The organism is Dellaglioa algida DSM 15638, from assembly GCF_001434695.1.
GTDB lineage: Bacteria > Bacillota > Bacilli > Lactobacillales > Lactobacillaceae > Dellaglioa > Dellaglioa algida.
The window spans coordinates 173,014-230,684 of sequence record NZ_AZDI01000002.1; the positions used below are offsets into that span (position 1 = coordinate 173,014).

Annotated in this window: 57 protein-coding genes (2 of these 57 only partly in view); 46 read left to right on the top strand and 11 right to left on the bottom strand. The window is 35.7% G+C overall.

Annotation, left to right across the window (positions count from 1 at the left end; translation table 11 throughout):
* The 19 genes from upp to FC66_RS02605 all read left to right on the top strand — a co-directional run.
* Positions 1 to 130 carry the end of a uracil phosphoribosyltransferase gene (gene upp / locus FC66_RS02515; protein WP_057973799.1) on the top strand. 500 nt of this gene lie to the left of the window's left edge, so only the last 130 of its 630 coding nucleotides appear in the window; the start codon falls outside the window, past its left edge; its stop codon occupies positions 128 to 130.
* A gap of 217 nt (positions 131 to 347) precedes the next feature.
* Entirely contained in the window at positions 348 to 1,058 is a 711-nt protein-coding gene (gene atpB, locus FC66_RS02520; protein ID WP_057973800.1) for a F0F1 ATP synthase subunit A, read from the top strand.
* A gap of 33 nt (positions 1,059 to 1,091) precedes the next feature.
* On the top strand, positions 1,092 to 1,304 hold the full coding sequence (atpE, locus tag FC66_RS02525; protein ID WP_057973801.1) for a F0F1 ATP synthase subunit C: 213 nt from the start codon (positions 1,092 to 1,094) through the stop codon (positions 1,302 to 1,304).
* Between the two features lie 71 nt (positions 1,305 to 1,375).
* Positions 1,376 to 1,885, top strand: a complete 510-nt coding sequence (atpF, locus tag FC66_RS02530) for a F0F1 ATP synthase subunit B (RefSeq protein WP_057973802.1) — start codon at positions 1,376 to 1,378, stop codon at positions 1,883 to 1,885.
* A 1-nt stretch (position 1,886) separates the two neighbouring features.
* Positions 1,887 to 2,432 carry an ATP synthase F1 subunit delta gene (gene atpH, locus FC66_RS02535; protein WP_057973803.1) on the top strand — a complete coding sequence of 182 codons (546 nt, stop codon included), beginning with the start codon at positions 1,887 to 1,889 and terminating at the stop codon, positions 2,430 to 2,432.
* Between the two features lie 28 nt (positions 2,433 to 2,460).
* Positions 2,461 to 3,978 carry a F0F1 ATP synthase subunit alpha gene (gene atpA, locus FC66_RS02540; RefSeq protein ID WP_057973804.1) on the top strand — a complete coding sequence of 506 codons (1,518 nt, stop codon included), beginning with the start codon at positions 2,461 to 2,463 and terminating at the stop codon, positions 3,976 to 3,978.
* 31 nt (positions 3,979 to 4,009) lie between these two features.
* Positions 4,010 to 4,957 (top strand): F0F1 ATP synthase subunit gamma, encoded by a 948-nt coding sequence (locus tag FC66_RS02545; RefSeq protein ID WP_057973805.1) that lies wholly within the window; start codon positions 4,010 to 4,012, stop codon positions 4,955 to 4,957.
* A 23-nt stretch (positions 4,958 to 4,980) separates the two neighbouring features.
* Complete coding sequence (gene atpD / locus FC66_RS02550) at positions 4,981 to 6,381, top strand: F0F1 ATP synthase subunit beta (RefSeq protein WP_057973806.1); 1,401 nt, start codon at positions 4,981 to 4,983, stop codon at positions 6,379 to 6,381.
* Positions 6,382 to 6,394: 13 nt separating this feature from the next.
* Positions 6,395 to 6,814: a F0F1 ATP synthase subunit epsilon gene (locus FC66_RS02555; protein WP_057973807.1), complete on the top strand. Its 420-nt coding sequence runs from the start codon at positions 6,395 to 6,397 to the stop codon at positions 6,812 to 6,814.
* Between the two features lie 136 nt (positions 6,815 to 6,950).
* On the top strand, positions 6,951 to 7,184 hold the full coding sequence (locus tag FC66_RS02560) for a DUF1146 family protein (protein ID WP_057973808.1): 234 nt from the start codon (positions 6,951 to 6,953) through the stop codon (positions 7,182 to 7,184).
* Between the two features lie 16 nt (positions 7,185 to 7,200).
* Positions 7,201 to 8,505 (top strand): UDP-N-acetylglucosamine 1-carboxyvinyltransferase, encoded by a 1,305-nt coding sequence (gene murA / locus FC66_RS02565; protein ID WP_057973809.1) that lies wholly within the window; start codon positions 7,201 to 7,203, stop codon positions 8,503 to 8,505.
* A gap of 94 nt (positions 8,506 to 8,599) precedes the next feature.
* Positions 8,600 to 9,586, top strand: a complete 987-nt coding sequence (mreB, locus tag FC66_RS02570; RefSeq protein ID WP_057973810.1) for a rod shape-determining protein — start codon at positions 8,600 to 8,602, stop codon at positions 9,584 to 9,586.
* A gap of 83 nt (positions 9,587 to 9,669) precedes the next feature.
* Complete coding sequence (gene yidD / locus FC66_RS02575) at positions 9,670 to 9,930, top strand: membrane protein insertion efficiency factor YidD (RefSeq protein WP_057973811.1); 261 nt, start codon at positions 9,670 to 9,672, stop codon at positions 9,928 to 9,930.
* Positions 9,923 to 10,144: a DUF2969 domain-containing protein gene (locus tag FC66_RS02580; RefSeq protein WP_057973812.1), complete on the top strand. Its 222-nt coding sequence runs from the start codon at positions 9,923 to 9,925 to the stop codon at positions 10,142 to 10,144. Before yidD ends, FC66_RS02580 begins: the two co-directional genes overlap by 8 nt.
* 71 nt (positions 10,145 to 10,215) lie before the next feature.
* The gene (locus FC66_RS02585) at positions 10,216 to 11,421 is read left to right on the top strand and encodes an FtsW/RodA/SpoVE family cell cycle protein (protein WP_057973813.1); all 1,206 of its coding nucleotides are present in this window, start codon (positions 10,216 to 10,218) and stop codon (positions 11,419 to 11,421) included.
* 63 nt (positions 11,422 to 11,484) lie between these two features.
* The gene (locus tag FC66_RS02590; RefSeq protein WP_057973814.1) at positions 11,485 to 11,844 is read left to right on the top strand and encodes an arsenate reductase family protein; all 360 of its coding nucleotides are present in this window, start codon (positions 11,485 to 11,487) and stop codon (positions 11,842 to 11,844) included.
* A gap of 369 nt (positions 11,845 to 12,213) precedes the next feature.
* Positions 12,214 to 13,251 carry a methionine ABC transporter ATP-binding protein gene (locus FC66_RS02595; protein WP_057973815.1) on the top strand — a complete coding sequence of 346 codons (1,038 nt, stop codon included), beginning with the start codon at positions 12,214 to 12,216 and terminating at the stop codon, positions 13,249 to 13,251.
* Positions 13,241 to 13,945: a methionine ABC transporter permease gene (locus tag FC66_RS02600; RefSeq protein ID WP_057973816.1), complete on the top strand. Its 705-nt coding sequence runs from the start codon at positions 13,241 to 13,243 to the stop codon at positions 13,943 to 13,945. Before FC66_RS02595 ends, FC66_RS02600 begins: the two co-directional genes overlap by 11 nt.
* A 19-nt stretch (positions 13,946 to 13,964) precedes the next feature.
* Complete coding sequence (locus tag FC66_RS02605) at positions 13,965 to 14,771, top strand: MetQ/NlpA family ABC transporter substrate-binding protein (RefSeq protein WP_420911470.1); 807 nt, start codon at positions 13,965 to 13,967, stop codon at positions 14,769 to 14,771.
* Between the two features lie 43 nt (positions 14,772 to 14,814).
* Here the strand turns inward: FC66_RS02605 and FC66_RS02610 are convergent, their stop codons facing one another.
* Complete coding sequence (locus FC66_RS02610; protein WP_057973818.1) at positions 14,815 to 15,531, bottom strand: gamma-glutamyl-gamma-aminobutyrate hydrolase family protein; 717 nt, start codon at positions 15,529 to 15,531, stop codon at positions 14,815 to 14,817.
* Between the two features lie 135 nt (positions 15,532 to 15,666).
* On the opposite strand from FC66_RS02610, the gene sufC reads away from it, so the two are divergent.
* From sufC to FC66_RS02665, 11 genes are all read left to right on the top strand, one after another.
* Positions 15,667 to 16,449 (top strand): Fe-S cluster assembly ATPase SufC, encoded by a 783-nt coding sequence (gene sufC, locus FC66_RS02615; RefSeq protein ID WP_057973819.1) that lies wholly within the window; start codon positions 15,667 to 15,669, stop codon positions 16,447 to 16,449.
* Between the two features lie 13 nt (positions 16,450 to 16,462).
* Complete coding sequence (gene sufD, locus FC66_RS02620) at positions 16,463 to 17,755, top strand: Fe-S cluster assembly protein SufD (protein WP_057973820.1); 1,293 nt, start codon at positions 16,463 to 16,465, stop codon at positions 17,753 to 17,755.
* Complete coding sequence (locus FC66_RS02625) at positions 17,724 to 18,962, top strand: cysteine desulfurase (RefSeq protein WP_057973821.1); 1,239 nt, start codon at positions 17,724 to 17,726, stop codon at positions 18,960 to 18,962. Before sufD ends, FC66_RS02625 begins: the two co-directional genes overlap by 32 nt.
* Positions 18,949 to 19,380, top strand: a complete 432-nt coding sequence (sufU, locus tag FC66_RS02630) for a Fe-S cluster assembly sulfur transfer protein SufU (protein ID WP_057973822.1) — start codon at positions 18,949 to 18,951, stop codon at positions 19,378 to 19,380. The genes FC66_RS02625 and sufU overlap by 14 nt, the downstream gene beginning before the upstream one ends.
* 15 nt (positions 19,381 to 19,395) lie before the next feature.
* Complete coding sequence (gene sufB / locus FC66_RS02635; protein ID WP_057973823.1) at positions 19,396 to 20,790, top strand: Fe-S cluster assembly protein SufB; 1,395 nt, start codon at positions 19,396 to 19,398, stop codon at positions 20,788 to 20,790.
* Positions 20,791 to 20,813: 23 nt separating this feature from the next.
* Entirely contained in the window at positions 20,814 to 21,626 is an 813-nt protein-coding gene (locus FC66_RS02640) for a hypothetical protein (RefSeq protein WP_057973824.1), read from the top strand.
* A 22-nt stretch (positions 21,627 to 21,648) separates the two neighbouring features.
* Positions 21,649 to 22,719 (top strand): DUF4435 domain-containing protein, encoded by a 1,071-nt coding sequence (locus FC66_RS02645; RefSeq protein ID WP_083478937.1) that lies wholly within the window; start codon positions 21,649 to 21,651, stop codon positions 22,717 to 22,719.
* Between the two features lie 194 nt (positions 22,720 to 22,913).
* Positions 22,914 to 23,807 carry a hypothetical protein gene (locus FC66_RS02650; protein WP_057973826.1) on the top strand — a complete coding sequence of 298 codons (894 nt, stop codon included), beginning with the start codon at positions 22,914 to 22,916 and terminating at the stop codon, positions 23,805 to 23,807.
* Between the two features lie 2 nt (positions 23,808 to 23,809).
* Positions 23,810 to 27,064 (top strand): DEAD/DEAH box helicase, encoded by a 3,255-nt coding sequence (locus FC66_RS02655; RefSeq protein WP_057973827.1) that lies wholly within the window; start codon positions 23,810 to 23,812, stop codon positions 27,062 to 27,064.
* The gene (locus tag FC66_RS02660; RefSeq protein ID WP_057973828.1) at positions 27,064 to 28,092 is read left to right on the top strand and encodes an Eco57I restriction-modification methylase domain-containing protein; all 1,029 of its coding nucleotides are present in this window, start codon (positions 27,064 to 27,066) and stop codon (positions 28,090 to 28,092) included. The genes FC66_RS02655 and FC66_RS02660 overlap by 1 nt, the downstream gene beginning before the upstream one ends.
* Positions 28,093 to 28,240: 148 nt before the next feature.
* Positions 28,241 to 30,145, top strand: a complete 1,905-nt coding sequence (locus tag FC66_RS02665; RefSeq protein ID WP_057973829.1) for a M13 family metallopeptidase — start codon at positions 28,241 to 28,243, stop codon at positions 30,143 to 30,145.
* A 124-nt stretch (positions 30,146 to 30,269) separates the two neighbouring features.
* On the opposite strand, the gene FC66_RS02670 is transcribed toward FC66_RS02665, so the two are convergent.
* Both FC66_RS02670 and FC66_RS02675 read right to left on the bottom strand, forming a co-directional pair.
* On the bottom strand, positions 30,270 to 30,740 hold the full coding sequence (locus FC66_RS02670; RefSeq protein WP_057973830.1) for a nucleoside 2-deoxyribosyltransferase: 471 nt from the start codon (positions 30,738 to 30,740) through the stop codon (positions 30,270 to 30,272).
* A 97-nt stretch (positions 30,741 to 30,837) separates the two neighbouring features.
* A complete protein-coding gene (locus tag FC66_RS02675) occupies positions 30,838 to 31,941 on the bottom strand; it encodes a baeRF6 domain-containing protein (RefSeq protein ID WP_057973831.1) in 1,104 nt (367 codons plus the stop codon).
* Between the two features lie 94 nt (positions 31,942 to 32,035).
* Between FC66_RS02675 and FC66_RS02680 the strand changes: the two genes are divergently transcribed.
* Positions 32,036 to 32,677: a DNA alkylation repair protein gene (locus tag FC66_RS02680; RefSeq protein WP_057973832.1), complete on the top strand. Its 642-nt coding sequence runs from the start codon at positions 32,036 to 32,038 to the stop codon at positions 32,675 to 32,677.
* 32 nt (positions 32,678 to 32,709) lie between these two features.
* Here the strand turns inward: FC66_RS02680 and FC66_RS02685 are convergent, their stop codons facing one another.
* Positions 32,710 to 33,426: a DUF975 family protein gene (locus FC66_RS02685; protein ID WP_083478938.1), complete on the bottom strand. Its 717-nt coding sequence runs from the start codon at positions 33,424 to 33,426 to the stop codon at positions 32,710 to 32,712.
* A 148-nt stretch (positions 33,427 to 33,574) separates the two neighbouring features.
* On the opposite strand from FC66_RS02685, the gene FC66_RS02690 reads away from it, so the two are divergent.
* The 5 genes from FC66_RS02690 to FC66_RS02710 all read left to right on the top strand — a co-directional run bounded on the left by FC66_RS02690 (position 33,575) and on the right by FC66_RS02710 (position 38,458).
* Entirely contained in the window at positions 33,575 to 34,615 is a 1,041-nt protein-coding gene (locus tag FC66_RS02690) for a zinc-binding alcohol dehydrogenase family protein (RefSeq protein WP_235804036.1), read from the top strand.
* A 4-nt stretch (positions 34,616 to 34,619) separates the two neighbouring features.
* Positions 34,620 to 35,174: a 5-formyltetrahydrofolate cyclo-ligase gene (locus tag FC66_RS02695; RefSeq protein ID WP_057973834.1), complete on the top strand. Its 555-nt coding sequence runs from the start codon at positions 34,620 to 34,622 to the stop codon at positions 35,172 to 35,174.
* A 136-nt stretch (positions 35,175 to 35,310) separates the two neighbouring features.
* Positions 35,311 to 36,621 (top strand): NCS2 family permease, encoded by a 1,311-nt coding sequence (locus tag FC66_RS02700; protein ID WP_057973835.1) that lies wholly within the window; start codon positions 35,311 to 35,313, stop codon positions 36,619 to 36,621.
* Between the two features lie 105 nt (positions 36,622 to 36,726).
* Positions 36,727 to 37,833 (top strand): D-alanine--D-alanine ligase family protein, encoded by a 1,107-nt coding sequence (locus tag FC66_RS02705; protein ID WP_057973946.1) that lies wholly within the window; start codon positions 36,727 to 36,729, stop codon positions 37,831 to 37,833.
* 67 nt (positions 37,834 to 37,900) lie between these two features.
* On the top strand, positions 37,901 to 38,458 hold the full coding sequence (locus FC66_RS02710; RefSeq protein WP_057973836.1) for a DNA-3-methyladenine glycosylase I: 558 nt from the start codon (positions 37,901 to 37,903) through the stop codon (positions 38,456 to 38,458).
* Between the two features lie 45 nt (positions 38,459 to 38,503).
* Here FC66_RS02710 and FC66_RS02715 read toward each other — a convergent pair whose 3' ends face one another.
* From FC66_RS02715 to FC66_RS02735, 5 genes are all read right to left on the bottom strand, one after another.
* A complete protein-coding gene (locus FC66_RS02715; RefSeq protein WP_057973837.1) occupies positions 38,504 to 38,794 on the bottom strand; it encodes a hypothetical protein in 291 nt (96 codons plus the stop codon).
* Positions 38,787 to 39,110 (bottom strand): DUF2089 family protein, encoded by a 324-nt coding sequence (locus tag FC66_RS02720; RefSeq protein WP_083478939.1) that lies wholly within the window; start codon positions 39,108 to 39,110, stop codon positions 38,787 to 38,789. The genes FC66_RS02715 and FC66_RS02720 overlap by 8 nt, the downstream gene beginning before the upstream one ends.
* 449 nt (positions 39,111 to 39,559) lie before the next feature.
* Positions 39,560 to 40,033 (bottom strand): universal stress protein, encoded by a 474-nt coding sequence (locus FC66_RS02725; RefSeq protein ID WP_057973839.1) that lies wholly within the window; start codon positions 40,031 to 40,033, stop codon positions 39,560 to 39,562.
* 83 nt (positions 40,034 to 40,116) lie between these two features.
* Complete coding sequence (locus FC66_RS02730) at positions 40,117 to 40,401, bottom strand: hypothetical protein (protein ID WP_057973840.1); 285 nt, start codon at positions 40,399 to 40,401, stop codon at positions 40,117 to 40,119.
* A 327-nt stretch (positions 40,402 to 40,728) separates the two neighbouring features.
* On the bottom strand, positions 40,729 to 42,000 hold the full coding sequence (locus FC66_RS02735; protein WP_057973841.1) for a replication-associated recombination protein A: 1,272 nt from the start codon (positions 41,998 to 42,000) through the stop codon (positions 40,729 to 40,731).
* Positions 42,001 to 42,142: 142 nt separating this feature from the next.
* Between FC66_RS02735 and gshAB the strand changes: the two genes are divergently transcribed.
* Positions 42,143 to 44,407 (top strand): bifunctional glutamate--cysteine ligase GshA/glutathione synthetase GshB, encoded by a 2,265-nt coding sequence (gene gshAB, locus FC66_RS02740; RefSeq protein ID WP_057973842.1) that lies wholly within the window; start codon positions 42,143 to 42,145, stop codon positions 44,405 to 44,407.
* A gap of 46 nt (positions 44,408 to 44,453) precedes the next feature.
* Here the strand turns inward: gshAB and FC66_RS02745 are convergent, their stop codons facing one another.
* The gene (locus FC66_RS02745) at positions 44,454 to 44,900 is read right to left on the bottom strand and encodes a YueI family protein (RefSeq protein WP_057973843.1); all 447 of its coding nucleotides are present in this window, start codon (positions 44,898 to 44,900) and stop codon (positions 44,454 to 44,456) included.
* Positions 44,901 to 44,969: 69 nt separating this feature from the next.
* Between FC66_RS02745 and FC66_RS02750 the strand changes: the two genes are divergently transcribed.
* Entirely contained in the window at positions 44,970 to 45,587 is a 618-nt protein-coding gene (locus FC66_RS02750; RefSeq protein WP_057973844.1) for a DUF1054 family protein, read from the top strand.
* 25 nt (positions 45,588 to 45,612) lie between these two features.
* Here FC66_RS02750 and rpsD read toward each other — a convergent pair whose 3' ends face one another.
* Complete coding sequence (gene rpsD / locus FC66_RS02755) at positions 45,613 to 46,221, bottom strand: 30S ribosomal protein S4 (RefSeq protein ID WP_057973845.1); 609 nt, start codon at positions 46,219 to 46,221, stop codon at positions 45,613 to 45,615.
* A gap of 372 nt (positions 46,222 to 46,593) precedes the next feature.
* Here rpsD and ezrA point away from each other — a divergent pair, with 372 nt between their 5' ends.
* From ezrA to FC66_RS02795, 8 genes are all read left to right on the top strand, one after another.
* On the top strand, positions 46,594 to 48,315 hold the full coding sequence (gene ezrA, locus FC66_RS02760; RefSeq protein WP_057973846.1) for a septation ring formation regulator EzrA: 1,722 nt from the start codon (positions 46,594 to 46,596) through the stop codon (positions 48,313 to 48,315).
* A 148-nt stretch (positions 48,316 to 48,463) separates the two neighbouring features.
* Complete coding sequence (locus tag FC66_RS02765; protein WP_057973847.1) at positions 48,464 to 49,615, top strand: cysteine desulfurase family protein; 1,152 nt, start codon at positions 48,464 to 48,466, stop codon at positions 49,613 to 49,615.
* 15 nt (positions 49,616 to 49,630) lie between these two features.
* Positions 49,631 to 50,848, top strand: coding sequence for a tRNA uracil 4-sulfurtransferase ThiI (thiI, locus tag FC66_RS02770; protein ID WP_057973848.1), 1,218 nt, complete (start codon positions 49,631 to 49,633; stop codon positions 50,846 to 50,848).
* A 114-nt stretch (positions 50,849 to 50,962) separates the two neighbouring features.
* A complete protein-coding gene (gene tpx, locus FC66_RS02775; protein ID WP_057973849.1) occupies positions 50,963 to 51,451 on the top strand; it encodes a thiol peroxidase in 489 nt (162 codons plus the stop codon).
* Between the two features lie 309 nt (positions 51,452 to 51,760).
* The gene (locus FC66_RS02780; RefSeq protein ID WP_057973850.1) at positions 51,761 to 54,406 is read left to right on the top strand and encodes a valine--tRNA ligase; all 2,646 of its coding nucleotides are present in this window, start codon (positions 51,761 to 51,763) and stop codon (positions 54,404 to 54,406) included.
* A gap of 73 nt (positions 54,407 to 54,479) precedes the next feature.
* On the top strand, positions 54,480 to 55,790 hold the full coding sequence (locus FC66_RS02785) for a bifunctional folylpolyglutamate synthase/dihydrofolate synthase (protein ID WP_057973851.1): 1,311 nt from the start codon (positions 54,480 to 54,482) through the stop codon (positions 55,788 to 55,790).
* 52 nt (positions 55,791 to 55,842) lie between these two features.
* Positions 55,843 to 56,523: a RadC family protein gene (gene radC / locus FC66_RS02790; RefSeq protein ID WP_057973852.1), complete on the top strand. Its 681-nt coding sequence runs from the start codon at positions 55,843 to 55,845 to the stop codon at positions 56,521 to 56,523.
* A gap of 208 nt (positions 56,524 to 56,731) precedes the next feature.
* Positions 56,732 to 57,671, top strand: the 5' portion of a protein-coding gene (locus tag FC66_RS02795) for a rod shape-determining protein (RefSeq protein ID WP_057973947.1). 65 nt of this gene lie beyond the right edge of the window; 940 of the gene's 1,005 nt are visible here — the first part of the coding sequence; it begins with the start codon at positions 56,732 to 56,734; its stop codon lies beyond the right edge, outside the window.

Genomic DNA, 57,671 nt, shown 5'->3' on the forward strand with positions numbered 1-57,671 from the left:
GGAAGCTTTACGTGAAAAGCATCCTGATATTGATATCTATACAGCAGCACTTGATGACCGTTTAAATGAAGATGGCTACATTGTCCCAGGTTTGGGCGATGCTGGTGATCGATTATTCGGTACGAAATAATTAAATGGATGGCTCTTAGAATGCTTATGTATAAGCTCTCTAGGTGTCATCTTTTTTAACAAGAAAAAAAACAAAAAATAAGTTTGAAATTCTTTTGTGTTTTATTTCAATTGGTGGTATGATTTCTTTTGTAATTGGAGAATATTTATAAAGTTGTTCTCTTTAATTTATGCCGTTTTAAACGGTCAAATCAAAGTTTGGAAAGAGGTGAAATTCTGTGGATGGAGAAGCTTTCGTTGTAAAGCTTTATGGACTGCCTTTCAATATTACGAATATTGCTTCGGGTTTGGTCGCATTTATAATTGTCGCAATAGTCGTGATTGCGCTATCTAGACAATTATCTATGAAGCCAACCGGAAAACAAAACGTTTTGGAATGGCTCATTGATTTCACTAACGGTATTGTTAAAAGTGCAATGCCAGGAGAAGAAGGTAAAAAGTTTAATTTATTAGCATTTACGCTATTTTTATTTATCTTCGTATCTAACCAATTGGGTTTATTTCTCCAAATCGGTTTTGGCGACAAGACGTTGATCAAAAGTCCAACGTCAAGTCCGCTAACGACTCTAACGTTTGCATTTTTAGTTATTTTACTATCGCATTTTATGGGTGTTATACAGTTAGGCTTTAAAGGGTATCTCAAGAACTCTTATTTGAGCCCCGTTGCCATGTTTATACCAATTAATTTGATTGAAGAATTTACTAATTTGTTGACGTTGGCTCTTCGTTTGTACGGAAACATTTACGCTGGTGAAGTGTTGTTAACGTTAATTGGTGGTGCCGTTTCTATGGGACCAGTAATGACAGTTGTCGCATTACCAGTTGAAATGATCTGGCAAGGGTTCTCTCTGTTTATCGGAAGTATCCAAGCTTACGTATTCGTAACATTGTCAATGGTTTATATTGGTGGAAAAGTACAAAAAGAATAAAAACAAGATATATATAAGGAGGAAACACATATTATGGGATTATTAGCAGCAGGTATTGCAGCCGGTTTAGCCGCTCTTGCAACAGGTATTGGTAACAGTTTAGTTATTTCTAAAACACTTGAAGGTATGGCTCGCCAACCTGAATTATCAGGTCAATTACGTTCAACAATGTTTATTGGTGTCGGTTTGATTGAAGCCGTGCCTATCATCGCTATCGTTATTTCGTTCTTATTGATGGCTAAATAATTTTTGAAATTAAGCATTATTCTTCGTTAATTATGACGAAATATATTAATTTTAAAAGGAGGTGTCAATAGATGTTTTCAGATTTAGTTTTCGGTGCTGTTGGTAATTTTCAGACTGGTGATTTTCTTTTTTATATCGTTTCATTCGTTATTTTAATGTTGATTATTAAACATTATGCATGGGGACCCGTCACAAAAATGATGAGTGATCGTGCAGAAAAAATTGCAAATGATTTAGATTCTGCTGAAGATTCAAGAAAAAAAGCCAACGCTTTAGCAACAGAGCGACAAAGCCAATTAGATAATTCACGTCAAGAAGCATCTGAAATTGTTAATCGTGCAAAAGATAACGGTAAAAAGCAACATGATGATATTGTTACCGGAGCGCAAGATGAAGCAACGACGTTAAAACAAAATGCAATTAAAGATATTGAACAAGAACGTCAAGAAGCATTAAGTGGCGTTCAGAGTGATGTCGCTGAATTATCTATTGAAATTGCTTCTAAGATTATTCAAAAAGAATTAAATGAAAATGATCAAAAAGACTTAATCAACTCTTATATTGAAGGGCTGGTAAAGTAAAATGAAATTAGACAAAGCAACTGTTGCTAATCGTTATGGAGAAGCCATCTTTGAAATTGCCGAAGAACAGGGTAACATTGTTGCCTTTTCGGAAGAGTTAGAGGAACTTAGACAAGTCTTTCTTGCCAATCCACAATTAAGTGACGTACTTGTTGGTGCCCAACTTAATTTGATAGAAAAGCAAGGCTTAATTAAGGTCTTACTTAAAGATGCTTCTCCAATTATTGCGAATGTTATCCAGATGGTCTTTGATTATGGTCGAATGGGTGATATGGTCGGAATAATTGAAGAATTCGAACGATTATGTGATGTTAAAGAAAAAGTTGTACATGCAACTGTGACAACTGCAATTAAACTTGATGATGATCAATTAGAAAAATTATCAGCTAAGTTTGCAGAACGAATCGGTGCAAACAAGATAGTATTTAACAATATTATCGATGAAAAAATTATTGGCGGCGTTGTTATTGAAGCGAACAATCAGATTTTTGATGGCTCAATTTCATCAAAAATCAATAAAGTAAAACGATTGTTAGCAAATCAATAAATTAAAGTAGTTAAGAGGTGAACCTTGTATGAGCATTAAAGCTGAAGAAATCAGTGCTTTAATTAAAGAACAATTAGAACAATATAAAGACGAACTTATCGTTGATGAAGTAGGTACCGTTACTTATGTTGGTGATGGTATTGCTCGTGCACACGGTTTGGATAATGCTTTATCAGGGGAACTGTTGGAATTTTCTGATGGTACTTATGGTATGGCTCAAAATCTAGAAACGAACGATGTAGGTATCGTTATTTTAGGTGGCTATGAAAGTATCCGTGAAGGCGATGTTGTTAAACGTACGGGTAGAATCATGGAAGTTCCTGTTGGTGAAGAACTTATTGGACGTGTTGTTAATCCTTTAGGCCAACCCATCGATGGTAAAGGTGATCTTAAGACAACCAAAACTCGTCCAGTCGAAAAAAAGGCTCCAGGAGTTATGGATCGTAAGTCTGTTGATCAACCTTTACAAACCGGACTTAAGGCTATTGATGCCTTAGTACCAATTGGCCGTGGACAACGTGAATTGATCATTGGTGATCGTAAAACTGGTAAGACTTCAGTTGCGATTGATACAATCTTAAACCAAAAAGATCAAGACATGATCTGTATCTACGTTGCTATTGGACAAAAAGAATCAACTGTTAGCGCACAAGTAGAAACATTACGCCGTTTAGGCGCTATGGATTACACAATTGTCGTTAGTGCTGGTCCTGCTTCTCCTGCACCATTATTATGGTTAGCTCCATATACTGGTTCAGCAATGGGTGAAGAATTCATGTACAACGGTAAACATGTTTTGATTGTCTTTGATGATTTATCAAAACAAGCAACGGCTTACCGTGAACTGTCATTAATTTTGAGACGTCCGCCGGGTCGTGAAGCTTATCCTGGTGATGTTTTCTACTTGCATTCACGTTTACTTGAACGTGCAGCTAAGTTGAGTGATGAATTGGGTGGTGGTTCAATGACTGCTCTTCCATTTATTGAAACTCAAGCTGGTGATGTTTCTGCATACATTCCAACCAACGTTATTTCGATTACCGATGGCCAAATTTTCTTGGATAGTGATTTATTCTATTCAGGTACTCGTCCAGCCATTGACGCTGGGACATCAGTTTCTCGTGTTGGTGGTTCAGCTCAAATTAAAGCTATGAAGAAAGTTGCCGGTAGCCTTCGTTTGGCTCTTGCATCATTCCGTGAATTAGAATCATTTTCTCAATTTGGATCTGATTTAGATGCTGCAACGCAAGCTAAATTAAATCGTGGTCATCGTACGGTTGAAGTTCTTAAACAACCATTACACAAACCATTAGTTGTTGAAAAACAAGTTTTAATTTTATATGCTTTAACACATGGCTTCTTAGATGTAGTTCCTGTTGATGATATTCTTCGCTTTGAAGGTGAAATTTTTGATTTCTTTGATAATAATCATAGTGATCTCTTAAATCACATTAAAGAAACGGGTAATTTACCTGATGAAGATAAATTCGATGCTGCAATCAAAGATTTTTCAGAAGGTTTTCAAGTAACTCCTGAAAAAGCGTAAACTAAAAGTAAATGAAAGATGGTGAGAATTAATGGGTGCTTCATTAATGGAAGTAAAACGTCGAATTGTTTCGACTAAGAAAACAGGGCAAATAACTGGCGCAATGCAAGTTGTTTCAACTGCTAAGCTGAGTCAAATTCAACGTCATACTCAAAGTTATCAGATATATGCTTCTAAAATTAGAAGTGTCATTACCCATCTTGCCCAATCTCACCTTTTAGATGCTAAGGCCGGAAATGCAAAACAATCATCTGAGGACGGTAGTTCAAAATTTTCAGGTTTTGATATGTTACAGAAAAGACCTGTTAAAAAAAGCGGTTATTTAATCATTACGTCTGATCGTGGTTTAGTTGGTAGTTACAATAGTAACGTGATTAAACAATCATTAGATTTAATGAAACAAAATGGCTGCACTGTAGACAACACTGTTATCATTGCTGTTGGTGGTACTGGCGCAGACTTCTTCAAAAATAGAGGATACGATGTTGCTTATGAACATCGTGGCGTAAGCGATATTCCAACATTTATTGAAGTTCGTGAAATCGTTAGATCAATGGTGACAATGTATAATAGTGAAGTTTATGATGAGTTATTCGTTTGTTATAATCACTTCGTTAACAGTTTACAATCAGATTTTCATTCTGAGCAGATGTTACCAATTTCAGAAGTGAATTTGGATACCGATTCAGAGGGCATTGAGGTGCCTAATGCAATGGGTAACGAAGATTATGATATGGAACCTTCAGGATATGCAATTCTTGAAGTTGTGCTACCTCAGTTTGCTGAAAGCCTAGTATATGGTGCGATTTTAGATGCTAAAACAGCTGAACATGCTTCAAGTTCTACAGCGATGAAATCTGCGACAGATAATGCCAAAGATATTATTTCATCATTAGAATTGACGTATAATCGTGCACGTCAAAGTGCTATTACAACAGAAATTACAGAAATTACTGGTGCAACAGCTGCTTTAGAGTAAAATGACAGGAGGAAATACAGAAGATGAGTCTCGGTAAAGTTGTTCAAGTTATCGGGCCCGTCGTCGATGTACAATTCTCTTTAAACGAAACCTTACCAGATATCAATAATGCGTTGAAAGTTACGCGTGAAGATGGGACTGCTCTAATTATTGAAGTTACGCTTGAATTAGGTGACGGAGTTATGAGAACAATCGCCATGGATTCTACGGATGGCTTGCAACGCGGAACAGTTGTTGAAGACACAGGTGCTTCAATTTCTGTCCCCGTTGGTGAAGATACTCTTGGTCGAGTGTTTAACGTTTTAGGAGATACCATTGATGGTGGTCCTGAATTTAGTAAAGATGCAGAACGTAGTAGCATTCATAAAGATGCCCCTACGTATGATCAATTAAGTGCAAGTACTGAAGTTCTTGAAACAGGAATTAAAGTTATTGACTTGTTAGCTCCTTATATTAAAGGTGGTAAAATTGGATTATTCGGTGGTGCCGGTGTTGGTAAGACCGTTTTAATTCAAGAATTGATTCATAATATTGCTCAAGAACATAATGGTATTTCAGTGTTTACCGGTGTTGGTGAACGAACTCGTGAAGGTAATGACCTTTACTTCGAAATGAAAGAATCCGGCGTGTTAGAGAAGACAGCCATGGTGTTTGGTCAGATGAACGAGCCGCCTGGTGCCCGTATGCGTGTTGCATTGACTGGTCTTACAATTGCGGAATACTTCCGTGATGAAAAAGGACAAGATGTGCTATTGTTTATTGATAATATCTTCCGCTTTACACAAGCCGGTTCTGAAGTTTCAGCCTTATTAGGTCGTATTCCTTCAGCCGTAGGTTACCAACCAACATTAGCTACTGAAATGGGTCAATTGCAAGAACGTATTACGTCAACTAAAAAAGGTTCAGTTACATCAATCCAAGCAGTTTATGTTCCTGCCGATGATTATACTGATCCTGCTCCTGCTACAACGTTCGCCCATTTGGATGCAACAACTAACTTGGAACGTAGTTTAACGCAACAAGGTATTTACCCAGCTGTTGATCCTTTGGCTTCAACTTCAAGCGCATTAACGCCTGAAATTGTTGGAGAAGAACATTATCGTGTTGCTACGGAAGTTCAACATATGTTACAACGTTATCGTGAATTACAAGATATTATTTCTATTTTAGGTATGGATGAATTATCTGATGAAGAAAAAGTGATTGTAGCACGTGCGCGTCGTATTCAGTTCTTCCTTTCACAAAACTTTAACGTTGCTGAACAATTTACAGGGAAACCTGGATCATATGTACCAATCGCCGAAACTGTTCAAGGTTTCAAGGATATTCTTGATGGTAAATATGATGCACTCCCTGAAGATGCTTTCAATGGTGTCGGCCCAATCGAAGATGTTATTGAAGCAGCAAACAAAATGGCAAAATAGGGGGTAATAACAGATGGCTGAAGATTCAGTTTTGACCGTTAGTATCGTCACTCCCGATGGTAGTGTTTATGAAAATGAAGCTAGAATGCTTATTGTCAAAACGCCCAGTGGGGAAATGGGTATTTTACCCAATCATATTCCAGTTATTGCTTCTCTTGATATTGACGCTGTCAGAATTAAGGTTAGCGACAACAAAGAAGATGAGATTGCCGTAAGTGGTGGATTTGTCGAGTTTTCAAAAAACGTTGCAACAATTGTTGCAAACGCGGCAGAGTGCCAAGCAGATATCGATGAAAATCGTGCACAAGCGGCTAAGGCTCGTGCCGAACAAATGATTTCTAAAGCAAAAGAAACAAATAATACAAATGAACTTAAAAGATCAGAAATTGCGCTTAGACGTGCAATTAACCGAATCAAAATTTCAAAACATTAGCAAAAAAAAGACACTGAATTTTTTCAGCGTCTTTTTTTTATACAGATATTAAATATTTCATTTTTGTTACAAATATTAGCGACAAGTGATACAAAATATGCTATGCTTATGACGAATAAATTTTAGGAGTGTTTTTATGAATACCGTAGGAATACAATCGTTGGTTACTTTGATGAGTCATTTGATGTTTATTGGAATTGCTTTTTGGGCAATTCAAGGTTTACGAATAGACAGATTTTTCCCACAAAGTAATCAGCAAAGAATCAAGGCATTAATTGTGATGTTGGCTATCTTATTAGGTTATACAAGTAGCGCGTTCTTCTTAAATTTTATGGATAATATACGTAACTTAGTTTTTTTAGTTAAATAATAACGGGGGAATAATTGTGGAAAAAATTATTGTTAAGGGTGGCAACTCACTCAATGGAACGGTTCATATAGAAGGCGCTAAAAATGCTGTATTACCTATCTTAGCAGCAGGTATTTTAGCAAGTACGGGCGAAAACACGTTATCAAATGTACCTGTTTTATCTGATGTTTTCACTATGAATAACGTGTTACGTTTTTTAAATTTAGATGTTGATTTTAATGAGGAAACAAATGAAGTTAAAATGAGTGCTGCTAAGGAATTATCACCAGAAGCACCTTTTGAATATGTCTCAAAAATGCGTGCATCTATTGTTGTGATGGGTCCGCTTTTGGCACGACTTAAGCATGCCAAAATTGCAATGCCTGGAGGTTGTGCAATCGGTTCTAGACCAATTGATTTACATTTAAAAGGTTTTGAAGCCATGGGTGCTCATATTGAACAATATGATGGTTACATAGAAGCAACCGTCGATGAATTAAAAGGCGCAAATATTTACCTTGATTTTCCAAGTGTAGGTGCAACTCAGAATATTATGATGGCTGCAACATTAGCTACTGGGACAACCGTGATAGAAAATGTTGCGAGAGAACCAGAAATCGTTGACTTAGCCAACATTTTGAATAAGATGGGTGCCAAGGTTCAAGGTGCTGGAACTGAAACAATCCGTATTCATGGTGTGAAGGAACTTCATGGTGCAGATCATGCGGTTGTTCAAGATCGTATTGAAGCAGGAACTTTCATGGTTGCGGCAGCAGTAACCCAAGGTAACGTTTTAATTGAAGAAGCTATTGCAGAACACAATAAACCATTAATCTCTAAGTTAGAAGAGATGGGTATTGAAGTGATCCAAGAAGAAAATGGTATTCGAGTAATTGGTACAGATGAAATTAAACCGATTGCGGTTAAAACATTGCCTCATCCGGGTTATCCAACAGATATGCAGCCACAAATGACAGTGCTTCAATTAATGGCATCTGGTACAAGCACGTTAACTGAGACTGTATTTGAAAATCGTTTTATGCATTTAGAAGAATTACGTCGTATGAATGCTAACTTTAAGGTTGAAGGTAATTCGGTTGTCATGTATGGTCCAACTGATTTCAACGGAGCAGAAGTTGCCGCTACTGATTTAAGAGCAGCAGCGGCACTTGTACTTGCTGGATTAGTTGCTCGCGGTTACACACAGGTAACTCATCTTGAGTATCTTGACCGTGGTTACTATCACTTCCATCAAAAATTGAAGGCATTAGGCGCTGAAATTAAACGAATTGATGATGATACACAGGATATTATTATTAAGACATCAAATGAAGTGAAATAAGAAAAATGTCCATTTTGGACATTTTTTTATTGCGCATATATATGGTATAATACTGACATTAGTATAAGTTTTAAGTGCCGAGAGGAGAAACACAATGGCTAAAGATATTGGTATTGATTTAGGAACCGCAAACGTATTAATTAACGTTCAAAATAAAGGTATTGTTTTAAATGAACCTTCTGTTGTCGCAATTGACACGAAGTCAGGACGCGTCCTAGCAGTTGGGTCAGAAGCATACAAAATGGTCGGAAGAACACCCGGTAGTATCAGAGCAATCAGACCCATGAAAAATGGTGTCATCGCTGATTTCGATATTACAGAACAAATGTTAACTTACTTTATAAAAAAATTAAATGTGAGTGGCTTCTTGTCAAAACCAAGTATTTTGATCTGTTGTCCAACAAACATTACATCAATTGAACAAAAAGCAATTATTCAAGCTGCTGAAAAAGCTGGTGGTGGCAAGGTTTATCTTGCTGAAGAACCTAAAGTTGCTGCTATCGGTGCTGGTTTAGATATTTATCAACCTCGCGGTAGTTTAGTTATCGATATCGGTGGTGGTACCAGTGATGTTGCTGTTATTTCGTTAGGCGATATTGTAGCAAGTCGTTCATTGCGCGTTGCAGGTGACCAATTAAATAGTGATGTTATTAATTTTGTTAAACAAAAACATAATCTTCAAATTGGTGAACGTACAGCTGAAAAAGCTAAAATTGAAATTGGTACGGTTTACCCAGGTAACCGTTCATTAGAAATGGAAATTCGCGGACGAGATGTTGTGACTGGGTTACCAAAAACAATTACACTTACTTCTGCTGAGGTTGAAGAAGCAACTCACGAAACGATGCAAGCAATTGTATCCGCAACTAAAGAAGTTCTTGAACAAACGCCACCAGAATTGGCATCAGATATTATCGATACTGGTGTAATTTTAACTGGTGGTGGTGCATTGTTAGATGGTGTTGACCTTTTAATGTCAGAGAATTTAGATATTCCGGTAATGGTATCCGAAACACCATTGGATGATGTTGCAAAAGGGACTGGATACCTGCTTGATCATATTGAAAAACAAGGTAGATAAGAACTTTTATATGGGTTATTAGGGGAGGTCTATTAACGGGGCAATCTGTTGATGGACCTTTTAATATAGGGAGTCATTGATTTATGCAAAACTTAATGCTAGCACCAATCAAGTTTTATCAGAAATTTATTTCACCAATGTTCCCACCTAGTTGTCGTTATTATCCGACGTGTTCAAATTATATGATTAAAGCCATTCAAAAACATGGCGCAAAAGGCATTATTATGGGTATCGGTAGGATTTTAAGATGCCATCCTTTTGTCAGGGGCGGATTTGATCCAGTACCTGACTACTTTACCGTACGCAGAAATAAGAACCCAGAGGGAGAAAATAAACATGTCTAAGAAAGAAAAAGAAATTGAAGTTGCAGAAAATGATATTAAAATTAACGGTGAAGAAGCTGTTTCGTTAACGGTCGGTGGTATTGAAATTGGAACGGTGATGCAACAAGATGCAAAATTTGTTGCCACATTGAGCAACGGAGAAACGTTTAAAGCTAAAACACGCGATGAAGGAATTGATACTTTATTACGTGATTTCCATTTGCACCGAGGCTAATTAATTATAGATTAACTATTGGTCTAGTCATAAATTTAATGAAATAAGCAACATAGCGTGGAGGATATTCTATGAGTAGTAGAAAAGATGAGATCGATAGTGAGGCAAGGATTGATTATGGTATTATTTTTGCCGTTTTAGTCTTAGCAATCATTGGACTTGCTTCGATTTATGTATCGGCTTCCCATGATACGAGTGCTACTTCAATTGTTAGCCAAATGGTTTCACAGTTGATGTGGTATGCCATTGGGGTCGTTGCAATTGTGGTTATAATGCAATTCGATTCAGAACAACTGTGGCGGATTGCACCGATTGTCTATGGTGTTGGTCTGTTCTTGTTGGCGATTGTTTTGGTTGTTTATAGTCGGAGTTTATATGCAAGTACAGGTGCTAAAAGCTGGATACCGCTTGTGGGTTCATTAACGTTCCAACCATCAGAGGTAATGAAGCCAGCATTTATTTTGATGTTAGCCCGTGTCGTTACAGTGCATAATAATGATTATCCAACACATAAGCTTAGTACAGATTTTATCTTGTTGGCTAAGATGATTGGCTGGACGCTTCCAGTCGTCGTTTTGTTAAAATTACAAAATGATTTTGGAACGATGTTGGTTTTCTTTGCTATTTTAGGTGGCGTCATTTTAGTTTCCGGAATCACCTGGAAAATTATTGGACCAGCATTTGGGATTGTTGCAGTTGTAGGTGGAACAACGTTGTACATGGTTATTTCAACGACTGGTCGAGCGATTTTAGAGAAAATTGGCTTTGCCGCTTATCAATTTGATCGTGTGGATAACTGGTTGGATCCTTCAAAAGATACATCTGGAACGGGATATCAATTATGGCAAAGTATGAAGGCTATCGGGTCTGGACAAATGACCGGTAAAGGATTTAACGTCTCAAACGTCTATGTACCCGTTCGTGAATCCGATATGATTTTTTCCGTTATTGGTGAGAATTTTGGATTCATTGGTGGCTGTATCTTGATTTTCATTTATTTCCTATTAATTTATCGAATGGTTCGTGCAACCTTTGATACGAAAAATGAATTTTATGCTTACTTATCAACAGGTGTTATTATGATGATTTTATTCCATGTTTTTGAAAATATTGGGATGAGCATCGGGTTGTTACCATTAACAGGTATTCCATTGCCATTTGTCAGTCAGGGAGGGTCAGCCCTGGTAGGTAATATGATTGGGATTGGGTTGATCATGTCAATGCGATTCCATCATAAGAGCTATATGTTTAGTAACGATGACGAAGATTTTGATTAGATACTGGCGCGGCGATTCTATTTTGTGAGTCGTCGCTTTTTTAAAACTGGGAGGTTTACGATAATGCTTGATTTTTATTGGTATCCTAAATGTTCAACTTGTAGAAAAGCGAAACAATGGTTAGATGAAAACGGTGTTGACTATCGTACGATAGACCTCATTCAAGATACGCCGAAAGCGGCTTTAATTGAAAAGTGGTTGAATGAGTCTGAACAACCCATGACTTATTTTTTTAATACGCATGGTGAAAAGTATCGTGAATTAAAATTAAAAGACGAATTACCAACAATGTCAAATATTCAAGCAAGTCAAGTACTAGCGTCAGATGGGATGTTAATTAAGCGCCCCGTATTAATTGAGGGCGATAAAATGACAACTGGATTTAAGGAAGATGTATTCGAAGAAAATTGGTTAAATAAATAAAAGTGTTGACATTAAATTTTAATCTGGCTATAATCAACTACAATAAGAAATACAGATGAGACGTTTTGAAAAGATGAGTAGGTTTTAGTAATTAGAGAAGAGAGTCCCGGTAGCTGAAAAGGGATCGAAATTACGGAATTGAAGATGGTCTTGGAACGTTTGGTGGATGAGCAATGTAAATCTACCTTGGGTACGCCCAATACAGCGAAAGGGTATCGGCTAAGTGATTAGCCCGTACCTGATGAGATTGTTATCGTGAGGTAACAATAAAACAAGGTGGTAACACGTGAAGTTTATAGCTTCTCGTCCTTCCGTTTATTAAAAGGGGGGATGAGGGGCTATTTTTTTTGAAAAAAAGGAGGAATGAATATGATTGAATTTAAACATGTATCTAAAGAGTTTGTCACGAATAATGGTAAAGTAAGTGCGGTTTCTGATTTAAACCTTTCGGTTGAAGACGGTAATATTTTAGGAATCGTCGGTTATTCTGGGGCTGGAAAAAGTACGCTAATTAGAATGCTGAACGGTTTGGAGACACCGACTTCAGGAGAAGTTGATGTGAACGGGGCTAAAATTGCTTCACTAACGGGGAAGGTATTAAGAAAGCAACGTCAAAAAATTGGAATGATTTTTCAACATTTTAATTTACTTTGGTCTCGAACGGTTGTGGAAAATATTATGTTTCCACTTGAAATTGCCGGTTTAGGTAAAGCTGAACGTCTGGCCAAGGCTGAGGAATTAACAACGTTAGTCGGATTAAAAGGGAAAGAAAATGCTTATCCCTCAGAGTTATCTGGCGGTCAAAAACAACGTGTTGGTATCGCTAGGGCGTTGGCCAATGACCCTGAAATCTTAATCTGTGACGAGGCGACAAGTGCTTTGGATCCACAAACAACTGATGAAATATTAGATTTATTACTCCAAATTAATCATAAATTAAATTTGACGATTGTTTTAATTACACATGAAATGCACGTTGTCCGTAAAATATGTGATCATGTTGCAGTCATGGAAAATGGTAAATTAGTCGAAGATGGTTTAGTCCTAGATGTTTTTAAACGACCACAACAAGACGTCACAAAACGATTTGTTAATCAAGAGGTAACACCAGCAATGCACGATACTGAGATTGCCGTCCATGAATTAATCGAAGCTTATCCACAAGGCTTAATTGTTCAATTAACGTTCCACAGTACTCAGACGCAAATGCCTATTATCTCTGAAATGTTAAGACAAATTCCAGAAATTGATTTTAATATCGTTGAAGGATCAATTCATCAAACACAAGGTGGTCCGATTGGAACATTATATATTCAATTAACTGGACCAAAAGAAAGTTTGGATCAAGCCATTCCATTCTTACAAAAAATGAAAGTAGAAACGGAGGTGCTTCATTATGGGGACTAATACGTGGGCATCATATTTTAATTTTAGCGCCGTTAATTGGGTCGATTTTTGGGCGAATACTTGGGAAACAATCAGTATGACATTGATTTCTACCATCGCGGTTGCCATTCTAGGTATTCTCCTGGGTCTGATTCTGTTTGAAACAAAGCAGAAAACGACGGGTAAGATAATGATCTGGTCTAAAGTCATTAATTGGGTTGTTTCAGCTTTAGTTAATATCTTTCGCTCAATTCCATTTATTATTTTAATTGTGCTATTATTACCATTCACAAAAGCTTTAGTTGGTTCGATTATTGGTCCAGTTGCTGCTTTACCGGCTTTGATTATTTCCGCAGCACCATTTTATGCACGGATGGTCGAGTTAGCTTTTCGCGAAATTGATTACGGTGTTATTGAAGCTGCCGAAGCAATGGGCGCTAATAAAATACAAATCATTTGGAAAGTGTTGTTGCGAGAAAGTTTACCGGCATTAATTTCTGGTGTTACGGTTACGGGAATTACAATTATTGGGTATACGGCGATGGCCGGGACAATCGGAGCCGGGGGCCTAGGAAATTGGGCCTTTATCGAAGGCTACGGAGCTAATAATAATACTGTCACATTAGTTGCAACGGTAACGATTATTATTATTGTGGCCATTTTCCAACTTATTGGAGATCAATCGGCTAAACTAATTGATAAGCGGAATAACTAGGGAGGGATATATGATGAAAATAAATAAGAAACTATTTTTTTCACTTCTCTTTGTGATAATTCTGTTAACTGGGTGTGGAAAACGAGCGGATGATAAAAATACGCTGGTTGTGGGTGCTAGTAATATTCCACATGCCGAGATATTGGCTCATGTAAAGCCAATGTTGGCAAAAGAAGGTATCGACTTAAAAGTAAAGGTCTTTCAGGATTATGTAATGCCTAATAAGGCGACAGAATCTGAAGATTTGGACGCTAACTATTTTCAACATAAACCATTTTTAGATAATTGGGATAAACAGAATAATGGTGACCTTATTAGTGTCGGGAACGTTCATTTAGAGCCAATTGGCGTTTACTCTAAACGAGTTAAACGATTGACTGACTTAAAGAAGGGGAGCACCGTTCTTGTATCCAACAGTATTTCAGATTATGGGCGTGTACTAACTATTTTTAAAGATACCGGGCTGATTACTTTGAAAAAAGGAACAGATGTTGCGACGGCAAACTTTAACGATATTCAAACGAATAAGTTAGAGTTAAACTTTAAACATACTTATGAACCTAAATTAATGTCCGATTTATACGCAAATGATGAGGGCGCGGCGGTTGTGATCAATGCAAATTACGCCGTTGAGGCGGGATTGAATCCGATGAAACAAGCCATCTCGTTGGAAAGTAATACATCGTCTTATGCGAATTTAGTCGCCGTTACACCAAAAAATAAAAATAACCCGGCTATTAAGAAATTGGTTGAAGCGTTACAATCAAAAGATACCCAAAAGTGGATATTAACTAAATATAAGGGTGCGGTGATTCCGGCCAAATAAAAAGAATTGAAACTAGTGACTAATTAACTAGTTTCAATTCTTTTTATTTTTCAATTTTATTGATTAACCATTTAAAAATAGCTAAATCTGATTGATTTCTTGTAAATGACATTTCGGGGTGCCATTGAACGGCAAGAATTCGATTGTCATCGCTGACTAATCCTTCAACTAACCCATCTGGGCTCTCCGCAATAGCGACCAAAGAATCGCCTAATTGATTAATTGCTTGATGATGGTAGGTATTAACGCGATAATTTTGACCGTAAACTTCTGAAAGGTAACTATTTGGTTCAATTGAAATGGAATGAGTGGCATATTCTGGTAAAGTTGGATCTTGTAAATGTCTAACTTTCCAATCTGGATATTCAGATAAATCTTGATATAACGTGCCACCAAAGGCAACATTTAGTATCTGAAGTCCACGGCAAATACCAAGTATGGGCATATTACGAGAATTAGCGTCTTTAATTAAGGCCATTTCCATTTCATCACGAGGTGGGTTCAGTTCTTGTAATTTTGGATGAGGTTCTTGTCCATATAATTCAGGCGAGATATCTTGACCGCCTGTTAATAATAAACCGTCCACCAAATCAAGATATTTCGATGCATCATCCAAATTTGTTGGAATAATTAATGGTAAGCCACCAACTTTGAAGATAGCATCAATATAACCTTGGGGTGTATAAGTTATTTCGTCCATGTGCAGGCCTTCAATTGGGTTCCGGTTAGGATTCCCAACAATACCAATAATAGGTTTCATAAATAATCCTCCTCAAAATTTACTTTTTCTAAGTTTAACTTAATTAAATAAAGATTGCTAGGATTGACGCTTCATTGAAATGGGCAATTTATTGAGATAGAATGGAATATATTAATAAATCGGAGGAATGCTAAAATGTCGACACTTGAAGTTAAAAATTTGCATGTAGAGATTGAAGATAAAGAAATTCTAAAAGGCGTCAACCTAAAGATGGCGACAGGCGAAGTCCATGCGATTATGGGTCCGAATGGTACAGGTAAATCAACTTTATCCGAAGCTATTATGGGTAACCCCGCATATAAAGCAACTGAGGGTGAGGTCTTGTTGAACGGTGTTAATATTTTAGAATTACCAGTTGATGAACGGGCTCGAGCAGGACTATTCTTAGCCATGCAATACCCCTCAGAAATTCCTGGGATCACAAATGCTGAATTTTTGCGTGCAGCAATTAATGCCCGGCGCCCGGAAGATAACCAAATTCCAATTAGAGAATTTTTAAAAAAGTTGGATAAAATGATGACGACTTTAGACATGACTGAAGAAATGTCTGATCGTTATTTAAATGAAGGTTTTTCGGGCGGTGAAAAGAAACGAAATGAAATATTACAATTAATGATGATTGAACCAAAATTTGCGATATTGGATGAAATTGACTCTGGGTTAGATATCGATGCGCTAAAAGTCGTTTCTAGAGGCGTTAATGAAATGTTAAAAAATGCTGAGTTTGGGACATTGATGATTACACATTATCAACGATTATTGAATTATATTGTGCCAGACGTTGTGCACGTTATGATGGACGGACGTGTGGTTAAAACGGGTGGTGCCGAGCTAGCAGAGAAATTAGAAGCAGAAGGCTATGCGGGATTACGCGATGAATTAGGCTTGGACGTTGTACTAACTGACGAGAATGTCTAGTGGAGGCCATAAAATGAGTGACTTAAAGGTCTTAGAACAAAGCGTGATTGATTTCTCTAACTTAAAAAAGGAACCTGGGTGGTTTCAAAAATTAAGAAAAGCTGCCTTCACTAAAATGACTATGTTGGAGCTTCCTTCATTTGAGAAAATCAGATATCAAAGGTGGCCCATTATACCTAAACAAACGCTTTTGGAATCTAGAAAAGTTGAATTAGATCAAAAAAGGGCAGTTGGAAATACGGTCGTGCAGGTCGGATCGCGAACGTTAAGTTTGAAATTAACAAATGAATTAAAACAAAAAAATGTTATTATTTGTGATTGGGAAACTGCATTGATAGAGCACTCGGACTTAATTCAAAAATATTTTATGACGAAGGCGGTTAAATGGGACGCTGATAGGTTAACGGCAGCACATTTAGCACAGTTAACGAGTGGCTTGTTCATTTATGTTCCTAGAAATGTTGAACTGGATGAACCCATTACGAGTTACTTGACACAAGATGCGCGTGACGGACAAGACTATGTGCATCATGTCTTGATCGTTGCGGCAGAGAATAGTCGTTTTTCATATTTGGAAAATCGAGATACATTAGGCAACGAGACAACAACTGCAAATATTATTGTTGAAGTCATTGCTGAACAAAATAGTCACGTAAAATTTGCCGGAGTGGATCAACTAGGAGAGACAACAACTGCCTATATTAATCGACGGGGTTATTTGCTTGATAATGCCAAAATAGATTGGTCCATCGGACTGCTTAACGATGGGAATATTATTGGCGATTTTGATTCTGATTTAATTGGTGCTGGGGCTCACGCAGACGTTAAAGTTGTTGCTATCTCGACGGGAAATCAAATTCAGGGAATCGATACACGGGTGACTAATTACGGAAAACATTCGATTGGTCAAATTCTGCAACACGGTGTGATTTTATCGCGATCGACTTTAACCTTTAATGGAATTGGACATATTATTAAAGGCGCAAAGGGCGCAAATGCACAGCAAGAAAGTCGCGTATTAATGTTATCCACAAAAGCGCGTGGAGATGCTAATCCGATTCTATTAATTGATGAAAATGATGTACAAGCTGGACATGCAGCGAGTGTTGGACGCGTTAATCAAGAACAATTATATTACTTGATGAGTCGCGGCTTACATAAAGAAGGAGCAGAACGATTAGTTATTCGTGGATTTTTAGGACCGGTCTTAACAGCCATTCCGGCAGCTGATGTACGTGAACGACTCATTGAAACGATAGAAGGGAAACTCATTAATGGCCAAAAATTTGAAAAAGTATCGCGCTGATTTTCCTATTTTAAAGCAACTTGTGAATGATGAACCACTTATTTATTTCGATAATGCCGCAACTGTTCAGAAACCGCAAGTCGTTATTGATACCATTTCGCATTACTATGAACATGATAACGCGAACGTTCATCGAGGTGTGCATACCTTGGCTGAACGTGCGACTGAACAATTTGAAGCAACACGCCAATTGGTAGCGGATTTTATTCACTCAAAAAGTGCTGATGAGATTTTGTTTACGAAAGGAACAACTGAAAGCCTGAACTTAGTGGCACAAGGATTTGCACAGAATCGTTTGAAACCTGGGGATGAGATATTAATTTCAATTATGGAACATCACAGTAATCTCGTTCCTTGGCAACAAGTCGCACAAAAGACTGGCGCAAAGCTAGTTTACGTTGGGTTAACGGACGATGGGCGTTTAGACATTAATGATGCAAGACAAAAAATGACAGGCAAAACAAAAATTGTGTCATTAACTCAGATCTCAAATGTTTTAGGTAGTATTACACCGATTAAGGAATTAACGCGTATGGCGCATCATATTGGCGCCATCGTTATCTGTGATGGGGCACAATCAGTGCCCAACATGCCAATTGATGTACGAGATTTGGATGTCGATTTTTTTGCTTTTTCAGGCCATAAAATGGGTGCTGCAACCGGTATCGGTGTTTTGTATGGAAAAAATACGTATTTAAATGATATGCAGCCACTTGAATTTGGTGGCGAAATGATTGATTTCGTTGAGGAACAACGATCAACTTTTAAAGAAGTTCCTTGGAAATTTGAAGCCGGAACACCGAACATTGAGGGTGTTATTTCTTTGGGTGCGACAATTAATTATTTAAAAGAAGTTGGGATGGTTAATATTCATGCTCATGAGCAAGTTTTAGTTGCTGATTTAATACCTATGTTAAAGGCAATCCCGGGTGTAGTTGTTTACGGACCGACTGATATTGAACAACGTTCAGGCGTTATTTCATTTAATTTAGTAAATTTACATCCACACGACGTCGCAACGGCTCTGGATATGCAAGGAATTGCTGTTCGCGCAGGGCACCACTGTGCGCAACCGCTAATGAAACGGATGGGCGTTTCATCAACCGTTCGAATTAGTTTGTATCTATATAATACGTTAGAAGAAAATCAAAAATTTATTGAAGCGTTAATCGCCACAAAGGAGTTCTTTAAAAATGGGACTATCTAAATTAGATAATTTATATCGCCAAGTTATTTTAGAACATGCAACCCACCCACATCACCATGGATCATTGGATGATAGTGAAAAAACAATCGAGCTTAGAAATCCAACTTGTGGAGATGTCTTAAAAGTTGAACTTATTATGGCGAATGATAAAGTTCAAAAAGTGGCTTTCTCTGGGACGGGATGCACAATTAGTCAGGCATCTGCGAGTATGATGACAGATGAAATAATTGGTAAATCAAAAGAAGAGATAGAAGAAATGGTCACAATATTTTCAGAAATGGTTATGGGTCAAGAGATTGATGATGACCTTTTAGGTGAAGCGGCTATTTTAGAAGGCGTCGCACAATTTCCCGCACGGATTAAATGTGCAACGTTAGCTTGGAAAGCGGCGTATCAAGCCGTTAACTTAGAAAATTAGAAAGGAGGGTTCAGTGTGAAAGAATTAGATGTTGGTGGTGAATATGAATATGGTTTTAAAGATGATTTTGAACCGATTTATTCAACCGGCCGTGGGTTAACCGAGGCAACCGTTCGAGAAATATCTGCAGCTAAGAATGAGCCAGAATGGATGTTAGACTATCGACTTCGTGCATTCGCTTTGTATGAAAAAATGCCCATGCCAAGTTTCGGACCTGATTTATCGCAATTAGATTTAGCGAACATGCGTTATTTTCAAAGAGCGAGTGATACTATTGCCAGAGATTGGGACGACGTACCAGATAAAATTAAAGAGACCTTCGATCGACTAGGTGTACCAGAAGCCGAACGTAAATATTTAGCCGGCTCTTCAGCGCAATATGAGTCAGAAGTCGTTTACCATCATATGCGGGAAGATTTCGAAAAATTAGGGATTATTTTTATGGATACTGATTCTGCCCTTCAAGAGTATCCTGAACTAGTCAAACAGTATTTTGGTAAATTAGTGCCTGCTTCAAATAATAAATTTTCTGCTTTGAACTCGGCCGTTTGGTCTGGTGGTACTTTTATCTATGTGCCTAAAGGTGTGAAGACAGAAGTTCCCATTCAAAGTTATTTTAGAATTAATGCTGAGAACACGGGACAATTTGAACGAACGTTGATTATTGTTGATGAAGGCGCAAGTGTGAACTATGTTGAGGGATGTACGGCACCTAATTATTCAGCAGATAGTTTACATGCTGCTGTCGTAGAAGTGAATGTCATGAAGGATGCCTACTGTCGTTACACGACGATTCAAAATTGGTCGGATAACGTATATAGTTTAGAGACTAAACGTGCGAGAGCTCTAGAAAATGCGACTATGGAGTGGGTTGACGGGAACCTTGGATCAAAAGTCACGATGAAATATCCAAGTATTTATTTAGACGGACAAGGCGCGCATGGCACAATGCTATCAATTGCATTTGCAGGTGGGAATATCATCCAAGATACTGGTGCAAAAATGATTCATAATGCGAAAAAGACAACTTCTTCTATTGTGTCTAAGTCATTATGTAAAGATGGCGGTCGAGTTGATTATCGTGGGTACTTAAAATTTGGCCGACATAGTGATGGTTCGTTTGCGCATGTTGAATGCGACACAATTATTATGGACGATCAATCCGCAAGCGATACGATTCCGTTTAACGAAATTTTGAATGGAAATGTGTCAATGGAACATGAAGCGAAAGTTTCTAAAATTTCTGAAGAACAATTGTATTATTTAATGAGTCGCGGTATTTCTGAAGCCAAGGCAACGGAGATGATTGTAATGGGATTTGTTGAACCTTTTACGAAGGAATTACCAATGGAATACGCCGTTGAGTTGAACCGTTTGATTGAGTATCAGATGGAAGGATCAGTTGGGTAAATCAGTAATTATTGGGAGGAAAAATGGAAATTAAAAATAAAATTACCGAAATAATAATAAGTTTAAAGAGTGTTAGTACTGAAATTATTGGAATAAATGATGAAAAACTCAAAGAAAATGAAGTCATTCAAGAACTACCAGCTCTTATGGAAAAAACAATTAAAATAATTAGTGAAAATAAAATTTTTGATGAAAATAATACAAAACAATTAAATACTTTAATTGATGAAGTTATTGATAGATACAATACCCGATTTTTAAGTATACAAAATGAATATTATTCTGATGTTTTACACAAATATATAAATATTCAAGATACTGTCAATAATTTAGTGATGGAATTTAAACGAATTAATTATTTATCAATGATTCGTGATAAAAATGCTGTATTAGTCGGTGGTAACGGAGCCGGTAAATCTAGTTTTGCAAGTTACTTGAAGGAATCAATGGCACAAAATATTGTTGTAATACCTGCTCAGAAATTTTTATTTTATAAAAAAAATATACAGTCTTTATATCTCACAGATAAAAGAACAATGAGAAATATTCAACAAACTAATTTTATTGGAAAAGGAAAATTTACCGGTGATGAACAGACTTATGTGGTTAGTCAGTATATGGATGAATTATCTGAATTATTTTCTAAATTAATAACAGTTATTGCAAATGAACAAGTTGAGGAACAAAATCAGGCATTTAAAATAGAGGATATGAGTAAAGTAAAGCGAGAAAAGACTACTTTATATAAAGTAAACCAATTGTGGAAAGCACTTATTCCCGATATTAATTTAGAACTTGATACAATAAATCGGACATTAGAACCTAAAAAAAAATGAACATATCTATTCAATAAATTCTATGAGTGATGGTGAAAAAGCAATTTTGTATTATATTTGTCAGGTTTTTTTAGCAGAACCCAATAGTTTCATCGTAGTTGATGAACCTGAAACATTTTTAAATGTTTCCAATTTTAGTAGATTGTGGGATAGTTTAGAGGAATACAGACAAGATTGTAAATTTATATACATTTCCCATACAATTGATTTTATAGTGAGTCGATCTAATACAGATATGTTATGGTGTAAAAATTTTTCATATCCGGATAATTGGAGTATTGAGAGAATAGATGACGAGGGTAACTTAACTAATGAATTTCCTAAAGAATTACTTTCAGAAATATTAGGTGCTAGAATACCTATTCTTTTTTGTGAGGGTAAACAAGATTCAGACGATTATTTTGTTTACAGCAATTTATTTAGAGAAAAAGTAGTAGTAGTTCCAGTTGGAGGGCATACCCAGGTTATTCAATACACAAAGGCCTACAATAATTCACTAGTTTTAGATAATAATTGTGCATACGGAATTATTGATTCTGACCTGATGAGTGATGAGCAAATTATAAGCTATCGAGGAGATAATATATACACATTACCCTTTAATGAAATAGAAATGATTTTTTTTACTGAAGATGTAATGACAAGTGTTTTAGAAAATAATTTTTCGGAAGATGATACTAATTCTAAAATAAAGTGCTTTACCGAAGAATTTTTTGCAAAAGTAAAGAAAGAAAGAAAAGTGATAGTTAGTCAATCTATAAAAAAATATTTAGATAACCAACTTTCAAATTATAGGGTTAATAGTAAAGAATCTAGTAGTTCAATGTTGACTGAAATAAACAATTGGCTAGAAGCATTAAATATAAGTGAAATGGAAAAAGAGAGTACGGATAATTTAGATAAAGTAATTGTAGAAAGAAAATATGAAGATCTTTTGAAACTATCTTCTCAAAAAAAGGCCATCTCTATTCGACTTTCCAATAAATTATTAGATAGTGGATACATGAATAAGGCGAAGTTTCAGCTAAGTACGAATAGAATGTTGTTAGAAAACATTAAGAATAAATATTTTCAACATATTACATTTAAGTAAGTGTACATCAGAATATTCTATAAATTCTCTGAAAAGAGAATAGGGTTAACAATAGTTTAAGTCAATTAAATTATTTAATTGATAGATGACTAAATATTTCATATAGAATTAAAAATAAATGGTGGAAGTACAAGATAAGAAGTTAGTTGAGTCATGGAATCTAATAAAACTCCACTGAGAAAGGAATAAAGACGATGAATATAATAAACTCGACGGATATTCTTGAAACTACCATTCGAGAAAAAATGCCAATAATATTGGATATTCTTTTATTAGACCGTACTAGATCAACACAAAAACTTAAGAAAAACATTATTTGGGCAAATAAAAACTATATAAAATATGGTAATAAATCATACTCTGAGACTTCTCAAATACAATCAGAACTTGTGACGGGGGAGATGGGAAATATTATTAAACCTCGTGCTTTGAAGTCTAAAGAGGCACAAAAAGAACGAACTAAGTCAAAAGCTGAAGTATTTACGCCAACTTGGATTATAAAGAAGCAAAATGATATAGTTGACAAAGATTTTCTAAATGATGATTTAGAGACTTATGTTAAACGCGTGTGGCTGGAAATAACTTGTGGTGAAGCACCTTATATGGCAAGTAGGTATGATATGGAGACTGGGGAAAGTATACAGTTAAATGATAGGGTTGGATTTGTTGATAGAAAGATAAAACGAATTAATCGTGAGGTTGATGATAAGGCTGAGTGGCAACGATTAGTTGTTGAAGCGTATAAAGCAAGTTACGGATTTGAGTGGAGTGGGGACTCGTTACTACTTGCAAGAGAAAACTTACTGTACACTTACCGAGACTATTATTATGATAAGTGGCTTGAGGAGCCTCTATATGGTTTGTTTGAAGATATTGCTAAAATAATTAGTTATAATATTTTTCAAATGGATGGGTTAAAATATATTATTCCGTTCACGGAAAAACGAGAAAGAATAATTGAGACTCAAATATCACTTTTTGATACTGAAGAACCTGAAGAAAAATGGGAAATTAAGCCTGGAAAACGTGTAAAAGTAATGAACTGGGAAACTAACAAAATGGAATTTTTTGATAAAGGAGTTAATTAGGTATGAGGGATAAGACACTTATTAAAACGACTAAGACTATCTATCCACAGGTTTATGCATATGTTACGCCTACTGCGAGTGAAAATGCTGGCTGGATAAAAATCGGATATACTGAAAAACGTAATGTTGATGATCGTATTAAACAGCAGACACATACTGCGGGGATTGTAACAAAAACGTTGTGGTCAGAGCCCGCTAAATTTAGTGACACAGACGATTGGTTTACGGATAAACCACTTCATAATTATTTACGTAAGTACAAAGAAAGAGAACGACGACAGGGCACAGAATGGTTTTTTTACGATAAAGAGCCTGATGCTGCACACATTGATTTTAATGATTTCCGTAATAATAAACTTACTCAAGTTAAAGAAGAGTCACAGTATGAACTTCGAGATGAGCAAAAGGCTGCCGTTGACATGACGTTGCAATATGCCAATAATCATCAAGAAGGTAAATTTTTATGGAATGCAAAGCCACGATTTGGTAAGACGCTAACTACTTATGATCTTGCTCGTAAATTAGATGCAAGTAAGGTATTAATTGTAACCAATCGCCCTACAATTGCGAATTCTTGGTTTGATGATTTTGAAAAGTACATTGCTTGGCAAACTGACTTTTCTTTTGTATCTACAAGTGATTCACTTAAAGATAGACCAGTGATGACACGTGATGAATTTAATGATCAATCACTTAAGAGTGGTAAAGATAAAATGATTTCTTTTATTTCGTTACAAGATTTAAAAGGAGCTATTTCTTTTGGTGGTAGTTATGACAAATTAAAATGGGTAAAATCACTTGAATGGGATCTTCTTGTTATTGACGAAAGTCATGAGGGAATAGATACTTTTAAAACAGATATAGCTTTTCAAAATATTAAACGTAATTTCACTTTACATCTATCGGGAACACCATTTAAAGCAGTTTCCTCAGGAGAGTTTTCAGATGACCAAATTTTTAACTGGTCGTATGCAGATGAACAAGAAGCTAAAGCTGATTGGCCAGTGGGCATTGAAAAAAATAATCCATATGAAAAGTTACCACGACTAAACTTATTTTCTTATCAAATGAGTCAAATGGTTACTGATGAAGTTAACAGAGGTGCTGAAATTAATGGTGAAAATATTGATTATACCTTTGATTTAAATGAATTTTTTGAAACTAATGAAACAGGTAAATTTATTCATGAGTTAGATATAAATAAATGGTTAAATGCTTTGTCTCAAAATGAAAAATATCCTTTTTCAACTAAAAAATTAAGAAATGAATTAAAGCATACTTTTTGGATTTTAAATCGAGTAGCTAGTGCTAAAGCATTGAAAAAACTATTGGAAAATCATCCTGTGTTTGAAAATTATAAAATTGTTCTTGCGGCAGGGGATGGTAAAACATCAGATGAACAAATTATTAACCAAAAATCTTTTGATCGTGTAAAAGAAGCAATTAAAAATAATGATAAAACAATCACCTTATCGGTAGGACAATTAACTACAGGTGTAACTGTTCCAGAATGGACAGCGGTACTTATGTTATCTAATATGAAGTCTCCAAGTCTGTATATGCAAGCAGCATTTCGAGCTCAGAATCCATTTGATTTTAAGATAGATGGACAAGTAAAGCGAAAAGAAAATGCATATGTTTTTGATTTTGCACCGGAACGTACGCTTACAGTCTATGATGAGTTTGCAAATAACTTATCACGTAAGACAACTAATGGTGGTGGAACAACAGAAAATCGTAAAGAAAATATTAGAAAACTATTAAACTTTTTTTCAGTTATTGCTGAAGACAATGAAGGAAAGATGATTGAACTTGATGTCAATCAGGTATTGACCATCCCTAAGACAATTAAAGCTCAAGAAGTAGTTCGTCGTGGATTTATGTCTAATTTATTGTTTAAAAATATTTCTGGAATTTTTGCGTCAGCAGGTGCTCGTGAAATTCTTGAGCAATTAAATCCGGTTGATCAAGGTAAGGCAGTACCTCGTAAGACAGATGATAGAATTGATACGAGAGATGTTAAAATTAACAATGATGGTCAAGTGGCTGTTGAACAAAAGGTTGTGAATAGTCAAACGGATGCTCACTTTGGTGAAAAGGTTTACGCAGATGTTAATTCAGCGATTGAAGAGATAGTTAATAGTGCTGATATAAAGAATATTGCAAATACAATATCTAATACATTCAAACAAAAGACTCAAGATGCTGTAAAAAATTTGGCAAAAGAAAATGGGTTAACGTCAAAAGCCGCTGAAAAAATTTCAAAGAATAGTGCAAATGCAATGGCTCATGAAGTAGAAATAGTACAAAAACAAGCAGAAATTAAACATTCTGAAGCAAAAGTTGAATATAAGCGTATAGTTGAAGAATCTCGTAATAATGAAGAAGTGATTGCTGAGGCCCAGGTTAACTATGAGACGAAAAAACGACAAATCGATAATGAATTTAATAAAGAAGTGATCGAGACTGTTAAAACAAAAACTCAAGAATTAGTTCGTGAGTCTACTAAAACAATTTTAAATAAGTCTGAAGATAAGAAAAAAAATACCGTTGAAGATGATGTACGTGCACGACTACGTGGCTTCGCTAGAACAATTCCATCATTTTTAATGGCATATGGAAAAACAGACACCGCTTTATCATCGTTTGATACAACAATTAATGATCACGTATTTAAAGAAGTAACCGGAATTACTTTGGGTCAATTTAGAACATTGCGTGATACTTATAATTTCTTTGATGCGATTGTATTTGATGAGTCTGTACAAGAATTTTTAAGAAAACGTACTGAACTTTCTAATTATTTTGGTGAAATACATGAAGAAGACATTTTTGATTACATTCCACCACAACAAACAAATCAAATTTTCACACCAAAAAAAGTGGTTGTAATGATGATTGATAAATTACAGGAAGAAAGTCCTGAAGACTTTACGAATCCGGAAAAAACATTTGCTGATTTATATATGAAATCAGGTCTTTACATTACCGAAATTGTAAAAAGGTTGTATGTAGGATTAGAAAACATTATTCCGAATGATGATGAACGATTGAAACATATACTCGAACATCAAGTGTACGGTTTTGCACCGAGTGAAATCATCTATAATATTGCACGAAATTTTATCTTTGGATTTGATGAAAAAGGACAGAATATTAATAGTTCTCATATCGTATATTTAGATACAACCTCATTTGCTCGTGGTGAAGGAGATTTTGAAAAGAAATGTGATGAATTATTTGGAGGTAGAAACTAATGAAATTTGATGTAGTTGTTGGAAACCCACCATATCAAGATAATATTGAAAATCGTGGTGAACAACCGGCTGTTTATAATTATTTTTATGATCTAGCGGAGAAAATTAGTGATAAATATATTTTGATTTCGCCAGCAAGATTTTTGTTTAATGTTGGATCTACGTCCAATATATGGAATAAAAAAATGATTAATGACATGCACTTAAAAGTAATATATTTTAATCAGAAGGCATCAGAATTATTTCCAAATACCGATATAAAGGGTGGGGTGGCAATACTTTATCATAATTCTACTAAGGTTATTGGCCCAATCGGAACATTTACCAGTTATACAGAACTTAATGGAATTGTAAAAAAGGTTGTAAAAGACAAATTTTTATCAATTAGTGAGTTACTTTATGGTAATACTAGCTATAAATATGCCACAGTACTCTGGAAAGAAAATTTACAACTTAAGAGTAGGGTTTCGGGGGGATCCAGTCGCTATCTTTCATCATCAGTATTTGATAAATTACAGGAGATATTTTATGATGAGCGATTAGATGATGAACACAGATATATCAAAATTTTAGGAAGACAGAACAGCAATCGTGTTTTTAAGTGGATAAGACGTGATTATTTAGCCGAACATCCTAATATGGATAAATACAAAGTGTTGGTTCCAAGCTCAAATGGGTCAGGACAGTTCGGAGAAGTGTTATCAACGCCAGTAATTGAAGGGCCAAACCAAGGGTACACGGAAACGTTTATCTCATTTGGAGCATTTGATGACATTGAACAGGCAGAAAATCTGTTGACTTATTTAAAAACTAAATTTTTACGTGGGATGCTTGGTGTTGTGAAAATTACTCAAGGAAATAAGACAAAAGAGGTTTGGTCTAAAATTCCGCTTCAAGATTTTACATCAATCTCAGATATTGATTGGTCCCAATCAATATCTGAGATTGATCAACAACTTTATAAGAAGTACGATTTTAATCAAGATGAAATTGATTTTATTGAAACTAAAGTAAAAGAAATGAAATAATATATTGTAATTAAAGGATACTTCTCAAATAATGTTTAATGGGGAATTCTTGTTATGTTAATATGTTAGTTTTAAGTAAATTATTACTAAATTTCCATCATAAGGTTTATACTGAATTACATAATTAGACCAATGGGGGATAAAAATAATGACTGTAAATGAACAACTAATTAAAGATGATTTATATGAAGCCGTGAACGGTGAGTGGTTAAAAACTGCCAAAATTCCTGATGATAAGCCTGCAACGGGTGGTTTTAATGATTTAGCTGATGAGATTGATAAAACATTAATGAGTGATTTTGAAAAAATGACATCTGATTCAAGTACGCAATCGGCATTAATGCAAGAATTTTTAAACTATTACGCATTAGCGGCTGATTTTGATCGTCGTGAATTAGAAGGAACAACTCCGTTGAAGAGCGTTTTAGAGCCGTTAGAAAATTTAACAGGTTTAGCTGACTTTAATGTTAAATGGGCTGACTTTGTACTTGCTGGATATCCTTCACCACTTAATTTTGACGTTGACGCTGACATGAAGAATGCTAAAATTAATGCCTTCTTTGCGGCGGCTCCAAATCTTATTTTGCCGGATAAAACTTATTATGAGGCAGATAATCAACAAGCCGAACAATTACTTGACGTATTCCGTAAAATGATGACAAAATTATTGGGCGCTCTAGATTACAGTGAAGAAGATGTGAAAAAAGTTATTTCAGAGGCATTAATTTTTGATCGCAATTTAGTGCCACATGTTAAAAGTGCTGAAGAATCTGCTGATTATAGTAAAGCGTACAATCCACAAACGTTTACTGAATTTGGATTACAAAGTAAAAATGTAAATCTACAAGTGGTTGTTAAGCAGTTATTAAATGGTCAAGAGCCAGAAAAAATAATTGTGACTGAACCTAAGTACTTGGCTGCAATCGATGATATATTGAATGAAGCTCATTTTAATGAATTTAAAAGTTGGCTAATTGTTAAAACAGTTAGCAACCTTAGCTCATTTTTATCAGATGATATACGCGTTATTTCTGGTGAATATGGACGTGCGTTATCCGGAAGTAAGGGGCCGAAGAAACAACAAAAATTTGCTTATTATTTAGCCATGGGTGCTTATAGCGGTATTGTTGGTGAATATTATGGGCATAAATATTTTGGTGAAGATGCTAAAGCAGATGTTCAACGAATGGTTGAAAAAATGATTGGTGTATATCAAAATAGATTGGCCAACAATAAATGGTTAACTAGCGCTACACGCGACAAAGCCATCTTGAAATTAAATAAATTAGGTATTCAAGTCGGCTATCCGGGAAAAATTAATCCACTTTATCAAAAAATGCATGTTGATACGAAAAAACCGTTATTAGAAAACGCGATGGGTTTTGATCAATTAGCAACGGAAGATATGTTTAGTAAATGGAATCAACCGGTTGATCGTGATCTCTGGGAGATGAGTGCTGCAACTGTTAACGCATATTACCATCCATTTAAGAATATTATTGTCTTCCCGGCAGCTATTCTTCAAGCGCCATTTTATAGTTTAGAACAAAGTAGCAGTGCCAATTATGGCGGAATTGGTGCCGTGATTGCCCATGAAATCTCGCATGCTTTTGATAATAATGGGGCATTATTTGATGAATACGGTAACCTAAATAATTGGTGGAGTGAAGCTGACTTGGCTCATTTTAAAGAATTATCCCAGCAAATGGTTGCCGAATTTGATGGAACTGAGTATGCTGGTCAAAAAGTTAATGGGACTTTAACAGTATCCGAAAATATTGCGGATGCCGGTGGATTGAGTTGTGCGTTAGAAGCCGCGAAGGCAGAGCCAAATGCTGATATTTCCGCTTTCTTCATTAACTGGGCTCAAGTTTGGCGTATGAAGGCTTCAACACAATATATGCAGTTGTTGCTATCAATTGATGTACATGCACCTGCTAAACTACGCGCCAATATCCAGGTTCAAAATTTAGCTGATTTTTATGCTACTTTTGGTATTAATCCAGGCGATAAGATGTACAAAAATCCCGATGAAAGAGTTAATATCTGGTAGGAGAGTACGACTAATTGGTTATTAACTTTTGAAAATAAAAAAAGACAATCGGAATTTTTCCGATTGTCTAGAAATATAATCAAATTAAAAGATAGGAAGATAGTTATTTCTTCGTATCTTTTTTCTATAAAATTTTATTTTCGGTTAATTTTTCTTCTAAAATATCAAAATTGTATTCAGAAAGATTTTTTAAACCGTTCTTATTAACATCAAAGAAGGCTGTTAGACTTTCCGATAACATTAAGTTAATCACACGTCCGGCTTCGAATTGGACCAAGATAACCGGGATACGTGCTTCAACGGCCATACCAACTTCGAACATAGTACCAGAGTCAGGTTCATTGCCTTCATCATCCTTATAATCTAGGATAGCGACAACAACATCAGCACGATGCACTTGGCGAGTATCTGCAAGATAAACGGCACGTTGCCAAGGCTTACTGAATTGCTCATACTGTTCACTTTGGTTATCTTGTGGTAAATAGATATTGTCACCATCAATTGTTTTATTTTCTTTTAATGCGGACACAACTTGTGAAACACGTTCACGTTGTTTGTCATCAAAAAACGGACCTGCTAAATAAACTTTATTCATTAAATGTCGTCTCCTTGAATATATATTTGTCTTTTAAGTATAACATCACGTGACCGATTGGACACAAAAAAGGAAGACAAATGCCTTCCTTTTTTTGTTAAACACCGTAAACGAATTGGCCAGAATTAAAGTGAGTAGCCGATATAACGTAAACGTCACCACCATTACGTAATGTGAAGTTTGCTAAATCATTTAATAAATTATTCGTTGTTTTTTCAGGTTCAGTATCGACGACTTGACCATCGACAATCAATCCTGGGAACATTGATTCCTCATTTATTAATAAAGTTTTAACACGATGTTGTGTTAAAAGGGCAAACAATTCTGCCGGGTTCGTTTCGCTTGGATTGACTTCATCAAGTGAACGCGCACGATCCAATAATTTTTCAACTGTTTGGTCGATTAAAACTTGGTTTTGATCCAATAATTCTTTTTCAATTTCAGCAGTTGTTAATGCGCTAGGAGATTTTTTAATTGTAATTTCTGAATTAACTGTTTTTAATTTTGTTAAATCACGGAATAAACTTTGGTTTTTAGGTAACCCGATAATGAAAAGACGTTTGTAAATTAAATCAGTATGAGCCATTAAAAATTGCTCAATTGCTAAGTAGTAATTCTTATTATCAATTGCCTTTTCTTCATCTTTAGTGTTTAAGCCATGAAGAGCACCAGTAGGGCCATGAGTTGTTGTTGTATCTGTTCTTTCAGGTCCAAGGGCTGATACCATATCGATAGGCGCATCTTTTGGTAATTCTTGTTTCAGTAAGATACCTTCTTTAAATTGGTGTAATTCGAATGAATCACGATTTAAGCTCAAAATCGTACCAGATAATTTTGTTGCTTGTTGAGCGAGTAAAGGTAATGTGTAAGCTTCAGGTCCAACAATCACCTGATCCAATTCAATGGCATGGTTCAAATTAAATTTAAAGTAATTATTTGGTGTTAAGTAAAGCGCGATGCTAGGGAATTGACCAATTCGATCAGCAATATCGTTCATGAAATTAGTAAGTTGACCTTCAATTGCACCCCAAGCTTTTTTATCAATATCTGAATGTTCTTCTTTTGCAGTTTTTAAACTAGTTTTCAGTTTTAATTGGTTCTTCGCTGCAAAATTAATCCCTGGGTATGTCTTAATAAAAATTGATACGACAGGTCCTTCTTTAATTGTAAGTAATTCTTTTAAATTGTTGTGCATTGACATAATGATTCCCCCTTTATATGATTAACCACAGTATAACATCATAAAATTCGTTATCCAACTGATATGGTTACGGTTTCAACAAAGGAGAACTAAAATGATCGATTTCGAAGCGGATAATAAAAATGTCGAAAAGATGGAAGCATATATGAAAAATAGATTTGTTTTCTTGGGAATCCGAGCACCTGACAGACGAAAATTAATTCAAGGTTTAATGAAGGAATCAAAAGCCTGGTCGCTGGAAGAACTTACCTTACAGATTTTAGCTTACTACAGTCGTAATGAAAGAGAATACCAGTATGTTGCAATTGATTTAGCTCAAAAAAATGTTAAACGATTAACCGTGAACGAGGTTCAAGTTCTTATTGATTTAATTCCCATTAAAGCATGGTGGGACTCGGTAGACAGTTTACGTAAAGTTATCAGTGACTTCGTTAAATTACACCCGGAATATTTTAATCTTATAAGTCAACAATTTGAAGGGCATGAAGATTTTTGGATGCGCCGTGTGGGTATAAATCTTCAGTTAGGATATCGAGAAGCGACTAATCTAGCGTATTTAACAAAAATGATCATGAATGATCAAATAACGGATGAATTTTTTATTCAAAAGGCAATCGGGTGGTCACTGCGTGAATATGCTAAAACTGACATGGAGTGGGTTAAAACTTTCATTAAAAGACATGATTTATCAAAATTGGCCGTTCGAGAAGGTCTTAAATATTTAGCGACAAAATAAAAAGGGCTGAAATTTCTTTCAGTCCTTTTCTGTTATTTTAAAATTAAAAATTGATCACCGGCAAGATCTCTATAAAAATTAGCTTTTACTGCTTTTTGGTAGGGTAAGAACCAGATGAACCCAATGCCTAGTGTGATAAGTGATAATAGGTACCAACCCAGTAAGCTGAGATCAAGTACAAATAAGTCGAACTTATGACCGTTCATTAATTGACGGCTTAATGTAATTTTTTTGTTAGTCTTGATATCAGGGTGGTTAGGGTTATCTTGCAAGTCCTTATTAATCATAAATGCTTGCGAGTACGAATAGTGTTTAATGATTGCGGGAAAGAAGAGTAAAAGATACCAAAAGATAGTGTAAATAGTTTTAAGAATTGCTAATGCAATAGTTGAAAAAAATAATTCATTAGAGAAAACTTGGAAACTTTGCGTAAATGCGCGTTCTGGTGTTTTTTTAGAACTCACCCAAGTTAAAAAGGCATATGAAGCACCCATAATTAAAATTTCAAAAATGAGAATAAGAAAAATCATCAGTGCTGAGGTTGTTGGATTAAGATTTAACGGAGAGACATAAGACCCCGACTCGGAATTAAATAATCTCGAATATTCATAGGCATATAAGCGTAAATAAACGATATAGGCAAGGACACCTATTAGACTAATTAAGATAGCAGATTTCCAATTTCCTTTAAAGAGTACTTTCGTTTCAGATTTTAGTTGTTTTCTAGTTTTTAATTGCTTATCCATCATGGTAATCTCCAATATTTTTAGATTTTGTACACCCAAATCGTACAAAAATTAGCCGTTAAAGTCAATTAAATCTGAATACAATCATTTTTTTATTAACTGTAGTAAGATGAATAGCATAATTCATATTAAACGAAAGAAGGATTAACTAATGATAAATAAAATGAAAGCCGTTGCAGCGTTTGGTAAATATCCAATAGAAGATGTAAGGGTGTTAAAAGATGTTGAAATTGATAAACCTGTGCCTCAAGATCATGATATTCTTGTAAAAATAGCGGGGATTTCGGTGAATCCTATTGATTTTAAAACAAGAATGTTAATTGAATCAGAGGACCAATCGCGTATCTTAGGATTCGATGCCATTGGAACCGTGTCAGAGATTGGTGCGAATGTGACTAATTTTGTTGTTGGGGATAAAGTTTTTTATTTGGGTGTAAACAACCGATCGGGAAGTAATGAAGAATATCAATTAGTGGATGAACGGTTAGTTGGTCATGCCCCTAAGAAGATAATGACTGCTGAAGCGGTTGCCATCCCGTTAACTGGCGTAACAGCATGGGAATCATTGTTTGAAAAATTAGCTTTTGTACCAAAAAAAGATGCCAATCAGGGACAATCAATTCTGATTATTAATGGCGCCGGCGGTGTTGGGTCTATTGCCATCCAACTCGCGAAGTGGGCAGGAATTAAGGTAATCACAACTGCCTCACGTCCAGAGACAATTGATTGGGTTAAAAAAATGGGCGCTGATATTGTGATTAATCATCGAAAAGATTTGAAAAAACAATTAGATGAATTAGGAATTCATGAAGTTGATGGTATTTTAATGTTACATTCAACTGAACTATATTTTAATGTGGCGTCAGAGCTAATTAAACCACGGGGAATTGTCATGTCTATTGTGGCAACAACTGCGGAGTTACCATTGAGTATTTTAAAAAATAAAAGTAACGATTTCAAATGGTTAACAATATTTACAAAAGGCATTTACCATACTGCAGATATGGCTTCGCAAGGGGCTACCTTAAATCAATTGGCTAAGTTATTAGATGAAGGTAGCATAAAATCAACAATGACTAAATCGGTTGAAGGAATTAATGCTGATAATTTGCGAGCAGCTACTAAGACTGTTGAAGGCGGGGCAATGATCGGTAAACTTGTCATCACCGGTGAATTCGACGCGGAGGTTTAAATCAGTGAGCAAACAAGAAATCAGAGAAAAAACGATTCTTAAAATGGCAGACTTAGCCAAAAATAAGCCGCTTGAAAAAAAACGACAAGAATTAGTAATTATCGATAAGTTACTGCGCTCAGAGGAATGGCAAATGGCCAGTTCGGTCGGGTTAACGATTAGTCAATCAATTGAATTTTCAACAAGCGATTTGCTCCTGATAGCTTTGGAACAGAAAAAGAAGGTATACGTACCAAAGACCATGCCCGAAAGGCAGTTGGCATTTTTACCATATCTATCTGCTGAGCAAGGATTAATAAAAAGTAGCTATGGCCTTTTGGAACCCAGTTATGATAAGGCACTAGAAAATAATGAGTTAGATCTAGTTATTGTGCCAGGGGTTGGGTTTAATTTAAATAATAATCAAAGGATTGGATTTGGTGGAGGTTATTATGACCGATTTATTGCCAAATATCAGCCTAGGACTGTTTCACTTTGTCTTGATGTCCAAAACGTAACTTCTGAACAATGGCTTGATAACCAATTTGATATTAAAATCAACAAAATTCTAACGGTATAAGACTTATTTGAATGAATTCTTAACAAAATATGATTTGATAATATGATTTACATTAATATCCGAATATAGTAAAATTGTAATTGCTCGTTAATGGGATAAACACGAACAAAAGCATTTATTAAAAAGGAGATATGCAATGATTAACCGCATTAAATCATATTTTGAAATTGACCAGTTACAAACAACGGTAAAACGTGAGATTTTGGCTGGATTTACGACTTTCATTTCAATGTCTTATATATTATTTGTTAACCCTACAGTTTTAAGCGCTTCAGGAATGGATAAAGGGGCTGTCTTTACGGCAACCGCATTATCAAGTGCTTTGGGTTGTATATTAATGGGTGTTCTAGCTAAATATCCAATTGCTACCGCACCAGCACTGGGTATTAATGCCTTCTTCTCTTACTCGGTTGTTATCGGGATGGGTATTCCATGGCAAACGGCTTTGGCAGGTGTCTTTGTTGCCTCATTAATCTTTATTTTAATTACTATTTTTAAATTACGAGAATTAATTATTAATGCGATTCCAAGCAATTTAAAATATGCGATTTCAAGTGGGATTGGGTTATTCATCGCTTTTATTGGATTACAAGGTGGAGGATTAATTGTTTCTAATAAATCAACGGTCGTTGGATTAGGTTCATTGAGCGTTGGTACAACTTGGTTAACAATATTTGGGTTAGTTATTACTGCAATTTTAATGGTTAGACGTGTTCCTGGTGGGATATTCATAGGGATGTTTGCAACAGTTATCCTTGGGTTCATTACGGGATTAATTAAGGCACCAACAGGTATTGTCTCTGCTGCGCCAAGTCTAGCACCTACCTTTATGCAGGGTGTTAAACATATCGGGGATATTAACACGGTTCAACTATGGGTCGTTGTGCTTACTTTCTTGTTAGTGACATTCTTCGATACGGCAGGGACTCTAGTTGGATTAGCACAACAAGCGGGATTCATGAAAGATAATAAAATGCCACGTGTGGGTAAAGCGCTCGCTGCCGATTCAACAGCGATGCTCGCAGGATCTGTTTTAGGTACATCACCAGTTGGTGCCTTTGTTGAGTCTTCAGCAGGTATTGCTGTTGGTGGACGTTCAGGATTAACGGCCGTTACAACGGGACTATTATTCATTGCCGGTATGTTTTTCTCACCATTATTATCGGTTGTGACAACACAAGTTACTGCACCAGCATTAATTATTGTTGGCGTATTAATGGCACAATCATTAACAAAAATTGAATGGTCAAAAATGGAAATTGCCATACCGTCGTTCTTAATTGTTATAGGGATGCCCCTAACGTACAGTATCTCTGACGGAATAGCTTTAGGATTCATTCTTTATCCCATTACAATGATTGCAGCTGGTCGTCGTAAAGATATTCATCCCATCATGTATGGATTATTTTTCATATTCCTACTCTTCATGTGGATCTTAAATGTTTAAATAAAATCGCAAACCTAAATGACAGAACCGGTCTAAACATGGTATTATTTAGACTAAGGGTTTAAACGAATAAAAAATATAATACGAATAGGAATGGATAATATGATGACAAGTGAAAAGATACACATCGGATTACTTTTTGGTGGTAACTCATCAGAACATGATGTTTCAAAACGTTCAGCACATAATATTTATGATGCAATGGATAAAAATAAATATGAAGTTAGCTTATTCATGTTTACAAAAGAAGGGGTATTACTTGGCGATGCTGCTTCACGTCGTATTTTTGATGGCGAACCAGAAGCAAAAGTTGTTGCTGATGTCTTACCAACAATCGACTTTACAAATCCACTAGCAAACATTATGAGTTTAACTGAAGTTAAGGATATCGATCTTTTCTACCCAGTAATTCATGGTAATATGGGTGAAGATGGCACTATCCAAGGTCTGTTTAAACTTTTAGACAAACCTTACATTGGTAGTGATGTTCGTTCATCTGCAATCTCATTTGATAAAGATTTAACGAAAAAAATGTTGACGTTAAATAATATCAGAAATACTAAATACTTGGTCGTTAAGGCTAATAACCGTGTTGAAATGTCTTATGCACATATCAGCAAAGAACTTGGGGATGTTGTTTTTATCAAACCAGCTAACCAAGGTTCATCAGTTGGTATCCATAAAGCACATAATGAAAAAGAATTCCTCGAAGGTATCGAAGATGCATTTTTATATGACACAAAGATTTTGGTTGAAGAATCAATCGAAAATCCTGATGAAATTGAATGCTCAATTCTTGGAAACACTGATTTAAAAGCTTCAAAATTAGGCGCAGTTATTGTACCAAAATCGGATGTATTTTATGATTACAACAATAAATTCGTTGATGCTTCAGGCGTTGAGTTTGAAATGCCAGTTGAATTACCTGATGAATTAACAAAAGAAATTCAAGATATGTCATTACGCGCCTTTGAAGTATTAGGTTGTCGTGGTTTGGCACGAATCGATTTCTTAGTTAAAGATGGTATTCCATATCTTGGTGAATTAAACACGTTACCAGGATTTACTAATATCTCACTTTATCCACAATTGTGGGAAGTTTCGGGAATTGGTTACTCAGAACTAATTGATAAATTAATTCAATTAGCATTCGACGAACATGCCGCTGTTAAAGAATTACATTATGATTTCACTGAATTACCTGAAATCTAAAACTGAAAAGATTACTAGTCTGGAGACAGTACTGGTGATCTTTTTTATTTGAACGGGGGAGAATAATATGGAGAGATGTCCGTGGGCACAGTCAGGTAATCAGTTAATGCAAGATTATCATGATGAAGAGTGGGGAAAAACACTTTTCGGTGATCAACAGTTATTTGGGTTATTAAGTTTAGAACTAATGCAGGCGGGTTTGAGCTGGCAAACTGTTCTAAATAAACGAACTGATTTTAATCTCGCTTTTGAAAATTTTTCTATTCAAAAGGTCAGTCAATTTGACGAAAGAAAAATTTCTGAGTTAATGGAAAACTCAAAAATTATTCGTAATCAACGCAAAATTTCAGCAATTATTACAAATGCACAGGCCATCGTTAAGATGAATCAAAGTGGACAATCATTTGATACGTTTTTATGGCAGTTTGTAAATAATAAACCACTTAATAATCTTTGGAATCACGCGGAAGAAGTTCCAGCAGAAACTGATATTTCAAAACAATTATCTAAAGAATTAAAAAAGTTAGGCTTTAAGTTCGTTGGGCCGAAAATTTGTTATTCGCTGATGCAGAGTATGGGGATGGTAGATGATCATCTAACGTCATGCGCATTTAAGACAAAATAAAAAAGAAATTAACCATTTAATTGGTTAATTTCTTTTTTATTTTGCCTATTTTTGACTCAAATCGTTACTCAACATTTTATTTTTTTCTTTTAAAGTTCTTTTAGTATATCGGTCATGACCTTGACCCCAAAAGACTAACAAAACAAGAATTCCAATAGCCGCCATTATGTAATCTCTAAAGATTATGTGTTCACTCTTAACCATTATCAAAACGATACTAATTGTACCTAACAATGGTATTATCCCACCAAGCCAAAAATATTTTGTATTTGCCAAACCGTATGTCTCAATCAGAATTAAAAGCATTATTATTGCAAAAAATGTTAACTCAGTCATTTTTTTCTCCTTCATGGAATTCTATAATTTTTTTTGCAGCGCTATAACTAATTTGGTCATCCGTTACAAGACGCATAAGATTCACTATGAATGGTTCACTATCTTTCTCATCAATTATTCCAATTTTAGTTATAACTTCATTGAGTCTATTCCGTACTGTGGGGTAGGAGACTGAATATTCTTTTGCTACTTGCTTCAATGATCCGGACGATAGCGTAAAACGCTTAATAAAATTCATATCTTCATTCGTCATATTCTCGTACCATGTATTAATAATAATTCCCACCTTTTTATTGTTTAGACATAATGATAACATAATTTAATAATATGTAAACATTATTAAATATTTTATTGATATATTATTAAATTATATTAATTTTTTACTAGTGGTTCTAAGTTATTTTTAATCGAATATTACGTCTGAGGAGTATTTACTTGTTATTTTTTACTGATTAACATACTTGGAAGTTGAGTATTAACTCAAAATAAGGCGTTCATTATGTTACAAAATCTGATTATTTCGCTTATTGCACCTGTTACTACAGTATAGTAATTTCACCGCTAGATTATTTGTTAAATAGTTAAAATGATTAGTAATCAGGTGTTAGTGATCCATGCGTATAAGTAACGGGATAAACCAAACAAAAAAACTACACCCAGTTGGGGCGTAGTTTTTTATCATAAACCTAATTATTTTATTGTTAAGTTCGTTTAATTTTGTTAGATATCAATCGTTGGTAATTTTTAAAGAATTGATAAATGTTTTTACTTTTTAAGAGCGGGTGTATTGCTTAAATCAGTTCTAACAACTAAAACATCTGAAGTTGCTACTCGAGTTACGTACTCCGTAACTGATCCAATTAATAAACGTTCAACCGTATTTAAACCGGTAGCACCAATCACGATTAAATCAATATCTAAATTGATTGGAACATTTTTGGCAATCACAACTTTAGGAGAGCCATATTCAATTGAAAAATCGACATTTTTAAGACCAGCTGATTTTGCTTGTTCAATATACTTATTTAATGTTTCTTTTGCTGTATCACTAACTTGTTCAACCATTGACGTATCAAAACTTGAGATATTTTGGAATGCTCGAGTATCAATAACGTGTAAAAGATGAAGTGTAGAATCCTCGCCATTTCTTAAAGCCACTTGTACAGCTTTTTCAAATGCTAATTTTGCTTCATCCGAACCATCTACAGGAACTAAAATATTTTTATATTGTTGTAACATGGTCATCCACCTCTTTCTTTTGTATACCTTCATTTTACGACAAATTTGATGAAAATAGAAGTAAAAACGGTTACAAAGTTAGCTTAATGCATAAAAAATGATAAAACAATGGTTAAGGCACCAACCGTGAGACAGGATAAGGCAACGAAAATGCCGTAAAATATGGGGATGAAGACAATAATTGAAATTAATCCAATTAGACCTTCAACGCCGATAATTACCCCAAAAATAATTAACGTTATACTCAGCGCGGGGTTTGTTTCAGGTTTAAAAATCATAAAATTTTTGCCACGGTGAGAGAATAAATAGTAACCGATCGTTAAAAGTAACAATGCAAGAACGGCTAACAGTATTCGGATTATAATCATAAAATCTCCTTTATTATTAACATAAAAAAAGCCTGAACAAACAAAGTTTGTCCAGGCCATCAAAGCAAAAGCTTTGGAAAATCCGCGTAGTGCCGTTAATCATCTTCGTGAGTTGAGCCCGCAATAAAGCAGGTGGCATCGACTGTACTAACCTCTAACTACCAAGTGAAATGGCTTGAAATTAATTAGCCTATTAAGTCAACGCCTAGATATAATTATTTGTTCGGTCAACATTCTAATAAGATAACGCGTACACTTCAGAACTTCATCCTTAATATAGCACAGACATCTTAAACGTGCAACAATTATGATGTAAGCGTGAACAGGTCATTTTTTTGATGGATGTAATTTACCGTATTGTTCTTTAAGTGCCTGTTCATAACGCCCATTGCTTTTTGGTTCATAGTAGTCTGCATTTTTTAGTTTATCTGGTAGATATTGTTGACTAACCCAGTCATTTGGGTAGTCGTGAGGAAATTTGTATCCGATACCACGACCTAAATCCTCTGCGCCTTTGTAGTGGGAGTCTTTCAGGTAAGCAGGAATTTCACCAAATCCACCTTTTTCAATATCAGCAATTGCATTATTGATAGCGACGTTAGCTGAATTGGATTTGGGTGATAGACAAAGATCGATTACTGCATTTGATAATGGAATTTTTGCTTCTGGGAATCCAATTTTTTCTGCTGCTTGAACAGCCGTTACAGTTCGGGCACATGCGGCAGGACTACTTAAACCAATATCTTCATAGGCCATTGTAATCAAGCGTCTTGCAATCGTAGGTAGGTCACCAGCCAGGATTAAACGTCCTAAGTAATGAAGAGCGGCGTTAACATCTGAACCCCGTACTGATTTTTGAAAAGCTGAAATAACATCATAATGTGCATCGCCATCTTTATCATGTGTGAGTGCTTTTTTCTGTAAGCACTCCTCGATGATTGTTAACGTTAAAAAGATAACCCCAGAATCATCAGCGGGTGTTGATTTAGCGGCTAACTCGAGAGCATTTAACGAACTACGTAAATCGCCATTAGTCGCTCGAGCTAAATGTAATCGGGCGTTAGACTCCAAATCAATATCGAGCTCGCCGAGACCAACTTTTTTATCAGTCAATGCACGGTCAATTGCAATTTCAATATCTTGTTCGTCCAAAGGTTTTACTTCAAAAATTTGAGTTCGACTTCTGATGGCCGGGTTAATTGTAATGTAAGGATTCTCAGTTGTAGCACCAATTAAAATAATTCGACCACTTTCTAAGTGTGGTAACAAGAAATCTTGTTTTGGTTTTGTTAGTCGATGAATTTCATCTAAAAGTAAAATAACAGTACCGCTCATTTTGGCTTCTTCTGCCACGACTTCAAGATCTTTTTTTGAATCTGTTGCCGCATTTAATTTACGAAATGCATATTGAGTTGATCCGGCAATAGCACTGGCAATACTCGTTTTACCAGTACCAGGGGGTCCATACAGGATCATGGAAGAAAGTAGTTTGGCGTCGACCATACGTCTAATGATTTTACCGGGTCCAACAAGATGCTGTTGACCGACAACTTCTTCAATTTTTGTTGGTCGCATTCTAAATGCAAGTGGTTGTAACATGAATGATGACTCCTTTCGCGTTAATTACTAAGGAATAGTATAGCATAGTAGCATGAGTTTAATTGCCAAAATGTATCGTAAATAAGAGGGTTAAATGCCAATATTTGGTATACTGTAGAAGGAAACTGAAAGGGATGATGATATGGAATTAGACGCAATTGGATTAAAAATACAAGAAGAAGAATTGGGACCATTGCTCAGGCGGTCACTAATTGGTTTGGAGAGAGAATCACAGAGGGTTATGAATACGGGTATTTTGAGTTCCACGGACCATCCTCAATCATTAGGTGACAGACTGAAGCATAATTATATAAAAACGGACTTTGGTGAATCACAAATGGAATTTATTACGCCACCAATTGAAGGCGCTGATAACGTTGTGAACTACTTAGACGCTATTCAACAAGTTGCGACCCAAAATTTACCGGATAATGAACAATTTTGGACACTAAGTTCGCTTCCTGAATTACCGGATGATGAGTCTAAAATTAGGGTCGCTCACCCAGACGAAAAAGGTTTTCTATATAGAAACAAATTAATAAAGAAATATGGTAAAAAAAGACAACTTTTCACGTCTGTACATCTTAACTTTAGTCTTTCAGAAAAGTTAATTCAGGCGTTATTCACATCTGAGTTCCATAATTATTTTGATTCGTATATAGAATTTCATAATTTTATCTATTTAAAAATTGGTCGTAAACTCGTACAAAACAGGTGGTTGCTAACTTACTTGTTTGGGGCAACGCCAATCTATAATAGCAACGATAATAGTATTAACGATCCCGTTAGAAGTGTTAGGAATAGTGAACTTGGTTATACCAATATAGACGATTCTATTCAAGCATCTTATCAATCTATCGAGACCTACGTTACGTCATTGAAAAAAATGGTTCAAGAGGGAAAACTGTTATCATTTTCTGAATTCTATGGGGACGTTCAATTTAAGTCAATCGACAAAAATGAGGATTCCTTGATTTCAAATGGTATCAATTATTTTGAATTGAGTGGATTAGATGTTGATCCATTTTCACGCGTAGGTATTAAGGGTGAGACGATTAAATTTATCCAATTACTGTCAGCTTATTTTCTAATGACGCCTGATTTGGCGGAAGACGAAGTTGACCTGACCTTACTTAAAGCAAAACAGCTTAATGACAAGGTTGCGATGGAGGACCCTAGGACTAAGTCAGTTACTAAAAATGCCGGGATAAAGTTATTAGATGAATTAATTCTATTTAATAATAATTTCTATTTGGATGATGAATTAAAAGACGAGTTGGTCAGTTATAAAGAGCAGTTTGAACAACCTGAATTAAGTTTAAGTGCAAGAATCAATGATCAAGTGATTAATCAATCGCTGGTTAATTTTGCAATGAACCAAGCGAATTTAAATAAACGCTTCTATCAATCACAATTAAATTCGCTAACTGGATTCAATAATTACTCAAGTAATACGCAGCTTATTTTGGCTGGATTATTAAAAAAAGGATTACGCTTTGACCTCGTTGATGATGACGGTGATGTTATCAGAATTAACGGACATTTATTGCAACATGGGACAATTTCAGATTTAGACTCAAGTATATTAAATCAAATTGTACATGACAAACAAACGCTGAAAAAAGTACTGGGACAGATTGATATCAAGGTTCCCAGCGGAATTAGCGTACGTAGTCTAGACGAGGCAATGGATTATTATCCTGACATTGTCGGTAAGGCGTTAGTTGTTAAGCCTAGGTTCGTTAAAAGCAGCCAAGTGACGCACATCTTCCGAGTGGCACCAACGCTAAATGAATATAGAGAAGCAATTAAACGAAATTTACTGGTAGACACTCAAGTTTTAATTGAGCAAATTGTTGTTGGTTCAGTTTATCGGTTTATGATGGTTGATGGGCGTGTGCAAGGAGTTGTTGAAAGGTTGCCCGTCAGTGTAGTTGGTGATGGTCGACAAACGTTAGCAGAATTAATTGCGCAAAAAAATGCGAAAATAGGTCGATCTAGTCGGGGCCCTTGGCACCAACTTAATTTGCTAGAAGTTGAGAGGCAAACGTTGGAAACACAGGGCATAATTGAAACGACTATTATTCCAAGAGGATCTGAAGCCATTATTCGATACGATAATAATTTTAATGCTGGGGCTAGCCAGAACGAAGTTAGTGGGCAAATGGACGATTCCTACGTTTCATTAATAGAGGACTATGCCAAACGATTAAAAATAATGATTGGAGCATTTGATGTGGTAATACCCAATTTGTATATACCATATGATGCGAAACATGCGGATTCATTGATCGTTCTTTCAGTTGAAACAAGTCCGGATTTAGCGATTAATTCATTTCCAAATTTTGGAGATAAACAAGTTATCGCCGATAGAATTATAGAACTTCTACAAAAAAATAAGAACTAAACCTAACGCTTAATAGATAATGGCGTTAAGTTTAGTTCTCACTGGCTTAGTCAAATAGATTTTCAAAAAACGATTTTTTACTTTGTTGTGGTTCACTTTTAACGATTGGATACTTCTCATTGATTGCAATAACAGGTTCATTTATTGCCGTTTTTTCAGTTGCAACAACCAAGCCCATAATCTCAGCACCTGCTGGATCTTCACTATTTGATGTTAATGTAAAATTAACATTGTGCTGATGAGCTAGTGTGATATAAGGTGCCAGTGAATCTTGATCAATCATACCGTTTAGTAAGACGCGGTAGTCCGGATGAGCTACTAATTCTTTTTCGAATCCAGTCATATTATCGGCAGCCGTCACCTCGTCAATTGTCATTGCTAAACTGACCCGTTCTCTGAATGTACCTAAGTATTTTCTTTGTTCGTCTGGATGAAGCTGTGGGACCCCATACAATCCAGATTGAAGATGCGGGTCTATATTATTATCAGTCATTGTTGTTACCACCTTCTATATAAGTTATGTTTTTAGCATACCATGTTTGGTACAAAAGGAGAGAATGAAATGTTTATTAAAGACGATTTCTTGATTTTTAAAGATCAGACCTTAGATGGTCGATTGGAAAAGATTAAAGCAATTATTGATCCAAAATTTGAAACAATGGGTACCGAGCTAATACCGTTTTTAAACAAACAGTTAGATAGTGAAATGTATTTGCATATTGCAAAACACGCACGAAGATCGAAAAATCCGCCACCCGATACTTGGATGGCTTTTAGTGGGAACAAGCGTGGTTATAAAATGATGCCTCATTTCGAGATTGGGTACTGGGATGATCGGTTATTCATCTGGTTATCAGCACTCGCAGATATTAAAGATAAAAGCGCGTATGGAAATAATGTCGTTGAATCAGTTAAAATGATTCAAGAATTAGATAGTTCATTTGTTCGATCAGTGGATCATACAAACAAAGAAGCGACAGTTGCAGCAAATATGATTACGCAAGCTGATGGTCAAAAGTGGAGTCAGGTACAGACCAGGGAATTATTGATAGGTCAAAACTTAGACGTAACGGATAAGTTTTTTGAGTTGGATAAAGACGAACAACTTAATTATTTAAGGCAAACGCTGATACCATTAATTGAAATATATAAAATTTGGACAAAAAAAACATCTCATTAAAAATGAGATGTTTTTTATTTTGAAATTATAATTTGTTGTAGTATTCAACGATAAGTGATTCGTCAATATCTGCTTCAAGTTCTTCACGTTCTGGTAAACGAGTTAATGAACCCTCTAATTTATCAGCATCAAATTGTACAAATTGTGGGCGACCAACTAATGCTTCCATTGAGTCTTTAACAATTTGTAAAGATTTTGATTTTTCACGTAATGAGATTACTTGACCAATTTCAACAGCGTATGAAGGGATATCAACACGGTTGCCATCAACAGTAATATGACCATGGTTTACCAATTGACGAGCTTGACGACGAGTAGAAGCCAAACCTAAACGATAAACAACGTTGTCTAAACGACCTTCAAGTAAGAGCATGAAGTTAACACCATGCTTACCTTCGCGAATTGTACCAGCTTTAATAAATAAGTTAGCAAATTGACGTTCTGATAAACCGTACATCATACGAAGTTTTTGTTTTTCTCGTAATTGTAAACCATATTCTGATAATTTACGGCGATTGTTTTGACCATGATCACCGGGTGCATAAGGACGACGAGCTAATTCTTTACCAGTACCTGTTAAAGAAAGACCTAATCGACGTGAAACTTTCCAACTTGGGCCAGTATAACGTGACATATATAAATTCCTCCAATATTTGTTTTGGAGTAAAATAATCCTTTGTGAGCTTAGTATTCGTGCAGTTTGTTTTGCAATGTTCACCTTTGCAGCTGAAAGGGTACTAATTGAACCAAGAAAATTGGGCAACAAACTGTTGACGAGCTTACCGCTCACCGCTGCATTATTTTACACAAGATTCATCATACTGTCTTTAGAGACTAATGTCAATCTGTATTCATGTTTGTTTACATGCCAAATCAATTTTCTTTCCATAATATTATAGAAAGCTAGTGAACGCTTTAAAGGTCTATGATATAATGATTAGAAGCATAAAATTTGAATGTGAATAATTGGATATAAATTTTAGTAAGCTAAAGGCGGGATTAGGATATGACACAGATTTTTGTTGGAATAATAGTAGTAGCCATTATTATCTATGCAACGGCGTTTTTTCTTCAGAAGCGTAATGAAAAAAAATTCGAAACATTTCGTAACCAAGTAGAGGTTATTTTTAATTCTGAAGTTGAAGAACAACTTCGATTAACGAAAGATTTGGGACTGACCGGAGAGAGTCTAAAAACTTTCTCAGCGTTAGAATCAGATTTTAAAGAAGTAAAAAATGCAAAACTACCTAAAATTACAATACAAATCGATGAAGCTTATGAAGCAAATGCGAAATATCAATTTCTTTCTAATCGCCAATTGACAGCAGAAATTGAAGTTAAATTAATTTCAATTAATAAGACGCTTGAAGGTATTAAAAAGGCTTTGGTATCTTTGAAGAAAAGTGATGAGAGTAATCATCAGGCAGTTGACTCGCTTGAAAAAAAATATCAAGATTTACGTAAAACGTTATTATCAAAAAACTTTTCTTATGGACCTAGTATCGATAAGTTAGAGGATAAATTAACGGGTCTTGAAGACGATTTTGATCGTTTTTCAACGTTGACTTCCGCTGGTGATCACGATACGGCGGAAAAAGTTTTGGGTAACTTGAGAGAAGACACGGCATCGCTTGAAAAAATTCTTGAAGAAATCCCACCATTATATAAGAGCTTAAAAAATGAATTTCCTGATCAACTTGCAGAACTACAATCAGGTTACATGAAATTAATTGATGAAAATTATAATTTTCCAATTGCTGATGAGATTCCTAAACAAATTGATGAGTTACAGACGGGTGTCGATAAAGCATTAGCTGAATTGGAAACGTTAGAAGTTGCCACAACCAGCGTTGAGGTTAACGATATTGCTAACCAAATTGACTATTTATATGATGTCATGGAAAAGGAACTAACTGCAAAAGATAAATTGGAGAAACAAGAGACTAGTTACCGTAAATTTATCGACCACGCTGAAAAGCAAAGTCAGATGCTTTTGGTAGAATTAGACAGACTAGGTCAAAATTATGAATTAGACCATAACGAATTAGAGGATGCGCAAAAGTTAGGTCGAGAGATTGCAACCATCAATTCACAATATGATATTGATAAGGCCGCCATCGAATCGGGTGACGCAATCTATAGTGAGGTAGAAGATCGCGTTGAACAAAATTCTAAGTCGTTAGAAAATATCGAACTGGAACAACAAAAAATTAATCATAGTATTCAGGATTTACGAAGTGATGAGAAAAAGGCTAGCGCAACAATTCAAAGATTTGATATTGAGTTACATCAAATTAAGCGTCAAGTTGAGCAAGTTAATCTTCCTGGATTGCCAAATGATTACTTGGACTTTTTTTATGTTGTTAGCGATGAAATTGAAGCAGTTGAAGTAGCCATCGGAAAGTTAAAAATTAACATTGAAAAAATTACTAAACAAATTATTGATATTGAAGCAGATCTTGAAAAATTACAAGACAAAACGCATGATTTGATTGATAGTGCATCATTGTCAGAGAGCTTATTGCAATATGCGAATAGATTTAGAAATTCGAATGAAGAGATTGCAATCGCATTCGGTAAGGCACAACAATTATTTAATAATGATTTTAATTATGCGGCTAGTTTAGAAACAATTGCGACGGCTTTAGATAAAGTTGAACCTGGGTCGTATAAGAAGATTGAAAAACAATACTATGATAATATAGACGACGACTTTGAAATTGAATAGTAATCATTAAAGTGGGGGCTAGAACAAAAAATTGTTCAGTCGCCACTTTTATATTTAATAAAGAAACACCAGGGATGAATTAAAAGTGTTAATCTGATACGAAGTATATTATAATGAGAAAAGTATTTTTCAGAAAAGAAGGTAGCTAATGATTTATTTTGATAATAGCGCAACAACAAAAATTGCGCCCGAAGTTTTAGATACTTACAATAAAGTTAGCGAACAGGTTTGGGGTAACCCATCTAGCCTGAACAATTTGGGCGAAGTAGCTCATAATTTATTGGAACAATCTCGACAACAAATTGCAAGTTTACTAAACGTACTTGAGGATGAAATTTTATTTACCGGAAGCGGTACTGAGGGGGATAACTGGGTAATTAAAGGAACGGCTATGGCAAAGATGAGTCATGGTAAACATTTAATTACGACAACAGTTGAACATCCCGCTGTCATGAATACGATGGCTCAACTAGAGCAGCTTGGATTTGAAGTGACCTATCTACCCGTTGATGATGAGGGCAGAATTAATGTTGAAGATTTAAAGGCTGCTTTAAGGTCTGATACGATTCTGGTTTCCGTTATGGCAGTTAATAATGAAATTGGAACGGTTCAACCTTTAGTTGAGATAGGCAATGTTCTAAAAGACTATCCGACCGTTCATTTTCACGTTGACGCTGTTCAAGCTATTGGTAAAGGCGTGCAAGAAGCTTTTATGAGTGATCGAGTTGACTTTGTAACTTTTTCTGGTCATAAATTTCACGCGCCACGTGGAGTTGGGTTTATTTACAGCAAGCGAGGTCGCCATATTGAGCCACTTCTTACGGGTGGTGGACAAGAGCACAACTTACGTAGTGGAACTGAAAATGTACCCGCAATCGCAGGTATGTCCAAAGCATTACGTTTACTATTAGAGAACGAAACGGAAATGGTTACAAAACAAAAAACCGTTAAAGAAGTCGTCTTTAATCATATTAACGAGTTTGGCAAGATAACTACTTTTTCAAAAATGCAGTCAAATTTTGCACCGCATATTTTATGTTTTGCCATCGAAGGTGTCCGTGGTGAATCAATTGTTCACGCATTTGAGAGTGAAGGGATTTATATTTCAACGACGAGTGCTTGTTCATCGAAGAAAAACCAGGCGTCTGGTACCTTACTCGCAATGAATGTCCCAGAGGCACTTGCAAAATCTGCTGTTCGAATTAGTTTTGATGAAAATAATACATTGGAAGAAGCAAAAGAATTTAATCGCGTTTTTGATATTTTGTATCATAAATTTGAAAAAATTAATTCTAAATAACGAAAGGATGTCGACATGCAATACACAGAAATAATGGTTCGTTACGGCGAATTATCAACAAAAGGAAAAAATAAGAGGAACTTTATTGATCGTTTAGGAACTAATGTGCGTAATAGTTTACGTGGTTTTGATGACTTAGTTGTTAAAGCTAACCGTGATCGTATGCATATTAATTTAAATGGTGATGATAGCGAACTAGTCATGCAACGTTTATCTCAGGTTTTTGGTATTCAAAACTTTTCACCCGCAATTCGTGTTGAACAAGATTTGGATGCAGTAAAAGAAACAGCTGTTGCAATGGTTAGCGAACAGTTTGTTAAAGGAACAACTTTTAAAGTTAATACACGCCGTTCAGATCATGATTTTGAATTAGATACAAATGAAATGAATGATGAATTGGGTGGCTGGATTTTAGATCATGTCCCCGGTATTACCGTTAAAATGAAACAACCAGATATTATTTTGCGTGTTGAGGTCCGTGCTAATGGTATTTTCTTGTCATCTGAAACGCGCCAAGGTGCCGGTGGATTACCTGTTGGGACTGCTGGTAAAGGGATGCTCATGTTATCAGGTGGTATTGATTCGCCAGTTGCAGGTTATCTTGGTATGAAGCGTGGTGTTTCAATGGAAATGGTTCATTTCTTTAGCCCACCTTATACAAGCGAACAAGCCCTAGCTAAGGCAAAAGAGTTAACAGTTAAATTGACACCTTATGTTGGTACGATTCAATTTATTGAGGTGCCATTTACCGAAATTCAAGAACAAATTAAACATGATGTTCCGGAACCATACTTGATGACCATTACACGTCGTTTCATGTTACGTTTAACTGAGAAAATTGCTGAATTACGTGGCGGATTGGCTATCTTTAATGGTGAGTCATTAGGCCAAGTGGCTTCTCAAACACTTGAAAGTATGGTCGCAATTAACGACGTTACAACGATGCCTATCATTCGTCCAGTTGTTTCAATGGATAAAAATGAAATCATTGATGTTGCTAAGAAGATTGACACATTCGATCTTTCAATTAAACCTTTTGAAGATTGTTGTACTATTTTTGCGCCACCAGCACCTAAAACTAAACCTCGTTTAGACCGTTCAAGAGAATTTGAAGCTCGTTTAGATATTGATGGTTTAATAGAACGTGCTTTAGCGGGTGTTAAAGTGACAAAAATTCATATTGGTGAAGAGTACTTAAATGAAAATAGTAGTCTGTTTGCAGAATTACTCTAAAGGTCACTTTAAGATTAGAAACTAGTTTCTAATCTTTTTTTGCGTAATCAAATAAGTCGCTTCGTGACTCAAAATTGCGTAGAATGGTAGTTATAGAAGAAAGGGTGGTCAATTATGAAAGTAACTCGTCATGGTAATGAAATGGATACAGTAGGTGAAGCACCAAAAGTAGGAGATATTTTCCCAACAGTTATTGCTTACGATGAAGATGATCAAGCAGTAACGTTACCAAAGAATACCGGGAAAAAACTTTTATTAAGTGTTGTCCCAAGTATTAATACGCGCGTTTGTAGTATAGAAACAAAACGGTTTAACATGGAAGCTGACAATTTTAAAGAGGTTGAATTTATTACGGTCTCAGATGATTCAAAAGAAGACCAAAAGAATTGGTGTGCTGCTGAGGGCGTAACTAATTTACAATTACTTCATGCAGATAAGGGTGATTTTGCTGAAATTACTGGGTTAGATGTCCCAGAATTCGGTCATATGGCAAGAATGGTTTTTATTTTAGATGAAACTGGACGTGTTGTATATGAGGAATTAGTTACAGAAATTTCGAGTGAACCCGATTACGCCAAACTTCTTAACGAACTAAAAAAATAAGATATTGACGGTTTTTAGAATAAACGCTAAAATATGACTACAGACGAAGAACGAGAACACCAGTCATTTCAGAGATAAAATGCTAGGCTGAAACATTTTAATCAGACACTATGGTGGTAGCTCGGGAGTTGTTATTCTGAAATTAAGTAGGAGTAACCGGACATTATGGTTCGTTAAAAAAAGTAATTAAGAGGGGTTAAAACCCAATTTAGGTGGTACCACGGCGCTGTCGTCCTAAAACAGAAATGTTTTTTGATGACGGTGTTTTTTTATGCCTAAAATAAAATTAATGAACGAAAAGGAGAATTCATGACAAAAGAAGTTGAACTATCAACAAAATATGATCCAAGTCAGGTTGAACCTGGCCGTTATGAAGAATGGTTGAAAAAAGATTTATTTAAACCAAATGCCAATCCGGAAGCAAAACCGTACTCAATTGTTATTCCACCACCAAATGTAACGGGTAAGCTGCATTTAGGACATGCTTGGGATACGACGTTACAAGATATCTTAATCAGACAAAAAAGAATGCAAGGTTTTGATACGCTTTGGTTACCGGGGATGGATCACGCGGGAATTGCGACGCAAGCCAAAGTTGAAGCTAAATTAGCTGAGCAAGGCGTAACACGTTATGATTTAGGCCGCGAAAAATTTGTGGAACAAGTTTGGGATTGGAAAGACGAATACGCTGATGTCATCCATAAACAATGGGCAAAAATGGGTCTATCTTTAGATTACAGTCGCGAACGATTCACTTTAGATGATGGATTATCTGACGCCGTAAAGAAAGTATTTGTTAATTTATATAATAAAGGCTTAATTTATCGTGGTGAGTACATTATTAATTGGGATCCTAAGGCAAGAACTGCTTTATCAGATATTGAAGTTATCCATCAAGATGACGAAGGCGCATTTTATCATGTTAAATACCCATTTGCCGATGGCTCAGGATTTATTGAAATTGCGACAACTCGTCCTGAAACAATGATGGGAGATGTTGCGGTAGCCGTTCATCCTGATGATGATCGTTACAAAGACATCGTTGGTAAAAAAGTTATTCTACCACTCGTTAACAAGGAAATTCCAATTATCACGGATCATTATGTTGATATGGGATTTGGTACAGGGATGGTTAAAATAACACCAGCGCATGATCCTAATGATTTCGAAGTCGGTAACCGTCATGATTTACCTCGTATTAATACAATGAATGAAGACGCAACAATGAACGAAAATGCCGGCAAATATGTTGGGATGGATCGTTTTGAAGCACGCAAGGCGATTGTTAAAGATCTTGAAGCAGAAGATTTAATGATCAAGATTGATCCAATTACACATAGTGTTGGTCATTCTGAAAGAACCGGTGTTCAAGTTGAAGCGCGCTTATCAACACAATGGTTTGTTAAGATGAAGCCACTTGCTGAAGAAGCTTTGAAATTCCAACAAGGTGAAGATAAAGTTGGATTCGTACCAGAACGCTTTGAAAATACCTTTACACAATGGATGGAGAATGTTCATGATTGGGTTATCTCACGTCAATTATGGTGGGGTCATCAAATCCCAGCTTGGTACCATAAGGAAACTGGCGAAATGTACGTTGGAGAAGTTGCACCAACGGATATTGAAAACTGGGAACAAGACAATGATGTCTTAGATACTTGGTTCTCAAGTGCTCTATGGCCTTTCTCAACAATGGGCTGGCCAAATACGGATGCCCCTGATTATAAACGTTATTTCCCAACAAATACACTTGTTACGGGATATGATATTATCTTCTTCTGGGTATCACGCATGATTTTCCAAAGTCTAGAATTTACCGATGAACGTCCATTTGAACATGTTTTAATTCACGGATTAATTCGTGATGAAAGTGGTCGTAAAATGAGTAAATCACTTGGGAACGGAATTGACCCAATGGACGTTATTGAAAAATATGGCGCTGATGCACTTCGTTGGTTCTTATCAAATGGTTCCGCACCAGGACAAGATGTCCGTTTTAGTTACACTAAAATGGATGCTTCATGGAACTTTATCAATAAGATTTGGAACGCTAGTCGTTTTGTAATTATGAACTTAGATGGTGTTGATAAGATTGAATTACCAGCTAAGTCAGAATGGCAACTTGTTGATAAGTGGATACTTAGTCGTTTAAATACGACTGTTTCTGAAGTTACACGATTATTTGATACTTTTGAATTTGGTGAAGCTGGCCGTGCGCTATATAATTTCATCTGGAATGATTTCTGTGATTGGTATATTGAAATGAGTAAAGAAAATCTTAACGGTGATAACCAAGCTATTAAGCAAAATACACAACAAATTTTAGCTTATGTCTTAGATCAAACGTTAAAACTACTTCACCCAATCATGCCATTTGTTACTGAAGAGTTATGGCTAACGATGCCTCATGAAGGAGAATCAATTGTTGTAGCTGATTATCCCGTTGTCCACTCAGAATTTGAAGATGAACAATCCGTTACTGACATGAATAATTTAATTGAATTGATTCGTGCCGTTAGAAATAATCGTGCGGAAGTTAATGCACCCATGTCTAGTGCGGTCGATTTATTGATTAAAACAACGGATGATAAAACAAAGGTTATTTTCGAGAATAATCAAGAATTTATCCAACGCTTCTGTCATCCTAAAGAGCTTCAAATCAGCCCAGATGTTATTGCGCCTAAACTTGCAATGACGTCTGTGATAACAGGGGCAGAGATTTATATGCCACTTGCGGAATTAATTGATTTGAACGACGAAATTGCTCGCCTTGAAAAAGAAGTTAAAAAACTTGATGGTGAAGTAATGCGTGGAACTAAGAAGCTTGGCAATGAAAAATTTGTTGCTAGCGCTCCAGAAGCAGTTGTGACAAAAGAAAAAGAAAAACTAGCTGATTACCAAATTAAATTAGCTGCAACTAGGGACAGGATTTCTGATTTAAAAGCAGAAGCTTAACCTAACAATATAGAGGTATTTCGGGTACAATAACCTGAGATACTTCTATTTTTTTAGAAAGTGGGACTGGAAATTGATCACAAATTATGAAGAAGCAATTGCATTTATTCATGGCAGAACACAATTTAAAAAAAGCCCATCTTTGGGGAGAATGAAATCGTTGATGCAACGATTGGATAATCCGCAAGATAATATAACCATGATTCATGTCGCGGGAACGAATGGAAAGGGATCAACAGTCGCCTTTTTGCGTGAATTATTCATTGCGCAGGGACTAAGTGTAGGGACGTACACATCACCTTTTATTGTGAAATTTAATGAACGTATCTCGTTAAATGGACGGATGATTGATGATGACGCTTTATTGAGTTTAGTTAATATTGTAAAGCCAACTATTGACCAAATGGATATCGAATTAGCTGATTTGGAAGGTGGGCCAACTGAATTTGAGATTATCACGGCAATGATGTTTGTTTACTTTGGTGTGAGTCATCCAGTAGACATTGTAGTTGTTGAAACCGGGTTAGGTGGAAAATACGATTCAACTAATATTATTGACCCCATTCTTTCAGTTATAACAACGATTGGATTAGATCATATGAAAATTTTGGGTGATACGATTGAAAAAATTGCCCAACAGAAGGCGGGCATTATTAAACATAATCGTCCGCTTGTCGTTGGTAATGTCACTGATGCCGTCTTTCAGGTTATTACCGAAGAAGCTGAAAAGAAAAATAGCCATATAGCTCGGTTAGGCTTTGATTTTAAAGTGAAATCTGAAGGCGTTAAATCATCTTGGGCAGAAGTTCTAACATATCATTCAAAAGAACTGACAATAAAGCAACTTACAGTTCCTTTGTTGGGAATGTTTCAAGATGAGAATGCAGCAACGGCAATTGCTGCATTTGAGCAAGTCGCCAGTATTCAAGGTTGGGCACCTAATATGAAACTAATTAGACAAGGGATTAATGCAACAACGTGGCCGGGACGTTTTGAAAAAGTAAATGATGAACCACTAGTTGTTTTGGATGGTGCACATAACGTTGCGGCAATAGATAGGATTGTTCAGTTATTACGGACGCGTTTTCAAGATAAAGAGATAACAATTATCTTTTCGGTATTGGCTGATAAACAAGGTGAGCAGATGCTTAAAAAATTAGTAACGGTACCTAATGCGCATATTATTTTGACACAATTTGCGGGTCCAAGAAAAGTAAGTCAATTAAATGATTTTGACATCACGCAATTTAAAAATGTATCGTTTCAAGATAATTGGAAAACTGCATTAGTCCAAAGTGTTCATTCAATGTCGACTGACGATTTATTGCTTGTGACAGGTTCACTTTATTTTATTTCAGAAGTTCGTCGTTATTTTATCGAATAATAATTTTATCACGTAAATTTATCGTATTTAGTTAGAAATAGGAGGAATTGAGATGTCACTTATTTCTAACTGCCCAAATGAGTATTTATTAAACCAAATTAAAAAGTATCAATGTGATAATTTGACGGATAGAGAATTACTAACGGTTATATTTAGTTTATTATTAACGAAGTCTACCGATATTGACCGGGCAATCACTTATTTTTCTTCGCGTTACCAATCACTTGGACAACTTAAAAAAGCGTGTTTAACTGATTATCATCTATTATTAGGTGAGAAAAATGAAGCGTCGGCGTTACAATTACAGGCCATAATTACACTTGGTGCACGGGTTAACAGCGAACCACATTTCATTTGTGGCCAAATTTGCTCAAGTCATGACGCCGGGGAAAGAATGGTCGCGGAGTTGAGCGGATTGAATCAAGAATATTTAATTGGGTTATTTTTGGATACTAAGAATCAGATTGTGAAGCAAGAAACGCTATTTATTGGAACCTTAAATTCTGCGACAGTTCATCCAAGGGATGTTTTTGCGGTTGCATTGAAGTATGGTGCGGCTAAGATAATATTAGTTCATAATCATCCAAGTGGAGACGTTACGCCTTCCAAAAATGATATTATATTTTCTAAACGAGTTGAAAAGTGTGGAATCCTTATGGGTATCGAATTATTGGACCATATTATTTCAGGTAATACCAACTATCTTAGTATGAAAGAAGAGAGCGTCCTTTGAATATCAAGGGCGCTCTCTTGTTCTATGAAAATAGATATGATAGACTTAATAACGTTATGGGTTCAGGTTTAAATCACTTATAACTAATTTAAGATAATCTTAATAAAATTTAGCAAATATTGAATGAAATCTCACTTTTGATTATGATATAATATGAAGACTACGAATAAAAGCGCCTAGAAGGCTGACGATGAAGGGAAGAAAGACTGTGTTTGGATTTGGAACAAAGAATATTGGAATTGATTTAGGAACAGCTAATACAATCGTGTATGTTGAAGGAAAAGGTATCGTTTTACGTGAACCTTCAGTCGTCGCTAAAAATGTTAAAACGGATGAAATTGTTTCTGTTGGAGAAGATGCTCGTGCAATGATCGGCCGTACACCAAGTAGCATTGTGGCCATTCGCCCAATGAAAGACGGGGTAATTGCTGATTATGACACAACAGTTGCTATGATGAAATATTACATTCAAAAAGCTTTAGGTAAATCTGCGGGTAAACCTTACGTGATGGTTTGTGTACCAAGTGGTGTTACAGAAGTTGAAAAACGTGCCGTTATCGATGCAACTCGTGTTGCTGGTGCGCGTGACGCCTACGTTATCGAAGAACCTTTTGCCGCAGCAGTTGGTGCTGGATTACCAGTTATGGATCCAACAGGTAGCATGGTTGTTGATATCGGTGGTGGTACAACTGATGTTGCTACTATTTCTTTAGGTGGTATTGTTTCAAGTCGTTCTATTAGAATGGCTGGCGATAAATTAGACGATTCAATTGTGTCATATATTCGTCAAAACTTTAACTTATTGATTGGTGAAAGAACTGCCGAACAATTAAAAATGGATATTGCATCTGCCTCAGTTGAGGAAGCTGCTTCAATTGCCGATGCAACTGTTAGAGGGCGTGATTTAATTACGGGTCTTCCTAAGACGGTTACGATTAAAGCAACTGATATCGCAGTTGCCATTCAAGAATCTATTACTGAAATTATTACAGCTATCAAAGAAACTTTGGAAGAAACTTCTCCAGAAATTGCTGCTGATGTAATTGATCATGGTATCGTCTTAACCGGTGGTGGCGCATTATTGAAGAATTTATCAGAAGTTATTTCAGAAGTAACAAAAGTTCCAGTCTTTATCGCAAATGATCCGC

Excerpts from the sequence above, each read along its gene's own strand:
- FC66_RS02600 (WP_057973816.1), top strand. The coding sequence starts at position 13,241 with ATGGGGACTAATACGTGGGCATCATATTTTAATTTTAGCGCCGTTAAT.
- mreB (WP_057973810.1), top strand. The coding sequence starts at position 8,600 with ATGGCTAAAGATATTGGTATTGATTTAGGAACCGCAAACGTATTAATT.
- FC66_RS02715 (WP_057973837.1), bottom strand. The coding sequence starts at position 38,794 with ATGACTGAGTTAACATTTTTTGCAATAATAATGCTTTTAATTCTGATT.
- sufC (WP_057973819.1), top strand. The coding sequence starts at position 15,667 with ATGTCGACACTTGAAGTTAAAAATTTGCATGTAGAGATTGAAGATAAA.
- FC66_RS02685 (WP_083478938.1), bottom strand. The coding sequence starts at position 33,426 with ATGATGGATAAGCAATTAAAAACTAGAAAACAACTAAAATCTGAAACG.
- FC66_RS02610 (WP_057973818.1), bottom strand. The coding sequence starts at position 15,531 with ATGAAACCTATTATTGGTATTGTTGGGAATCCTAACCGGAACCCAATT.
- FC66_RS02730 (WP_057973840.1), bottom strand. The coding sequence starts at position 40,401 with ATGATTATAATCCGAATACTGTTAGCCGTTCTTGCATTGTTACTTTTA.
- FC66_RS02555 (WP_057973807.1), top strand. The coding sequence starts at position 6,395 with ATGGCTGAAGATTCAGTTTTGACCGTTAGTATCGTCACTCCCGATGGT.
- FC66_RS02750 (WP_057973844.1), top strand. The coding sequence starts at position 44,970 with ATGTTTATTAAAGACGATTTCTTGATTTTTAAAGATCAGACCTTAGAT.
- atpH (WP_057973803.1), top strand. The coding sequence starts at position 1,887 with ATGAAATTAGACAAAGCAACTGTTGCTAATCGTTATGGAGAAGCCATC.
- FC66_RS02690 (WP_235804036.1), top strand. The coding sequence starts at position 33,575 with ATGATAAATAAAATGAAAGCCGTTGCAGCGTTTGGTAAATATCCAATA.
- FC66_RS02705 (WP_057973946.1), top strand. The coding sequence starts at position 36,727 with ATGACAAGTGAAAAGATACACATCGGATTACTTTTTGGTGGTAACTCA.
- atpF (WP_057973802.1), top strand. The coding sequence starts at position 1,376 with ATGTTTTCAGATTTAGTTTTCGGTGCTGTTGGTAATTTTCAGACTGGT.
- FC66_RS02560 (WP_057973808.1), top strand. The coding sequence starts at position 6,951 with ATGAATACCGTAGGAATACAATCGTTGGTTACTTTGATGAGTCATTTG.
- sufU (WP_057973822.1), top strand. The coding sequence starts at position 18,949 with ATGGGACTATCTAAATTAGATAATTTATATCGCCAAGTTATTTTAGAA.
- FC66_RS02675 (WP_057973831.1), bottom strand. The coding sequence starts at position 31,941 with ATGTCAATGCACAACAATTTAAAAGAATTACTTACAATTAAAGAAGGA.
- FC66_RS02590 (WP_057973814.1), top strand. The coding sequence starts at position 11,485 with ATGCTTGATTTTTATTGGTATCCTAAATGTTCAACTTGTAGAAAAGCG.
- rpsD (WP_057973845.1), bottom strand. The coding sequence starts at position 46,221 with ATGTCACGTTATACTGGCCCAAGTTGGAAAGTTTCACGTCGATTAGGT.
- FC66_RS02660 (WP_057973828.1), top strand. The coding sequence starts at position 27,064 with ATGAAATTTGATGTAGTTGTTGGAAACCCACCATATCAAGATAATATT.
- FC66_RS02680 (WP_057973832.1), top strand. The coding sequence starts at position 32,036 with ATGATCGATTTCGAAGCGGATAATAAAAATGTCGAAAAGATGGAAGCA.
- FC66_RS02645 (WP_083478937.1), top strand. The coding sequence starts at position 21,649 with ATGAGTGATGGTGAAAAAGCAATTTTGTATTATATTTGTCAGGTTTTT.
- atpD (WP_057973806.1), top strand. The coding sequence starts at position 4,981 with ATGAGTCTCGGTAAAGTTGTTCAAGTTATCGGGCCCGTCGTCGATGTA.
- FC66_RS02765 (WP_057973847.1), top strand. The coding sequence starts at position 48,464 with ATGATTTATTTTGATAATAGCGCAACAACAAAAATTGCGCCCGAAGTT.
- FC66_RS02780 (WP_057973850.1), top strand. The coding sequence starts at position 51,761 with ATGACAAAAGAAGTTGAACTATCAACAAAATATGATCCAAGTCAGGTT.
- FC66_RS02585 (WP_057973813.1), top strand. The coding sequence starts at position 10,216 with ATGAGTAGTAGAAAAGATGAGATCGATAGTGAGGCAAGGATTGATTAT.
- FC66_RS02670 (WP_057973830.1), bottom strand. The coding sequence starts at position 30,740 with ATGAATAAAGTTTATTTAGCAGGTCCGTTTTTTGATGACAAACAACGT.
- ezrA (WP_057973846.1), top strand. The coding sequence starts at position 46,594 with ATGACACAGATTTTTGTTGGAATAATAGTAGTAGCCATTATTATCTAT.
- atpE (WP_057973801.1), top strand. The coding sequence starts at position 1,092 with ATGGGATTATTAGCAGCAGGTATTGCAGCCGGTTTAGCCGCTCTTGCA.
- FC66_RS02745 (WP_057973843.1), bottom strand. The coding sequence starts at position 44,900 with ATGACTGATAATAATATAGACCCGCATCTTCAATCTGGATTGTATGGG.
- FC66_RS02720 (WP_083478939.1), bottom strand. The coding sequence starts at position 39,110 with ATGTTATCATTATGTCTAAACAATAAAAAGGTGGGAATTATTATTAAT.
- FC66_RS02700 (WP_057973835.1), top strand. The coding sequence starts at position 35,311 with ATGATTAACCGCATTAAATCATATTTTGAAATTGACCAGTTACAAACA.
- sufD (WP_057973820.1), top strand. The coding sequence starts at position 16,463 with ATGAGTGACTTAAAGGTCTTAGAACAAAGCGTGATTGATTTCTCTAAC.
- yidD (WP_057973811.1), top strand. The coding sequence starts at position 9,670 with ATGCAAAACTTAATGCTAGCACCAATCAAGTTTTATCAGAAATTTATT.
- FC66_RS02725 (WP_057973839.1), bottom strand. The coding sequence starts at position 40,033 with ATGTTACAACAATATAAAAATATTTTAGTTCCTGTAGATGGTTCGGAT.
- gshAB (WP_057973842.1), top strand. The coding sequence starts at position 42,143 with ATGGAATTAGACGCAATTGGATTAAAAATACAAGAAGAAGAATTGGGA.
- tpx (WP_057973849.1), top strand. The coding sequence starts at position 50,963 with ATGAAAGTAACTCGTCATGGTAATGAAATGGATACAGTAGGTGAAGCA.
- FC66_RS02545 (WP_057973805.1), top strand. The coding sequence starts at position 4,010 with ATGGGTGCTTCATTAATGGAAGTAAAACGTCGAATTGTTTCGACTAAG.
- FC66_RS02665 (WP_057973829.1), top strand. The coding sequence starts at position 28,241 with ATGACTGTAAATGAACAACTAATTAAAGATGATTTATATGAAGCCGTG.
- FC66_RS02595 (WP_057973815.1), top strand. The coding sequence starts at position 12,214 with ATGATTGAATTTAAACATGTATCTAAAGAGTTTGTCACGAATAATGGT.
- radC (WP_057973852.1), top strand. The coding sequence starts at position 55,843 with ATGTCACTTATTTCTAACTGCCCAAATGAGTATTTATTAAACCAAATT.
- FC66_RS02655 (WP_057973827.1), top strand. The coding sequence starts at position 23,810 with ATGAGGGATAAGACACTTATTAAAACGACTAAGACTATCTATCCACAG.
- atpA (WP_057973804.1), top strand. The coding sequence starts at position 2,461 with ATGAGCATTAAAGCTGAAGAAATCAGTGCTTTAATTAAAGAACAATTA.
- thiI (WP_057973848.1), top strand. The coding sequence starts at position 49,631 with ATGCAATACACAGAAATAATGGTTCGTTACGGCGAATTATCAACAAAA.
- FC66_RS02650 (WP_057973826.1), top strand. The coding sequence starts at position 22,914 with ATGAATATAATAAACTCGACGGATATTCTTGAAACTACCATTCGAGAA.
- FC66_RS02735 (WP_057973841.1), bottom strand. The coding sequence starts at position 42,000 with ATGTTACAACCACTTGCATTTAGAATGCGACCAACAAAAATTGAAGAA.
- FC66_RS02580 (WP_057973812.1), top strand. The coding sequence starts at position 9,923 with ATGTCTAAGAAAGAAAAAGAAATTGAAGTTGCAGAAAATGATATTAAA.
- FC66_RS02640 (WP_057973824.1), top strand. The coding sequence starts at position 20,814 with ATGGAAATTAAAAATAAAATTACCGAAATAATAATAAGTTTAAAGAGT.
- FC66_RS02710 (WP_057973836.1), top strand. The coding sequence starts at position 37,901 with ATGGAGAGATGTCCGTGGGCACAGTCAGGTAATCAGTTAATGCAAGAT.
- FC66_RS02625 (WP_057973821.1), top strand. The coding sequence starts at position 17,724 with ATGGCCAAAAATTTGAAAAAGTATCGCGCTGATTTTCCTATTTTAAAG.